56 protein-coding genes, 2 pseudogenes and 1 other annotated feature (2 of these 59 running past the window's edge) are annotated in these 57517 nt (G+C 54.6%); of the genes and pseudogenes, 16 read left to right on the top strand and 42 right to left on the bottom strand.

What is annotated here, in order from left to right; genetic code table 11:
* Positions 1-4, top strand: the 3' end of a protein-coding gene (gene dsdX, locus ACOTX1_RS11665; RefSeq protein WP_003861075.1) for a D-serine transporter DsdX. It extends 1334 nt beyond the left edge of the window; only the last 4 of its 1338 coding nucleotides appear in the window; its start codon lies off the left edge, out of view; its stop codon occupies positions 2-4.
* A 17-nt stretch (positions 5-21) separates the two neighbouring features.
* Entirely contained in the window at positions 22-1308 is a 1287-nt protein-coding gene (gene dsdA / locus ACOTX1_RS11670) for a D-serine ammonia-lyase (protein ID WP_022650093.1), read from the top strand.
* A 32-nt stretch (positions 1309-1340) separates the two neighbouring features.
* Here dsdA and ACOTX1_RS11675 read toward each other — a convergent pair whose 3' ends face one another.
* The 4 genes from ACOTX1_RS11675 to ACOTX1_RS11690 all read right to left on the bottom strand — a co-directional run bounded on the left by ACOTX1_RS11675 (position 1341) and on the right by ACOTX1_RS11690 (position 5059).
* Positions 1341-1688, bottom strand: coding sequence for a DUF202 domain-containing protein (locus ACOTX1_RS11675; protein ID WP_022650092.1), 348 nt, complete (start codon positions 1686-1688; stop codon positions 1341-1343).
* Positions 1678-2025, bottom strand: coding sequence for a YidH family protein (locus ACOTX1_RS11680; protein WP_023315087.1), 348 nt, complete (start codon positions 2023-2025; stop codon positions 1678-1680). The genes ACOTX1_RS11675 and ACOTX1_RS11680 overlap by 11 nt, the downstream gene beginning before the upstream one ends.
* Positions 2026-2117: 92 nt before the next feature.
* Positions 2118-3440, bottom strand: a complete 1323-nt coding sequence (locus ACOTX1_RS11685; RefSeq protein WP_023315086.1) for a 6-phospho-alpha-glucosidase — start codon at positions 3438-3440, stop codon at positions 2118-2120.
* On the bottom strand, positions 3437-5059 hold the full coding sequence (locus ACOTX1_RS11690) for an alpha-glucoside-specific PTS transporter subunit IIBC (RefSeq protein ID WP_022650091.1): 1623 nt from the start codon (positions 5057-5059) through the stop codon (positions 3437-3439). The genes ACOTX1_RS11685 and ACOTX1_RS11690 overlap by 4 nt, the downstream gene beginning before the upstream one ends.
* 222 nt (positions 5060-5281) lie before the next feature.
* Between ACOTX1_RS11690 and ACOTX1_RS11695 the strand changes: the two genes are divergently transcribed.
* Positions 5282-6016 (top strand): GntR family transcriptional regulator, encoded by a 735-nt coding sequence (locus tag ACOTX1_RS11695; protein ID WP_003861087.1) that lies wholly within the window; start codon positions 5282-5284, stop codon positions 6014-6016.
* On the opposite strand, the pseudogene ACOTX1_RS11700 reads toward ACOTX1_RS11695, so the two are convergent.
* From ACOTX1_RS11700 to ibpA, 3 genes and pseudogenes are all read right to left on the bottom strand, one after another.
* Positions 5996-7655, bottom strand: a pseudogene (locus ACOTX1_RS11700) (putative transporter). The gene ACOTX1_RS11695 and the pseudogene ACOTX1_RS11700 sit on opposite strands and share 21 nt — an antisense overlap.
* 189 nt (positions 7656-7844) lie before the next feature.
* Complete coding sequence (gene ibpB / locus ACOTX1_RS11705) at positions 7845-8273, bottom strand: small heat shock chaperone IbpB (protein ID WP_003861091.1); 429 nt, start codon at positions 8271-8273, stop codon at positions 7845-7847.
* Positions 8274-8409: 136 nt separating this feature from the next.
* The gene (gene ibpA / locus ACOTX1_RS11710; protein ID WP_003861094.1) at positions 8410-8820 is read right to left on the bottom strand and encodes a small heat shock chaperone IbpA; all 411 of its coding nucleotides are present in this window, start codon (positions 8818-8820) and stop codon (positions 8410-8412) included.
* Positions 8814-8888, bottom strand: a sequence feature (ROSE (Repression Of Heat Shock gene Expression) occurs in the 5'-region of heat shock genes and acts as an RNA thermometer to modulate expression.). (Overlaps the previous gene by 7 nt.)
* Positions 8889-9135: 247 nt before the next feature.
* Between ibpA and ACOTX1_RS11715 the strand changes: the two genes are divergently transcribed.
* Positions 9136-9468, top strand: coding sequence for a YceK/YidQ family lipoprotein (locus ACOTX1_RS11715; protein WP_003861096.1), 333 nt, complete (start codon positions 9136-9138; stop codon positions 9466-9468).
* Here the strand turns inward: ACOTX1_RS11715 and ACOTX1_RS11720 are convergent.
* The 8 genes from ACOTX1_RS11720 to ACOTX1_RS11755 form a co-directional block, all read right to left on the bottom strand.
* Positions 9465-10694 carry a DUF3748 domain-containing protein gene (locus ACOTX1_RS11720; protein ID WP_023315083.1) on the bottom strand — a complete coding sequence of 410 codons (1230 nt, stop codon included), beginning with the start codon at positions 10692-10694 and terminating at the stop codon, positions 9465-9467. The genes ACOTX1_RS11715 and ACOTX1_RS11720 overlap by 4 nt on opposite strands.
* A 51-nt stretch (positions 10695-10745) precedes the next feature.
* Complete coding sequence (locus ACOTX1_RS11725) at positions 10746-12083, bottom strand: MFS transporter (RefSeq protein WP_162184034.1); 1338 nt, start codon at positions 12081-12083, stop codon at positions 10746-10748.
* A 180-nt stretch (positions 12084-12263) separates the two neighbouring features.
* Positions 12264-13412 (bottom strand): galactonate dehydratase, encoded by a 1149-nt coding sequence (gene dgoD / locus ACOTX1_RS11730; protein WP_003861103.1) that lies wholly within the window; start codon positions 13410-13412, stop codon positions 12264-12266.
* Positions 13409-14026: a 2-dehydro-3-deoxy-6-phosphogalactonate aldolase gene (locus ACOTX1_RS11735; RefSeq protein ID WP_023315081.1), complete on the bottom strand. Its 618-nt coding sequence runs from the start codon at positions 14024-14026 to the stop codon at positions 13409-13411. The genes dgoD and ACOTX1_RS11735 overlap by 4 nt, the downstream gene beginning before the upstream one ends.
* A complete protein-coding gene (locus ACOTX1_RS11740) occupies positions 14010-14888 on the bottom strand; it encodes a 2-dehydro-3-deoxygalactonokinase (protein ID WP_022650086.1) in 879 nt (292 codons plus the stop codon). Before ACOTX1_RS11740 ends, ACOTX1_RS11735 begins: the two co-directional genes overlap by 17 nt.
* The gene (gene dgoR / locus ACOTX1_RS11745) at positions 14885-15574 is read right to left on the bottom strand and encodes a D-galactonate utilization transcriptional regulator DgoR (protein WP_003861109.1); all 690 of its coding nucleotides are present in this window, start codon (positions 15572-15574) and stop codon (positions 14885-14887) included. The genes ACOTX1_RS11740 and dgoR overlap by 4 nt, the downstream gene beginning before the upstream one ends.
* A gap of 226 nt (positions 15575-15800) precedes the next feature.
* A complete protein-coding gene (gene yidA, locus ACOTX1_RS11750; RefSeq protein WP_023295661.1) occupies positions 15801-16613 on the bottom strand; it encodes a sugar-phosphatase in 813 nt (270 codons plus the stop codon).
* 113 nt (positions 16614-16726) lie between these two features.
* Positions 16727-17752 (bottom strand): zinc-dependent alcohol dehydrogenase family protein, encoded by a 1026-nt coding sequence (locus ACOTX1_RS11755; protein WP_263522120.1) that lies wholly within the window; start codon positions 17750-17752, stop codon positions 16727-16729.
* A gap of 113 nt (positions 17753-17865) precedes the next feature.
* On the opposite strand from ACOTX1_RS11755, the gene ACOTX1_RS11760 reads away from it, so the two are divergent.
* Complete coding sequence (locus tag ACOTX1_RS11760) at positions 17866-18801, top strand: LysR family transcriptional regulator (protein ID WP_003861115.1); 936 nt, start codon at positions 17866-17868, stop codon at positions 18799-18801.
* Between the two features lie 33 nt (positions 18802-18834).
* Here ACOTX1_RS11760 and gyrB read toward each other — a convergent pair whose 3' ends face one another.
* The 4 genes from gyrB to dnaA are packed head-to-tail and all read right to left on the bottom strand — an operon-like array spanning position 18835 to position 24847.
* Positions 18835-21246 (bottom strand): DNA topoisomerase (ATP-hydrolyzing) subunit B, encoded by a 2412-nt coding sequence (gyrB, locus tag ACOTX1_RS11765; RefSeq protein ID WP_003861119.1) that lies wholly within the window; start codon positions 21244-21246, stop codon positions 18835-18837.
* A 28-nt stretch (positions 21247-21274) separates the two neighbouring features.
* Entirely contained in the window at positions 21275-22348 is a 1074-nt protein-coding gene (recF, locus tag ACOTX1_RS11770) for a DNA replication/repair protein RecF (protein ID WP_023315078.1), read from the bottom strand.
* A complete protein-coding gene (dnaN, locus tag ACOTX1_RS11775; RefSeq protein ID WP_003861122.1) occupies positions 22348-23448 on the bottom strand; it encodes a DNA polymerase III subunit beta in 1101 nt (366 codons plus the stop codon). The genes recF and dnaN overlap by 1 nt, the downstream gene beginning before the upstream one ends.
* Positions 23449-23452: 4 nt before the next feature.
* Entirely contained in the window at positions 23453-24847 is a 1395-nt protein-coding gene (gene dnaA, locus ACOTX1_RS11780; protein ID WP_003861124.1) for a chromosomal replication initiator protein DnaA, read from the bottom strand.
* A 358-nt stretch (positions 24848-25205) separates the two neighbouring features.
* Between dnaA and ACOTX1_RS11785 the strand changes: the two are divergent.
* From ACOTX1_RS11785 to ACOTX1_RS11830, 10 genes and pseudogenes are all read left to right on the top strand, one after another.
* Positions 25206-25256: pseudogene (locus ACOTX1_RS11785) on the top strand (hypothetical protein); the annotation flags it as partial.
* Positions 25257-25484: 228 nt separating this feature from the next.
* Positions 25485-25625: a 50S ribosomal protein L34 gene (gene rpmH / locus ACOTX1_RS11790; protein ID WP_000831330.1), complete on the top strand. Its 141-nt coding sequence runs from the start codon at positions 25485-25487 to the stop codon at positions 25623-25625.
* 16 nt (positions 25626-25641) lie between these two features.
* Complete coding sequence (rnpA, locus tag ACOTX1_RS11795) at positions 25642-26001, top strand: ribonuclease P protein component (RefSeq protein ID WP_003861126.1); 360 nt, start codon at positions 25642-25644, stop codon at positions 25999-26001.
* On the top strand, positions 25965-26222 hold the full coding sequence (gene yidD / locus ACOTX1_RS11800) for a membrane protein insertion efficiency factor YidD (RefSeq protein WP_001307474.1): 258 nt from the start codon (positions 25965-25967) through the stop codon (positions 26220-26222). The genes rnpA and yidD overlap by 37 nt, the downstream gene beginning before the upstream one ends.
* 2 nt (positions 26223-26224) lie before the next feature.
* Positions 26225-27868: a membrane protein insertase YidC gene (gene yidC / locus ACOTX1_RS11805; protein WP_023315077.1), complete on the top strand. Its 1644-nt coding sequence runs from the start codon at positions 26225-26227 to the stop codon at positions 27866-27868.
* A 72-nt stretch (positions 27869-27940) separates the two neighbouring features.
* Positions 27941-29305 carry a tRNA uridine-5-carboxymethylaminomethyl(34) synthesis GTPase MnmE gene (gene mnmE / locus ACOTX1_RS11810; RefSeq protein ID WP_015570136.1) on the top strand — a complete coding sequence of 455 codons (1365 nt, stop codon included), beginning with the start codon at positions 27941-27943 and terminating at the stop codon, positions 29303-29305.
* A gap of 111 nt (positions 29306-29416) precedes the next feature.
* Positions 29417-30592, top strand: coding sequence for an MFS transporter (locus tag ACOTX1_RS11815; RefSeq protein ID WP_023315076.1), 1176 nt, complete (start codon positions 29417-29419; stop codon positions 30590-30592).
* Positions 30561-31532 (top strand): HTH-type transcriptional regulator YidZ, encoded by a 972-nt coding sequence (yidZ, locus tag ACOTX1_RS11820; protein WP_022652106.1) that lies wholly within the window; start codon positions 30561-30563, stop codon positions 31530-31532. Before ACOTX1_RS11815 ends, yidZ begins: the two co-directional genes overlap by 32 nt.
* A gap of 122 nt (positions 31533-31654) precedes the next feature.
* Positions 31655-32401: a 4'-phosphopantetheinyl transferase family protein gene (locus ACOTX1_RS11825; RefSeq protein ID WP_003861145.1), complete on the top strand. Its 747-nt coding sequence runs from the start codon at positions 31655-31657 to the stop codon at positions 32399-32401.
* Between the two features lie 36 nt (positions 32402-32437).
* On the top strand, positions 32438-33004 hold the full coding sequence (locus tag ACOTX1_RS11830) for an NADPH-dependent FMN reductase (RefSeq protein WP_003861147.1): 567 nt from the start codon (positions 32438-32440) through the stop codon (positions 33002-33004).
* An 86-nt stretch (positions 33005-33090) separates the two neighbouring features.
* Here ACOTX1_RS11830 and adeP read toward each other — a convergent pair whose 3' ends face one another.
* Positions 33091-34428, bottom strand: a complete 1338-nt coding sequence (gene adeP, locus ACOTX1_RS11835) for an adenine permease AdeP (protein WP_003861149.1) — start codon at positions 34426-34428, stop codon at positions 33091-33093.
* Between the two features lie 165 nt (positions 34429-34593).
* Between adeP and yieH the strand changes: the two genes are divergently transcribed.
* A complete protein-coding gene (gene yieH, locus ACOTX1_RS11840; protein ID WP_023315075.1) occupies positions 34594-35259 on the top strand; it encodes a 6-phosphogluconate phosphatase in 666 nt (221 codons plus the stop codon).
* Positions 35260-35353: 94 nt separating this feature from the next.
* On the opposite strand, the gene phoU is transcribed toward yieH, so the two are convergent.
* From phoU to mnmG, 22 genes are all read right to left on the bottom strand, one after another.
* Positions 35354-36079 carry a phosphate signaling complex protein PhoU gene (phoU, locus tag ACOTX1_RS11845; RefSeq protein WP_003861153.1) on the bottom strand — a complete coding sequence of 242 codons (726 nt, stop codon included), beginning with the start codon at positions 36077-36079 and terminating at the stop codon, positions 35354-35356.
* Positions 36080-36105: 26 nt separating this feature from the next.
* Positions 36106-36879 (bottom strand): phosphate ABC transporter ATP-binding protein PstB, encoded by a 774-nt coding sequence (gene pstB, locus ACOTX1_RS11850; RefSeq protein ID WP_003861154.1) that lies wholly within the window; start codon positions 36877-36879, stop codon positions 36106-36108.
* A gap of 47 nt (positions 36880-36926) precedes the next feature.
* Complete coding sequence (pstA, locus tag ACOTX1_RS11855; protein ID WP_003861156.1) at positions 36927-37817, bottom strand: phosphate ABC transporter permease PstA; 891 nt, start codon at positions 37815-37817, stop codon at positions 36927-36929.
* Complete coding sequence (pstC, locus tag ACOTX1_RS11860; RefSeq protein ID WP_003861158.1) at positions 37817-38776, bottom strand: phosphate ABC transporter permease PstC; 960 nt, start codon at positions 38774-38776, stop codon at positions 37817-37819. The genes pstA and pstC overlap by 1 nt, the downstream gene beginning before the upstream one ends.
* 127 nt (positions 38777-38903) lie before the next feature.
* Entirely contained in the window at positions 38904-39944 is a 1041-nt protein-coding gene (pstS, locus tag ACOTX1_RS11865; RefSeq protein WP_022652104.1) for a phosphate ABC transporter substrate-binding protein PstS, read from the bottom strand.
* A 246-nt stretch (positions 39945-40190) separates the two neighbouring features.
* Positions 40191-41234, bottom strand: a complete 1044-nt coding sequence (locus ACOTX1_RS11870) for a fimbrial protein (RefSeq protein WP_263522121.1) — start codon at positions 41232-41234, stop codon at positions 40191-40193.
* Positions 41231-43762 carry a fimbria/pilus outer membrane usher protein gene (locus tag ACOTX1_RS11875; protein WP_023315073.1) on the bottom strand — a complete coding sequence of 844 codons (2532 nt, stop codon included), beginning with the start codon at positions 43760-43762 and terminating at the stop codon, positions 41231-41233. Before ACOTX1_RS11875 ends, ACOTX1_RS11870 begins: the two co-directional genes overlap by 4 nt.
* Before the next feature lie 21 nt (positions 43763-43783).
* Positions 43784-44476, bottom strand: a complete 693-nt coding sequence (locus ACOTX1_RS11880; RefSeq protein WP_044596304.1) for a fimbrial chaperone — start codon at positions 44474-44476, stop codon at positions 43784-43786.
* Between the two features lie 81 nt (positions 44477-44557).
* Complete coding sequence (locus ACOTX1_RS11885; protein ID WP_023315071.1) at positions 44558-45121, bottom strand: chaperone-usher fimbrial major subunit; 564 nt, start codon at positions 45119-45121, stop codon at positions 44558-44560.
* A gap of 448 nt (positions 45122-45569) precedes the next feature.
* Complete coding sequence (gene glmS, locus ACOTX1_RS11890) at positions 45570-47399, bottom strand: glutamine--fructose-6-phosphate transaminase (isomerizing) (RefSeq protein ID WP_023315070.1); 1830 nt, start codon at positions 47397-47399, stop codon at positions 45570-45572.
* A gap of 240 nt (positions 47400-47639) precedes the next feature.
* Complete coding sequence (gene glmU / locus ACOTX1_RS11895; RefSeq protein ID WP_023315069.1) at positions 47640-49010, bottom strand: bifunctional UDP-N-acetylglucosamine diphosphorylase/glucosamine-1-phosphate N-acetyltransferase GlmU; 1371 nt, start codon at positions 49008-49010, stop codon at positions 47640-47642.
* Between the two features lie 138 nt (positions 49011-49148).
* Complete coding sequence (locus ACOTX1_RS11900; protein WP_003862360.1) at positions 49149-49568, bottom strand: F0F1 ATP synthase subunit epsilon; 420 nt, start codon at positions 49566-49568, stop codon at positions 49149-49151.
* 20 nt (positions 49569-49588) lie between these two features.
* Complete coding sequence (gene atpD, locus ACOTX1_RS11905; RefSeq protein ID WP_003862362.1) at positions 49589-50971, bottom strand: F0F1 ATP synthase subunit beta; 1383 nt, start codon at positions 50969-50971, stop codon at positions 49589-49591.
* Positions 50972-51002: 31 nt separating this feature from the next.
* A complete protein-coding gene (gene atpG / locus ACOTX1_RS11910; protein ID WP_003862364.1) occupies positions 51003-51866 on the bottom strand; it encodes a F0F1 ATP synthase subunit gamma in 864 nt (287 codons plus the stop codon).
* A gap of 51 nt (positions 51867-51917) precedes the next feature.
* Positions 51918-53459 (bottom strand): F0F1 ATP synthase subunit alpha, encoded by a 1542-nt coding sequence (atpA, locus tag ACOTX1_RS11915; protein WP_003862367.1) that lies wholly within the window; start codon positions 53457-53459, stop codon positions 51918-51920.
* Between the two features lie 12 nt (positions 53460-53471).
* On the bottom strand, positions 53472-54005 hold the full coding sequence (atpH, locus tag ACOTX1_RS11920; protein ID WP_003862369.1) for a F0F1 ATP synthase subunit delta: 534 nt from the start codon (positions 54003-54005) through the stop codon (positions 53472-53474).
* Between the two features lie 14 nt (positions 54006-54019).
* On the bottom strand, positions 54020-54490 hold the full coding sequence (gene atpF, locus ACOTX1_RS11925) for a F0F1 ATP synthase subunit B (protein ID WP_003862370.1): 471 nt from the start codon (positions 54488-54490) through the stop codon (positions 54020-54022).
* Between the two features lie 48 nt (positions 54491-54538).
* Positions 54539-54778, bottom strand: coding sequence for a F0F1 ATP synthase subunit C (gene atpE, locus ACOTX1_RS11930; protein ID WP_000429386.1), 240 nt, complete (start codon positions 54776-54778; stop codon positions 54539-54541).
* 49 nt (positions 54779-54827) lie between these two features.
* Complete coding sequence (gene atpB / locus ACOTX1_RS11935; protein WP_003862373.1) at positions 54828-55643, bottom strand: F0F1 ATP synthase subunit A; 816 nt, start codon at positions 55641-55643, stop codon at positions 54828-54830.
* Between the two features lie 8 nt (positions 55644-55651).
* On the bottom strand, positions 55652-56032 hold the full coding sequence (gene atpI / locus ACOTX1_RS11940) for a F0F1 ATP synthase subunit I (protein WP_003862375.1): 381 nt from the start codon (positions 56030-56032) through the stop codon (positions 55652-55654).
* Between the two features lie 616 nt (positions 56033-56648).
* Positions 56649-57272, bottom strand: a complete 624-nt coding sequence (gene rsmG, locus ACOTX1_RS11945; RefSeq protein ID WP_003862377.1) for a 16S rRNA (guanine(527)-N(7))-methyltransferase RsmG — start codon at positions 57270-57272, stop codon at positions 56649-56651.
* A gap of 107 nt (positions 57273-57379) precedes the next feature.
* On the bottom strand, positions 57380-57517 hold the end of the coding sequence (mnmG, locus tag ACOTX1_RS11950) for a tRNA uridine-5-carboxymethylaminomethyl(34) synthesis enzyme MnmG (RefSeq protein WP_003862379.1). 1752 nt of this gene lie beyond the right edge of the window; the window shows 138 of its 1890 coding nt (coding positions 1753-1890); its start codon lies off the right edge, out of view; its stop codon occupies positions 57380-57382.

Consider the following 57517-nt stretch of genomic DNA (forward strand, 5'->3'; position numbering starts at 1 on the left):
CTGAGCGCGAAGAGACGTATTATGGAAAACGCAACTATCACTACTTTAACCGCACAGTTTCCTCTGGTTGAGGATCTGATTGCCCTGAAAGAAACCACCTGGCTTAACCCTCGCACCACGACGCTGGCGGAAGGATTGCCGTATGTCGGGCTGACGAAAGCCGACGTAGACGACGCGCACGCGCGCCTGAAACGCTTCGCGCCGTATCTGGCGAAAGCGTTCCCGGAAACGGCGGCAACGGGCGGGATTATCGAATCCGACCTGGTCGCGATCCCGGCGATGCAGGCGCGGCTGGAGAAAGAATCTGCGAAGCCTGTTACAGGCACGCTGCTGCTGAAAAAAGACAGCCATCTGCCGATTTCCGGCTCGATCAAAGCGCGCGGCGGCATCTATGAGGTGCTGACCCATGCGGAGAAACTGGCGCTGGAAGCCGGGTTGCTGAGCGTTGAAGACGACTACAGCGTTCTGCTGGAGCCGCGCTTTAAGGACTTCTTCAGCCAGTACAGCATCGCGGTGGGCTCAACCGGCAACCTGGGGATGTCCATCGGCATTATGAGCGCACGCATTGGCTTTAAGGTGACCGTGCATATGTCCGCCGACGCCCGCGAGTGGAAGAAAGCCAAACTGCGCAGCCACGGCGTGATCGTCGTTGAATATGAGCAGGATTACGGCGTGGCGGTGGAGCAGGGACGCAAAGCGGCGGAAAGCGATCCGAACTGCTTCTTTATTGACGATGAGAATTCACGCACGCTGTTCCTGGGCTATGCGGTTGCTGGCGAGCGCCTGAAGGCGCAGTTTATCGAACAGGGCCGCGTGGTGGATGCCGATCATCCTCTGTACGTCTATCTGCCGTGCGGCGTCGGCGGCGGCCCCGGCGGCGTGGCTTTTGGCCTGAAGCTGGCCTTTGGCGATAACGTCCACTGCTTCTTTGCGGAGCCAACGCACTCACCGTGCATGCTGCTGGGCGTTTATACCGGGCTGCACGATGAAATCGCCGTGCAGGACCTGGGTATTGATAACGTGACGGCGGCGGACGGACTGGCGGTAGGACGTGCCTCCGGCTTCGTGGGCCGCGCGATGGAGCGCCTGCTCGACGGGTTCTATACCCTCTCCGATCAAAGCATGTACGACATGCTCGGCTGGCTGGCGCAGGAGGAAAGGATTCGCCTGGAGCCGTCGGCGCTGGCGGGGATGGCCGGGCCGCTGCGCGTCGATGCCGATGAGAACGTTACCCACCTGGTGTGGGCGACCGGCGGCGGCATGGTGCCGGAAGACGAGATGGCGAAATATTTAGCGAAAGGGAAGTAATTATGCCGGGTGGCGGCTGCGCCTTACCCGGCCTACAGGTGCAAAATTTGTTGAATGTGGGTTACCGCAAACAGCAGTGACAACGACAGCACGGCCAGGGCGATGAGGAACTTATCCCGCACCGCTTTCGGCTGCGCAAAGTCGTTCTGCGACACGTCCATCAGGTTACGGCTGCGGGTGTAGCGCCATAAAATGATGGCTACCAGCGCCAGCACAACAATGGAGATCCAGAATGGCGCCCCCGTGCGGTGCCAGTTGTGCTTAATGGCAAGAGCGATCAGCGCGCCATACCCCAGCAGCGTGCGCAGCCAGGCCAGCGAGGTTCGCTCTGGCTGAAGGCCGGGGTCCGCTTCCCGCCGCGCTTTGCGGCTATCCGGCATACAGCACCAGTAACATCACTACGCCCGCAACCATCAGCAAAATCGTACTGATAATGAGCAAGCCGCGCGTGTAGGGGAGATCCTGCTTCAGACGCATCGCCTTTTCATTTCTCAGCCAGCGCAGATAGCCATAAATCGCCAGCACGCCGGCAATCAGGCACAGTAGCAGGGCCAGCACTTCGCGAATCAACGGGGTGGCAAAATCGGGGGCGAGCTGATTAAGGCCGACGCCTGCGGCCAGAAAGCCCAGGGCGGTGCGGATCCACGCTAAGAACGTGCGTTCGTTAGCCAGTGAGAAGCGGTAGTCCGGTGCTTCACCGAGGCGGGAAATGTTCATGAAAGTTCCTTGTCGTGCTGCATGCAGGCTTCAGCATAGCGTAATTCAGCCAGGACAAGGAGACCGGCATCAGGCGATGCCGGTCAGAAAGATTAGTGCAGCTCTGGCCAGTAATCCTTATTCGCTTCAATCAGATCGTCCAGAATCGCCTTCGCCACCGATGCGCTCGGTACGGTTTTCGACAGGGTAATCGCCTGCCAGAGTTTCTGATACGAGCGCTGCTCCCAGGCGTCCACCACCAGTTTTTCCACCGCCACCTGCTGGCTCATGAGCCCTTTCTGGAAGTGCGGAATATCACCCACGGTCAGCGGCTCCGGTCCGTTGTGGCCGACCAGACAAGGGATTTCTACCATCGCGTCAGCGTCAAAGTTATGGATAGCCCCATTGTTAGGCACAATCAGCAGCATGCGTTCCTGGGTGTTAAAGGCAATCGCGGTCGCCAGATCGACGATGTACGACGCATGTTCGTCAATTTCCAGTTCACCGGCAGAAGAATGACCGGCTTCGATAATCGCCCGACATGAACTGAATACATGCTTCTCACGGTGATCCATCACTTCATTGGCGCGGGTACGCTCCGGATTGGAATGGGCGACCACATAGTCCGGGAACAGGTAATACTTCAGGTAGGTGTTCGGCATGGTGTCCGGATCCAGCGCCTGTACGTCTTTGGCCTTGGCGAAGGTATCGTTCCAGCTCGCTTCAGTATGCACATCTTCCGAAGGCGGAACATAACCGTTTTTCGCCACGTATTCGCGCAGCTTCGGCATCAGATCGTTGCCGTTCTGATCTTCAATCGACGTCCACCAGCCGAAGTGGTTCAGACCGTAGTAGCGCACGCGCATCTCTTTGCGGTCTTTCAGGCCCACGATTTGCGCCATACGTCCTTCAATGCCGATCGGCATGTCGCAGATGTTGAGAATTTTCGCGTTCGGACGCAGGCGGCGCGTGGCTTCCGCGACAATCGCCGCCGGGTTGGAGTAGTTCAACATCCACGCGTTCGGGGAGTGCTGCTCCATGTAATCCACCAGCTCCAGCACGCCGCCGATGGAGCGCATGCCGTAGGAGATGCCGCCCGGCCCGCACGTTTCCTGGCCCAGCACGCCGTGGCGCAGCGGGATTTTTTCATCTTTTTCACGCATGGGATATTTGCCAACGCGAATATGCGCCATCACGAAATCCACATCGGTAAAGGCCGCTTCAGGATCGGTGGTGTAACTAAATTCAATCTCCGGCGCCTGCTCCTTAAGGATGATTTTACACGCCTCGGCGATGATCTCCTGACGTGCTCCGTCATTGTCATAGAACTTCAGCGCACGCAGCGGGAAACGGTCACGGTTGGCTAACAGCATCAGGACGATACCAGGCGTGAATGTACTGCCGCCGCCTGCAATAACAACTGAGAATTTTTTCATGATATAGCCTCTGTCAGAGTGGTTTGTTCGTTTGTTAAAGGGGTTTTCATCAGCGATTCCAGCTGGTCGCGCACCTGAGGAACGTGCAGACCGACAATCACCTGTATGCCGTTGCCGCGCCGCACCACACCGTGTGCGCCCAGGGCTTTGAATACGTCATCGCTTTGGGTTTTCGTCATATCCACCAGGGCGATACGCAGGCGGGTGGCGCAGTTATTGATACTTTCGATATTCGCTGCGCCGCCGAGCGCCTGTAAGAACCCAGCGGCCTGTCCGACCTGCTGGCTGGCTGCCGCCGGGGCGGTGGTTTGCCCACGAGCGGCCTTATAGTCGGCCTTGCTGTAGAGCTTGATTTCGCTCTCTTCCCGGCCCGGCGTTTTGAGATTCAGACGTTCGATAAGCGTTCTGAAGACCACGAAGTAGATCCCGGTGAAGCAGAGGCCGATGCCAATCTGGGTGAATACCGTCGAGGCGTGGTTATGGAACATCGGGATCCAGTTTTGCGGCAGGAACTGGTCCAGCAGACCGCCGCCCATGTTCCCCACCACCCCGAAGATATACATCACCGTCGCCATCGTTGCGGCCAGCACGGCGTGGATGGCAAACAGCAAAGGCGAGATAAACAGGAAGGTGAACTCCAGCGGTTCGGTAATGCCCACCAACACGGCGGTAAGCGTGGCCGGGATCAGCAGACCTGCCACTTTGACGCGGTTCTCCGGTGACGCGGTATACCAGATAGCCAGCGCAATACCGACTGAGCCAAACACCTTAGAGTTGCCGTGCAGCGCGAATCCGCCCTCCGGGAACAGCGTTTTCAGCGGCACAGTGCTCTGGCTGAATTCCTGAAGGTGCTGTGCCCAGTAGACCTGAATGCCGCCTTCTACCGCAGCCGGGCCGAAGATAAACGGGCCGTAGACAAAGTGGTGTAATCCGGTTGGGATCAGAATGCGTTCCAGGAAGGTATAAACCCATACGCCCAGCGCGCCAGCGGTACGTAGAAAGGCCTGCAACGACTCAATGCCCATCTGCACTTTCGGCCAGCCCAGCAGCGTCAGCCAGGCGCAGGGGATCATCACGAAGAACGCGAGGATAACGACAAACGAGGTGCCCTGGAAAATCCCCAGAAAGACCGGCAACGGCTTGTCGAAAAATCGGTTGTGGATGGCGGTGACGAGCCCGGAAATGATAATCGCCCCGATGATGCTGGTATCAAGCGTTTTGATTCCGGCAATCATCGCCAGCCCGCTGCCGGCAGTGGGTTCAGCAGAGAAGTCGACGCCAAAGAAGTGGCCCCAGGTCATCCCCATCGCGTTGATAAAATAGTTCCAGGTCAGGAAGCTAATCAGCACCGCCAGACAGGCGCGGCCCTGCGCCTGCTTTGCCAGGCCAATCGGTAAGCCGACAGCAAAAATCAGCGGCATATTACGGAACACCGCCCAGCCGCCCTCTTCGATGATGTGAACAATTTGCGCGAACAGATTATCAGGCGCGGTTAAGGCCTCACCGACAAACAGCGGATTGCGAAGCATGATGGCGATCCCAACCACGATCCCGGCAAAGGGAAACAGCAAAACCGGGGTGAACATGGCGCCGCCAAAACGTTGTATTTGACTGAGCATTTTTAAATCCTCATGAAACAACCTGTAGGGGATAGAGGCCTTTATGGTTTTTTACTGGCCTGAGGTGAGCATAAGAAGTTACTGATGCGGGAACATGGCGTGCCGCTGCGATTCGTGATCGCATTCATGGTTTTAATTTGACCAATCAGGTCTACTTTTTAAACTAAACATGGACAAGTTAAGACGTATTCCACGCTATGATGTGCGCAGAGAGGTCTACTGGTGATCTACAAATCAATTGCCGATCGGCTACGGCTGCGGCTGAATTCTTCGGACTACAACATTGGCAGTCCGTTACCCGGAGAAAAAGCGCTGGCAAAGGAGTTTGGCGTAGCCCGGATGACCGTCCGCAAAGCGCTGGATCTGCTGGTAAGCTGGGGGCTGGTTGAACGTCGACACGGTAGCGGGACGTTCGTGGCGCGCAAAGACGTTCATCATGAAACGACTAACCTGACTGGGCTGGTGGAGGTATTGCGCCAGCAGGGGAAAGAAGTGCAAAGCAAGGTGTTGCAGTTTGAAGTGATGCCCGCGCCGCCCGCCATCGCCAGCCAGCTGCGGATTCAGGTTGATGAGCGGATCTATTTTTCAAGGCGGGTGCGTTACGTGGACGGAAAACCGCTGATGCTGGAGGACAGCTTTATGCCGGTGAAGCTGTTCCGCAATCTTTCCCTGGCGCATCTCGAAGGGTCTAAGTTTGATTACATCGAGAAGGAGTGTGGGATCACCATCAGCGGCAACTACGAGAGCCTGACGCCGGTGCTGGCTGATAAACAGCTGGCCGGTTATATGAATGTGCCGGAACAGACGCCGCTGCTGCGCATCACTTCCCTTTCCTACAGCGACAGCGGCGAGTTCCTCAATTATTCCGTGATGTTCCGGAACACAAGCGATTACCAGGTGGACTACCATCTGCGGCGTATCCACCCGGAAGACTTATTAGCCCATCCCCCAGAATAGCACCGCCAGTAGCTGCGGGGTGATGATGCGCAGAAACATCACCAGCGGATAAACCGTGGCGTAGGATAACGCCGCCGCGCCGCTGGTGGCGTGCAGGTTATTGGCGAACGCCAGCGCGGGCGGATCGGTCATGGAACCGGCCAGCATGCCGCACAGCGTGAGATAGTTCATTTTAGCGAACATACGCGCCAATAATCCGACAGTTATCAGTGGGATAGCGGTAATAAATATGCCGTATCCTACCCAGCTCATCCCTTCGCCGTTCACCAGAGTATCGACAAAATCGCCGCCGGATTTCAGCCCCACCACCGCCAGAAACAGCACGATGCCCAACTCCCGCAGCGCCAGGTTAGCGCTCGGCGGCATAAACCAGTAGAGCTTACCGATGGAGCCGATACGCCCGAGGATAAGCGCCATAATGAGCGGCCCGCCTGCCAGACCCAGCTTCAGTGCTACCGGGAAGCCGGGCACGTACAGGGGGATGGAGCCAAGCATGACGCCAAGCCCGACGCCGATAAAGACCGGCAGCATCTGCACCTGCTGGAGTTTTTGCTGGGCGTTGCCCACCATGTCCGCTACGGCATCAATAGATGAAGGACGCCCGACGAGGTTGAGAATATCACCGAATTGCAGGCTGGCATCCTGGCTGGCCACCAGCTCGACACCGGCGCGGTTAAGCCGGGAGATCACCACGTCATAACGCTCTTTAACCTGCAAATCGCGTATTTTCTTGCCCAGAACCTTTTCATTGGTCACTACCACCCGCTCCACGCGCATGTCCGTTCCACGGGTTGAGAGTGAGGTATCCACCTCCTGACCAATCACCAGCCGGGCATTGTTTAAATCCGCCGGTTGCCCTACCAGATGCAGGAGATCGCCGTGCTGAATAAGGGTATCCGGTGAAGGCACCATCAGCGTTTCATCACGTTTCAGGCGGGAACAGATAATGGTCGCGCTGTTCAGAATGGGAACATCCTGAATCGCCATATTGTTCAGATTAGGGTTTTCGACGCGAATATTGATAGTTTTAATGAGCGCATGGCCATTGGTCAGCGTTTTCATGCTCTTTTGCCTCCTGCTCGACGTTAACGCGGAACAGCACGCGCACCAGCCACATCGAGAGCAAAATACCGCAAATGCCAAACGGATAGGCCATGGCGTAGCTCATCCCCATCTGATCGACGACATCAGCAGGGATACCCAGATCGCGCAGAATTTGCTGGCCCGCCCCGAGCGCGGGCGTATTCGTGACGGCGCCGGAGAAGATGCCCAGCACAACGGGCAGCGGAATCGCGAAGAGTTTATGCAGAATGGCGGTAACCAGCCCACCCATCACGACGATGCCGAAGGCAAAGAGATTAAGGCGTAAACCGGAGACGCGCAGGGAAGCGAAGAAGCCCGGCCCCACCTGAATACCGATGGTATACACAAAGAGGATCAGGCCGAACTCCTGGATGAAATGCAGCATATCGGCGCTGAGCACCCACCCAAGCTGGTCGGCAAAATGGCCGACAAAAATCCCGCCGAACAGCACCCCGCCAATCCCAAACCCGACGCCGCGGATTTTGATATTCCCCAGCCATAGCCCCACTACCGCGACAAGGGCCAACACGCTGATGGTTAACGCGATATCACTCATGTTCCACATCCTGTGTATAACCTTAGTTATTATAAGGATTCTCTCAGAACTGGCGGCGGTTGTATGGGCGATGGCGCACATAAAAGCCGAAGGTAAACGCAAAACGGTCACCCGAAGGTGACCGTTTTTAGTGTTTGCACCCTCTCCCACAGGGAGAGGGTCGGGGTGAGGGCACCAGCCCGCACACGATTAGCTATTCAACGCCGGGCGTTCGCTAATGGCGATGCGCTGAGGCGCAATGGCTTCCGGCACGTTACGGGTGAGGTCAATGTTCAGCAGCCCGTTAGTGAACGTCGCGCCAGAAACTTCCATATGGTCTGCCAGGGTAAAGCTCAGGCTAAACGGCTGAGTGACAAGCCCCTGATGCAGCCATTTGGTCTCGGTGTCTGGTTTTTCCGGTGACCCTTTCACGGTCAGGCGCGCACCCTCAAGCTGGATGTCGAGATCTTCCTGGCGGAACCCGGCCAGCGCAAGCGTGATGCGGTAGTGGTTATCATCGCTTTTTTCGATGTTGTACGGCGGAAAGGTCTGCTGTTCGGTTGCGCTTTGCAGCGCGTTAGCCAGTTTGTCAAAACCGATCCACTGACGCAGCAGGGGGGAAAAATCATAGTTACGCATACTAAATCTCCTTCTGAGAAGCGAGTTCGGCACAGTTTAATTTTGTGCACAGTTGTACCTGCAAACCCTTGCGGATTCGCATATGCTCCCTTTACGGCAAGCAATTTCAGGTGGGCCGCAGCCGCGACCCGCTTAATTAATTGATTTCGATACGACGCGGTTTTTTCTCTTCCGGAATCACACGTTCCAGTTCGATAAACAGCAGGCCGTTCACCAGGTTCGCGCCCTTGACGTGGATGTTCTCAGCCAGCTGGAACTTGCGTTCAAAGTTACGCTCTGCGATACCCTGGTAGAGGTAGGTTCGTTCTTTCTGCTCGCCCGCATGGGAGCCTTTCACCACCAGAAGATTGTCCTGCGCCGTGATCTCCAGTTCGCTCTCTGCGAAACCGGCAACAGCAATCGCAATGCGATAGTGGTTTTCGTCAACCAGTTCAACGTTGTAAGGAGGATAGCCGTTGCTCTGGCTCTGGTTGTTTTCTAAGTGGTTGAACAGACGATCAAAACCAATGGCAGAACGGTATAGCGGAGAGAGATCGAAATTACGCATAGATAAATGCTCCTGAAATCAGCGAGAAAATGTAGCCTTCCACCATGGACAGGCTTCTGCTTCCCCGAACACCCATCAGGCGTGTCCGTTATCGGGTTACATTCTTAAAATGGGTATGGATACGGCCTTTTCAAGCCTGTTGATGTGAGATTTTTTTGCACTTTGCTGGTTGTCGCATAGACTCAGGGGCACAGCACAAAGGGTTAAATTGCGATGGCGACCACAGTGCGGGAGTTTGGAGCTATCCATTTTGGACGCGCCTCGCTATAACCCTGAGTTGCAGGTCAATGCCGTGCTACTAATGATGACTGAGTGATGATGAGAAATGTTCTGATTAAGCTGGCGACGTTCAGCGGGGTTGTTTTACTTTGCGGGTGTTCGAGCGTGATGTCGCACACCGGCGGTAAAGAAGGAACATATCCGGGGACGCGCGCCAGTGCCGCAATGATCTCTGATGATGAGACAAACTGGGGTACCAAATCTCTGGCGATTCTTGATATGCCGTTTACGGCGGTTGCCGATACGCTTTTGCTGCCGTGGGATATGTTCCGCACCGACAGCTCAGTGCGTTCGCGCGTTGAGAAAAGCGAGCAGGAGACGCTGGCAACCAACTCCGTCATCCCGCCCGCAGCGATGCCTCCACGCTAATTCTGTGCGGTTTCCGTTAGCCACAGCTGGCGGAAACCGTCCTTCGCTTCCATCCATGCAATAAATCGTCCATCCGGGGAAAACACCACAGCGTCAGCAGACGGCGGATTGCCATGATCGGAGGTCAAAAACGTCACCTCACCGGTCTGCGCATCGCAGCAGGCAATGCGGCTTTCGAGCACAAACCCAAGTGTGCGGCCAGAAGGATGCCAGTTAAAAGCCGACTGGATATCACTTTCACTGTGGGTCAGCTGGCGCGGCTCGCCGCCCTCAGGGGAGATAAGCCACAGCTGCACAACGCCGTTATCGTCCCGCATTAAAAACGCAACCTGCGTCCCCTGTGGATTGCTGCGCACCCAGTGGCGCGGCACGTTCACCAGCCCCGGATACGCCTTCTGATGGGTGAAGGTAAGGCGGCGTTGCATGACGCCCGCAGGCGGCGCGGGCATTGTATCCGGCGTTCCCTGCAACGGCGCATCGCCCGCTCGTTTCCAGCCCTGCTCGTCTTTGGGAAGATCGACAATAAACAGTTCGGGCACTTTCTCGCCTTTCGCAGACACCGTATCGCCGATAAACGCCAGCCTGTCGTTGCCCACCCAGCCCTCTTCATAGGCGCGGTTGATCTCATCGCTGCCCGGTTTCGGGTTCGGCGTTGTCCGGCTTACCAGTACGCTCCAGAAGGTTCCGGCATATTCCCGCGGATGGTTCCCCTGTGGGTTTACCGGACCAAAAGGCGCCGCCACCCCAACGTTACGCAAATCCAGCTGCGGATCGCGCGCGTGCAGCACATGGTCGTTATAGGTAAAGCTGACGAACTGCCCGTTCGGGCTAAAAACGTGAACGTGGGTGCCGCCACGCAGCGCACCTGCCGTGTAAGGCGCGGTGATATCCATCGCATCAAGATTGCTCACCTGACCATTGTGCGCAATCACCCCCTGACGATGGTGAAAATCATACTGCCAGTCTGCATCCGGGTTTTTCGGGCCGTGGATAAAAACATATTTCTCCTGCGCCGGATGAACGGTTACCACGCCAACATGCGCGCCGTCAGTCGCACGGTAGATCGCCTCAACCTCGCCCGTACTAACATTGACCCGCTCAATGGTTTCACCGGTAAACGACGCGCCGGACGGGCGGACATCATAGACAAGCCACTGGCTGTCTGGCGTCCAGGTGTTGATGTTGGTGAGCTGGTGGTTGCGGGAAGCGAAGGTGATTTGTTTCATGAAAATACCCTGATGCGCGGTTATCGCATCAGGGTAAAACATCCGAAGGGATTAGCCTACTCGTTTCACGTCGCCGACCAGCAGGATATAGGAGAGCGCCCCGATCAGCGCCACGGCAGAGATATACACCAGCGCCGGACCAAAGCCGTAGTCCTGCGCCAGGTAACCGATGACCAGCGGCACGGTGATCCCGCCCAGGCCGCCAACGAAGTTAAACACGCCGCCGGTCAGGCCAATCAGACGCATCGGCGCCAGCGACGACACCAGCGACCAGGTGATGGAGGCAAAACCGTTCCCGAAGAACGCTACCGCCATCAAGGTCATGATCCACACCGGATCGTTGGTGTAGTTCGCTCCCATGATGCAGGTAGAGATCAGTAGGCCGCAGATAATAGGCGTTTTACGCGCAACGCCCAGTGAGAAGCCTTTTTTCACCAGTTTGTCCGCCAGCCAGCCCGAGAGCAGGACGCCGAAAAACGCCGCAAGGAAGGGTACGGTGGTCATAAAGCCCGCCTTCAGCGCGGTAATCCCTTTTTCCTGGGTCAGATAGTTCGGGAACCAGGTGAGGAAGAACCACAGCGTGGAAGTCACCGCGAACTGACCCAGATAAACGCCCACCAGCTTACGGTGGAAGACCAGCTTCCAGTCCGCTCTGGTCAGCGGCTGGCGCGCCTCTTTTTTCACGGGCGCATCGCCGTCCACCAGGCCACCGCCGTCGCGGATGTAGTCCAGTTCGGCTTTGGTGATGCTTTTGGTCAGGCGCGGCGGCTGATAAACCTTAAACCAGATTAACGACCAGATAATGCCGATCCCGCCGGTGACGATGAACACCCAGTGCCAGCTCAGTAGCTCCTGGATCCAGATTAACAGCGGCGTCAGAAATGCCAGGCCAACAAACTGCCCGGAGGTGTAAAAACCAACAGCGGAAGCGCGTTCGTGTTCCGGGAACCAGCTGGTCACCATGCGGTTGTTGGTCGGAAACGCGGGCGCTTCAAACACCCCGGTGATGGCGCGCAGGCCAATCAGTGACATCAGCCCGGTGGCGAAGCCCTGGAACAGGGTCGCCATGGACCAGCCAAAAATAGCGATAAAGTAGGTCAGACGCGACCCCACGCGGTCAAGGAACCAGCCGCCCGGGATCTGGCAGAGCGTATACAGCCAGGCAAACGCCGAGAAGACGTAGCCCATTTCCGCTTTGGTGATGCCAAACTCTTCCTGAATATGAGCCGATGCCACGGCAAGGTTGGCGCGGTCGACATAACAGATGACCACGGTAATAAAGATCATGATCAGCGTCAGGTAACGACGACGCCCGGTTTTTGCAGCAGTAACTGGAATATCCATCGCAATCTGTCTCCAGATTTTGGGCATAGCGAAGCCGCTCACCATGCCCTGTAATTTACAGAGGGTGTATTTGGTTTTTTTAATTAAAAACGTAAACGGAATACGCTAAATAATTCGTGCTGGGGGAAGGCGGCAAGTTTTCGCATCCCCGGGAGCATACAAAAGTATGTGACCGGGGTAAGAAAACGCAGCCAACGCATCACCAGCGCGAAGTATGACGCGCATTTACCACTCGGCTACGGAACCGTCTTCATGACGCCACAGTGGGTTACGCCAGTCCGGCGCACTTTTACTCAGCTCAATGACTTTGGCTTCGTCGATCTCCACGCCAAGGCCCGGCTTCGTTAACGGTTTAAAGAAACCGCCTTCCATGCTGAAGTCTTCCTTGTTTTTCACAAAGTCGAGCAGCTCCGCGCCCTTGTTATAGTGAATGCCCATGCTTTGTTCCTGGAACACCGCATTGCGCGAGACGAAGTCGACGTGCAGACAGGCCGCAAGCGCAATTGGCCCAAGCGGACAGTGCGGGGCCAGCGCCACATCGTAGGCTTCTGCCATTCCGGCAATTTTGTAGCATTCGGTGATGCCACCCGCGTGGGAGAGGTCCGGTTGCAGGATCGCAATGCCGCCCGCTTCCAGCACGCGTTTAAACTCGAAGCGCGAGAACATGCGTTCACCCGCCGCGATGGGAATGTGCGTCTGTTCAGCCAGTTTCGGATAGTATTCCGCCTGCTCGGCCAGCACCGGCTCTTCGATAAACAGCGGGCGATACGGCTCCAGCTCTTTAATCAGCACTTTGGCCATTGGCGCGCTGACGCGGCCGTGGAAATCCAGGCCAAACTCAATCTCGTTGCCGAAAGCCTCGCGGATTTGCGCCACGGTGTTCACCGCCCGGTCTACCGCGCGCGAGTTGTCGATAACGCCCATCTCTTCGCAGCCGTTGAGTTTGAAGGTGTCAAAACCGATGTTGCGCAGTTGCCGGATACCGTCGATCACTTCCGCAGGGCGGTCACCGCCCACCCAGCTGTAGGCTTTGATTTTGTCGCGCACCAGGCCGCCCATTAATTGCCAGACCGGGGCATTCAGCACTTTGCCTTTGATATCCCACAGCGCCTGATCAATACCGGCGATGGCGCTCATCAGGATCGGACCGCCACGGTAAAATCCCGCCCGGTACATGACCTGCCACAGGTCGTTGATGCGCGCCGGATCCTGGCCAATCAGGTATTCGCCCAGCTCGTGAACCGCGGCTTCAACGGTGCGCGCACGGCCTTCAATCACCGGCTCGCCCCAGCCAACCACGCCTTCGTCGGTTTCGATTTTCAGGAACATCCAACGCGGGGGTAAACGGTACGTGGTGAGTTTGGTTATTTTCATTGCACTGCCTCTCGATACGCTTTCACAAATGCTGCCGCCTGCTGTGCGGTACGCTCAACGGGCTGTCCGGCACGATAGAGATCGCTGCCCAGCCCGGCGCCCACACAGCCCGCTTTTATCCACTGCACCAGGTTTTCCGGCGTGACGCCGCCCACGGCAAAGACCGGCACGCTGGCGGGTAAGACCGCTTTCAGCGCTTTGATGTAATCCGGACCAAAGGCCGACGACGGGAAAATTTTGAGAGACTGTGCGCCTGCATCGAGGGCGGCAAAGGCTTCTGTAGCCGTGGCGCAACCCGGGCAAACGGTCATGCCGTACTCCACCGCCCGGCGGATCACCTCGGGGTTCATATTCGGTGTGACAATAAGCTTGCAGCCCATCTTCGCCAGTTCATCCACCTGCTCCGGCTGTAATACGGTGCCAGCGCCAATCAGCGCCTTATCACCAAACGCCTTCACAATTGCCGGAATGCTTTTTTCCCACTCCGGGGAGTTGAGCGGGATTTCCACCGCGTCGAACCCGGCGTCGATCACCGCGCCAACGTGCGCTAAGGCCTCACCGGGCGTGATACCGCGCAAAATCGCGATCAGGGGAAGTTCAGTTTGCCACTGCATGAGCGATGCTCCTTATGCCTGCCTGAAATGCCGTGTCGCCTTCCACCGCAGCAACATCCCGTCCGATAGCGTGGAACGCCTGGCGGTAACGAGACGTCAGCGATGAACCCGCGACGAGCGTGATGGCCTGCTGCCCGGCGAACGCGTCGCTCAGGGTGGCGACCTCTGCGCCAATCAGCAGGCCGGACAGAAATTCGCTGACCTGTTCGCGCGGAAGATTTCCCAGCACGTGCGAGGCGCGAACCTCAAAAAGTTGCGGCAAAACGGCAGGGGATGCGATCCCGCGCTCAAGCCCGGCGGCAAACGCTTCCGGCGAAGGGGTCTGCTCCGGCAAACCGGCCCCCACCAGCGAATGCTTAAGCAGCAAGTGGTGCAATTCGCCGGTCATTACGGTGCGAAAGTCATGAATTTGCTCAGCATCCGCCTGGACCCATTTGCAGTGCGTCCCGGGCATGACGTAGACAGAAGAAGGAGAAAGCGTGCGCGCCCCGAGCAGTTGCGTCTCTTCACCGCGCATCACGTTATGGTTATCGTCGCGAGAGACGCATAAACCGGGGATAATCCAGACATTGTCGCCAACGGACGTTAACTGCTCGCCAACGGCAGTGAAATGCACCGGAACCGACAGGTAAGGCGCAACCTTCCAGCCTACGTTACTGCCGACCATTCCGGCCATCACCACTGGCGTAGTACCGTCGCGCCAGTTTTGTGTCACCTCTGCTAACACCGCTGCTGGGGATTTACCGTTCAGGCGCGTCACACCTGCTTCTGATTGCCTGCGTTCCAGGCACTGCTCACCCTGGTAGAGCCAGGCGCGCAGATTGGTCGATCCCCAGTCAATTGCGATGTAGCGTGATGTCATGTGATTTCCTTCAACCTTCGTGTCGAGCTGGCGATCATGGTCAGCGCCGCCTGCTCTGCCGCATCGCCGTCCTGATGCCGTATCGCATCGAACAGCGCTTTATGTTCCTGAAGCGTTTTCGGCATGTTGGCCTCATCACCCATCCAGGTACGTTCAAATACTGCTCGCTGTAGCGAGCTGATCGCCACGCTAAGCTGCTGTAACACCGGGTTATGCACCGACTGCAATACCGCCTCGTGGTAGCGAATGTCCGCCTCGTTGAACGCCTCCCGATTCTGGTTATTGGCGATCATGTCGTTTAAAGCCGACTCAATCTGTGCCAGGTCACCTGACGTTGCGCGCTCTGCCGCCCAGCGGGCAATGGCCGGTTCCACCAGATTTCGGACTTCGCTCATCGCGCCGATAAGCCGTGGGTCGTAGTCGTTTTCCAGTACCCATTGCAGAACATCGGTATCGAGGTAGTTCCACTGGTTACGCGGCGCCACAAACGCGCCGCGATAGCGCTTCATTTCAATCAGCCGCTTCGCCATCAGCGAGCGGAACACTTCCCGGATGATGTTGCGCGAGGTTTCAAACTCCTCGCACAGTTCCGCCTCTGCTGGCAGCGGCGAACCGGGAACGTATTTGCCACCCACAATCTGAGTGCCCAGCGTGATGACAATGCGATCGGTTTTATTGAGTGTCATGGAGAGTCCTTGTGCTCTGTAAGTCCATCACTACTTTACCGCGACCGCTGAATTTCGCCTCACTTTTGCAGTACAAACGTGAGGCCTTTCGTCTTTGCCGTGGCGACAATGTAGTACAATCAGTTAATGTTGTACTACAATCCAGATCACAAAAAGAACAATTTGATAAATTCAGGGCCAAAAAAAGCCCCGGTAGATAACCGAGACTGATGATTACAGACAGCTGCTAGGAGAGGACAAATTTCTCGATCGCCCAGGCAACGCCGTCTTCCAGGTTAGATTTGGTCACGAAGTTCGCCACTTCTTTTACCGACGGGATGGCGTTATCCATCGCCACGCCCATGCCAGCATATTCGATCATCGCAATATCGTTTTCCTGGTCGCCCAGCGCCATGATCTCCTCAGGCTTGATGCCCAGCGCATCGGCAAGCGATTTGACGCCCGTGCCTTTATTGACGCGTTTATCGAGGATTTCGAGGAAGTACGGCGCACTTTTCAGCACGGTGTATTTCTCTTTTACCTCAGCCGGAATGCGTGAAATGGCTTTGTCGAGAACCGCAGGTTCATCAATCATCATCACTTTCAGGAACTGGGTTGCCGGATCCATTTTCTCCGCTTCACAGAACACCAGTGGAATGGTTGCAACGTAGGACTCGTGCACCGTGTAGTAGCTGATATCGCGGTTGGCGGTGTAAAGCGTATTGCGATCTAGCGCGTGGAAGTGAGAGCCCACGTCGCGGGAGAGTTTTTCCAGGAACCGGTAGTCATCATAGCTCAGTGCCGTTTGCGCCACCGTGCTGCCATCGGCTGCCTTTTGCACCAGCGCGCCGTTATAGGTGATGCAGTAATCACCAGGCTGGTTCATGTGCAGCTCTTTCAGGTAACTGTGCACCCCGGCATACGGGCGTCCGGTGGTGAGCACCACGTTCACGCCTTTTTCGCGTGCGGCGGCGATCGCATTTTTAACGGCAGGAGAGATAGTGTGGTCTGGCAGCAGCAGCGTGCCGTCCATATCGATTGCAATGAGTTTGATGGCCATGGGGTCCCCGGGATAAATGAGTGCTACCTCATGCTAACGCGATTAAGCACACAAAAATAGAGCTACCTTGCGCAACAAAAAGCCCCTTTCACGTTTATCCCGGGAACGGGAACTCACTCGCGGGTGAGAACGATTTTGCCAAACGCACCGCGATCCAGATGCTCAAGCGCCTGTTCCAGCTCGTCAAAGTGGTAGCGATGCTCAATCACCGGTTTTAACTCCGTGACATCAACAGCAAGGACAAAATCTTCCAGCGCCCGGCGGTGTCCAACCCCAATCCCCTGAATGACGGGGGATTTCAGCAACAGCTCGCTTGCAGGCAGAGAAATTTCTGTCCCGGCCAGCACGCCAATGACCGATATCCGCCCATGAACGGCAACGGCGCGCAGGGAATGTCTCAGGTTCTCCCCACCCACGGTTTCGATAATATGGTCGATGCCGCGATCCTGCGTCAGTGCCAGCGTATTTTCAGCCCAGTCGCCTTTCAGTCGGTTGATGCCCTGGATGGCCCCCAGCTTTTTGGCCCGCGCCAGTTTTTCATCACTTCCCGAGGAGACAAACACCTCTGCGCCGTGCGCTTTTGCTATCTGCAAAGCGAATAGCGCCACACCGCCCGTCCCTTGTACCAGCACCGATTGCCCGGCGCGTAAATGACCGCGCTCCACCAGCGCGAACCATGCGGTAAGCCCCGCGCAAGGAAGCGTACTGGCCTCAGCGTCATCCAGGCTTTCCGGGGACGCCACCAGCGCGTTTTCACTCACAATCACATATTCGGCCAGCATGCCCTGGAAGTATCCACCGGACGTTTTATAGGGCAAATCGCGCGCGTCTGCCTGCGGCTTGCCGTCGATCCATTCCGGGAAGAAGGTTGAGATGACGCGTGCGCCGGGTTTGAAACGCGTAACGCCTTCACCGATGCTGTCCACCACGCCTGCCATGTCAGATGCTGGGGTAAACGGGAAGGAAAGCGGAATCGGCATCGTGCCTTCAATCACCATTTTATCCCGGTAGTTGAGCGCAACGGCATTTACCCGTACGCGAACCTCCCCCGAGCCTGGCTGTGGAACAGGCTCCTGAACGAGCCTGAGGCTTTCACGACCAAGGGCATCCATTGACCAGCGTTGCATTGTTGCTGTCATTTTTTTCTCCTGTCATCAGATGATTTTCAGTTCTGACAGTCTACCGTTGACTCAGCGTCACCAGTGGCGATAAGTTTTCCCATCATTGATGACCAAATTGATACAATTCATCCATGACCGATACGCTGAAAGATATTCCCGTTTTCGTTGCCTCCGTTGAGGCAGGAAGTTTTGCCCAGGCCGCCGTCCGTCTGCATTTGTCGCGCTCGGCGGTAGGAAAAAGCATTGCTCGTCTTGAAGAGAGGCTGGGGGTTCGTCTGTTTCATCGGACCACCCGCAGCCAGAGGCTGACCGATAACGGCGCGCTTTTTTATGAACGCTGCCTGCGCGCGCTGGAAGAGATCCGTGGCGCTGAATCGCAGCTTGAAACCGGAAAACATCAGGTCAGCGGTCGGCTGCGTGTTGCCATGCCGGTGCTGTTTGGTCGCCAGTGTATCGCCCCGCTGCTAATAGAGCTGGCGCAGGAGCATCCCGGGCTTGAGCTTGAAATGTCCTTTAGCGACCGCATCGTGGATCTTGTGGAAGAAGGGTTTGATATGGCGGTGCGCAATGGCACCCTGGCTGACAGCGCCGTGCTGGTCGCCAGAAGGCTGGGGGTGCACCGAATGGTTCTGTGTGCCGCGCCGGATTATCTGATTAAGAATGGCCAGCCGCAAAGCGTTGATGATTTACGCCAGTATACGGCCATTAACTACACGCGTGCGGGCAGAGTCTTACCCTGGCAGCTGATGGATTACGATGGCACGTCGCGCACGTTTATTCCCCGCTCATCCCTCAATATGGATGATTTGCAGGCGATCTGCGACGCGGCGCTGGCCGGCCACGGTATTGCATGGTTACCCTGCTGGATGGTCATCAAAGAAATTCATCAGGGAAATCTTGTCCCGCTCTTTAAGCAGGCCCCGGATGTACGCTTCGACGTTCATGCCGTCTGGCAGCAGACGCCACACCTGCCGCTAAGGGTAAGAATTGCCATAGATATGCTGGTCAAACGTTTACCGGCAGTGATGTCGCTGGAGTTTCCTGCGTCCATAAAAAAGCCGCGCTAAAGCGCGGCCAGTTATGTTGTCGTAAAGCGACGATTAAATATCGATATTCGCCGCCTTCAGGGCGTTCTCTTCGATGAAGGCGCGACGTGGTTCAACCGCATCGCCCATCAGGGTCGTGAACAGCTGATCCGCTGCAATCGCGTCTTTAACGGTAACGCGCAGCATGCGGCGGCTTTCCGGATCCATGGTGGTTTCCCACAGCTGATCCGGGTTCATTTCGCCCAGACCTTTATAACGCTGAATAGAGAGGCCGCGACGGGACTCTTTCACCAGCCATTCCAGCGCCTGCTCGAAGCTTGCCACCGGCTGACGGCGCTCGCCACGTTCGATGAACGCATCGTCTTCGATCAGACCGCGCAGCTTCTCGCCCAGGGTGCAGATACGGCGGTATTCCGGACCGGTAACAAACTCGTGCTCCAGCGGGTAGTCGGTATCGACGCCGTGGGTACGCACGCGGACGATCGGCTCGAACTGCTGCTCAGCGTTCTGCTGAACGTCGAACTTCCACTGGCTGCCGTGCTGCTCTTTCTCGTTCAGCTCGCTCACCAGGGTGTTCACCCAGCGGGTGACGGTCTGCTCGTTGCTCAGATCGGCTTCGGTCAGGGTCGGCTGGTAAATCAGCTCTTTCAGCAGCGCTTTCGGATAGCGACGCTCCATACGGCCAATCATTTTCTGCGTGGCGTTGAACTCGGAGACCAGACGCTCCAGCGGCTCACCGGCCAGCGCTGGCGCGCTGGAGTTTGCGTGCAGGGTCGCACCATCAAGGGCGATCGCGATTTGGTACTGATCCATCGCGTCGTCATCTTTAATGTACTGTTCCTGCTTGCCTTTTTTCACCTTGTACAGCGGTGGCTGCGCAATGTAGACGTGGCCGCGCTCAACGATTTCCGGCATCTGACGATAGAAGAAGGTCAACAGCAGCGTACGGATGTGCGAGCCGTCGACGTCCGCATCGGTCATGATGATGATGCTGTGATAACGCAGTTTGTCCGGGTTGTACTCGTCGCGACCAATGCCGCAGCCGAGCGCGGTGATGAGCGTCGCCACTTCCTGAGAAGAGAGCATCTTGTCGAAGCGCGCTTTCTCAACGTTGAGGATTTTACCCTTCAGCGGCAGAATCGCCTGGTTCTTGCGGTTACGGCCCTGCTTTGCAGAACCGCCCGCGGAGTCCCCTTCCACAAGGTACAGTTCAGACAGCGCCGGGTCGCGTTCCTGACAGTCAGCCAGTTTGCCCGGCAGGCCTGCCAGGTCCAGCGCGCCTTTACGACGGGTCATTTCACGCGCTTTACGCGCCGCTTCACGGGCACGCGCCGCATCGATAATTTTACCCACCACGATTTTCGCGTCGGACGGGTTTTCCAGCAGGTATTCGCTCAGCAGTTCGTTCATCTGCTGTTCAACCGCCGATTTCACCTCAGAAGAGACCAGCTTGTCTTTGGTCTGTGAGGAGAACTTCGGATCCGGCACCTTCACGGAGACCACGGCAATCAGGCCTTCACGGGCATCGTCACCGGTGGCGCTGACTTTCGCTTTTTTGCTGTAGCCTTCTTTGTCCATGTAAGCGTTCAGGGTACGGGTCATCGCCGCGCGGAAGCCCGCAAGGTGCGTACCGCCGTCGCGCTGTGGAATGTTGTTGGTGAAGCAGTAGATGTTTTCCTGGAAACCGTCGTTCCACTGCAAGGCCACTTCCACGCCGATACCGTCTTTTTCAGTAGAGAAGTAGAAGATATTCGGGTGAATTGGCGTTTTGTTCTTGTTCAGATACTCAACGAACGCCTTGATACCACCTTCGTAATGGAAGTGGTCTTCTTTGTTGTCGCGTTTGTCGCGCAGACGAATCGACACGCCGGAGTTCAGGAACGACAGTTCACGCAGGCGTTTCGCCAGAATGTCGTACTCGAATTCGGTGACGTTGGTGAAGGTTTCAAGGCTCGGCCAGAAACGCACCATGGTACCGGTTTTCTCGGTATCACCCGTGACGGCCAGCGGCGCTTCAGGCACGCCGTGCTGGTAGATCTGACGGTGAATTTTGCCTTCGCGCTGGATAACCAGCTCCAGCTTCTGCGACAGGGCGTTTACTACGGATACGCCTACGCCGTGCAGACCGCCGGAAACTTTATAGGAGTTATCATCGAACTTACCGCCTGCGTGCAGAACGGTCATGATCACTTCCGCAGCAGATACGCCCTCTTCCGGGTGAATACCGGTTGGGATGCCACGACCGTCATCGGTAACGGACACGGAGTTGTCCGCATGGATCGTGACCACGATGTCTTTACAGTGACCCGCGAGCGCTTCGTCGATAGCGTTATCTACCACCTCGAATACCATGTGGTGCAGACCGGTGCCGTCATCCGTGTCGCCGATATACATACCCGGGCGCTTACGCACCGCATCCAGCCCTTTCAGGACTTTGATACTGGAGGAGTCATAAGAATTCGACATCAACGTTTCTCGCTCATTTCAACTTGGGTTAATCCGTTATTTTACCCTTTTCCACGGTAAACATCTTCGAATTTTCGTCCGACATGTCCATAACGTGTTCAGCGCTAATGGCGCTGACGAAAACCTGCGACTGCGTGGCTTTCAGGCGGCTGGCAAGCAGCCCGCGCCGCGCGTCGTCAAGTTCCGAGGCAAAATCATCTATCAGGTAAAGGCAGCGTCGCCCACTTTCGCGGGTGAGGTACTCCCCCTGCGCCAGGCGCAGCGCGCACATCAGGAGCTTCAGCTGCCCGCGCGACAGCGTGTCTTCCACCGGCGCACCGTCGGCACGAATGCGGAAATCCGCCTTGTGCGGGCCGTGCGCGGTGTAGGTCAACATGCGATCGCGCTCGAAGCTTCTCTCTAACACCTCGGCATAATCCGTCTCTTTCTCCCAGCCGCGCTGGAAAGAGAAGGTGAGAGAGAACTCGGGTAAAAACTGTTTGCAGGTGTCGGCCATGTCTTCGGCGATACCTGCGCTGTATTCGGCACGCCAGCGGCTGATTTGTTCCGCTAGAGGGATGAGTTCCATGTCCCACGGACGCAGCTGGGCGTAGCGCGTGACCTGGCGCAATGCGGCGTTACGCTGTTTAAGCAGACGCTTCAGGTTGCTCCAGGCGTTAAAGAAACCGGCTTCATTGTGAAAGCATCCCCAGTCGAGGAACGCTCTTCTGTATTTGGGGCCGCCGTTGAGTAAAGTAAACCCCTCGGGCGTAATCAGCTGCATCGGCATCAGCAGCGCCAGCTCCGCCACCTTGTGGCCATCGGTGCCGTCGATGCGCACCTTGCTGTCGCCCTGCTTGTCTTTGGTCAGGCCGATGGCGGTTTCCCGCTCTGCGCCCTGCAAACGCCCGTGCAGAACAAAAGAATCCTGCTCGTGGCGAATCACGCGACCAATCTGCAAACTGCGAAACGCCCGGCCGTGGCCGAGCGTATAGATGGCTTCCAGCACGCTGGTTTTGCCGCTGCCGTTCGCGCCAACCAGGAAGTTAAAGCCAGGGGATAAAGCGAGATCCGCGCTTTCGATATTGCGAAAGTCGCGGATCAACAGACGGGTGAGCGACATTACAGTCTCATTGGCATAACAACATAAGCAGCCGACTGTGATGCGGCATCTTCAATCTGTACGCTCGAAACGGAGTCAGTCAGCAGGATGCGAACGTTCTCGCATTTCAGTGCATTCAGCACATCCAGCACGTAGCTGACGTTGAAGCCGATTTCCATCTCAGCCCCGGCGTAGGTGACGTCCAGAATCTCTTCTGCCTCTTCCTGCTCCGGGTTGTTGGCGGTGATTTTGATCTGGTTTTCACTCACGTACAGACGTACGCCGCGGAATTTCTCGTTCGAGAGAATAGCGGCACGCGCAAACGCCTGCTTGAGGATGTCGCACCCCGCCTCCAGCGTTTTGTCCGGATTCTTCGGCAATACGCGGCGATAATCCGGGAAACGACCGTCTACCAGCTTCGATGTGAAGACAAAATCGCCCACGTGGGCACGAATATTGTTGCTGCCAATCTGCACGCGCAGTGGGGTATCGCCGCCGTCGAGCATGCGCATCAGTTCAATTACGCCTTTACGCGGTACGATCACCGAATGGTTTGGCAGTGAATCGCCAATCGGCATGGAACAGACCGCCAGACGGTGACCGTCGGTCGCCACGGTACGCAGCTCTTCACCTTCGGTTTCGAACAGCATGCCGTTTAAGTAGTAACGAACGTCCTGATGCGCCATGGAGAACTGCGTGGCTTCAATCAGACGCTTCATCGTCGCCTGCGGCAGGGTAAATTCAACTTCGCTCTGCCAGTCATCCAGGTTCGGGAAGTCCGCAGCGGGCAGCGTGGAGAGGGAGAAACGGCTGCGGCCAGAGCGCACCAGCATGCGGTCGCCCTCCAGCTGCACGGCGATTTCAGCGCCTTCCGGCAGCCCACGGCAAATATCAAAGAATTTACGTGCCGGAACCGTGGTCGCGCCCGCGTCGTGCGGCTGAGTCAGCGTAACGCGCGCGATCATTTCCATTTCCAGATCTGTGCCGGTCAGCGACAGCGTACCGTCCGCGACCTGAAGCAGCAGGTTTCCAAGAATAGGCAGCGTAGGGCGGCCGCCTAATGGGCCACTCACCTGTTGCAGCGGTTTTAATAAATGTTCACGTTCAACGGTAAATTTCATAGCGTCACGATGATAATGTTCTGATTAAATTGGAAAAATCTTCTTTTATGTCGTGGCTTTCTTCGCGTAGCTGCTCGATCTTGCGACAGGCGTGCAGCACGGTCGTATGGTCACGGCCACCAAACGCATCACCGATTTCCGGCAGGCTGTGGTTGGTGAGCTCTTTTGCCAGCGCCATCGCCATCTGACGCGGACGCGCCACCGAGCGGGAACGACGTTTAGACAGTAAATCTGCCACTTTGATCTTGTAGTACTCAGCCACCGTCTTCTGAATATTGTCGATAGTGACCAGTTTTTCCTGCAAAGCCAATAAATCGCGCAGCGCTTCACGCACAAAATCGATGGTGATCGCACGACCGGTGAAGTTGGCGTTAGCGATAACGCGGTTCAGCGCCCCTTCCAGCTCACGCACGTTGGAACGCAAGCGCTTGGCAATAAAGAACGCCACTTCACCCGGCAGGCGAATGTCGTTCTCGTCGGCTTTTTTCATCAGGATCGCGACGCGGGTTTCCAGTTCCGGCGGCTCGATCGCCACGGTCAGGCCCCAGCCGAAGCGGGATTTGAGACGATCTTCAACGCCGTTGATCTCTTTTGGATAACGATCCGAGGTCAGAATGATCTGCTGATTGCCTTCCAGCAGGGCGTTAAAGGTATGGAAAAACTCTTCCTGCGATCGTTCTTTATTGGCAAAGAACTGAATGTCATCGATCAGCAGCGCATCAACGGAACGGTAGTAGCGTTTAAACTCTTCGATCGCATTGTTTTGCAGGGCTTTTACCATGTCCTGAACGAAGCGTTCGGAGTGCATATACACTACTTTGGCATTGGGCTTACGCGCCATAATGCCGTTGCCCACCGCATGCAACAGGTGCGTTTTACCGAGACCCGTGCCGCCATACAGGAACAGCGGGTTGTAAGCGCCACCGGGGTTATCGGCAACCTGGCGAGCCGCCGCGCGCGCCAGCTGGTTCGACTTACCTTCAACGAAGTTATCGAACGTGTGTTTCACGTTAACGTTAGAGCGGTAGGTAGGCTCAGCGGGGGCCGGAACGTTATCCCAGCCCTGACGAGCCGGTGCAACGCGAGGCGCTGGAGCGGGCGCCGCCTGTGCAGGGGCTGCCACATTGACAACTTCACGAACGGTTTGGGTGACCGGCTTTGTGCCCACTTCAAAACGCAGCTGTGGGGCATCTGACCCGCAGAAATCGTTCAGCAGTCCATTGATGTTATTAAGGTATTTATCCCTTACCCAATCGAGCACGAAACGGTTTGGCGCATACAAAGCCAGCGTGTTATCGCTCAGTTCCGCCTGCAACGGGCGGATCCACATACTGAATTCTGTGGCTGGTAACTCATCCTGCAATCGGGCAAGACACTGCTGCCAAAGCGAAAGTGACACGGCGGACTCCACTCGAACAATAAAAGAAAACTATTGAATATTCATGATTGTTGGCGCACATCGACATGACCCCATCAGGGTGATGTGCGAACCGCTATCTGCGGTTATACACGCTATCGTTGATACAGCCTGAACGATGTTGTGTTTATGCCCGACCAGGATCGCTGGATCCCGATCGGGACCGCGGATCATAGCCTAAACTGAGCCAGAGATCTTCTGTTTCTCACAGATTCTTCCCGATTTATCCACAGGAAGATCCGGAATCGGGTAAGTGTAAACGATCCTGACGCGAGTGCCTCGCGATTTAGGCCGCATATTGGAAAATTTAATGAGCACAGACAATTTTTGGCTTAAATGATCTAACGAAGATCCGGGACGATCCTTGCGCTTTGTTGGCGAGCCCGTATAATCCTCGACCCGGCGCGTGATGCTCATCTTCCTGCGTCGTCCGTTGCTCATTTTCCACGCGAAATCGTGCGGAAATACGCGGGAAATAAGGAAAGAGAATTGACTCCGGAGTGTACAATTATTACAATCCGGCCTCTTTAATCACCCACGCTGAGGCGTTAGTCGTTCGAATCTCGTTCGGGTATACGCAAAAGTCAGTGAATTTATTCAAGTTTAGGTAGAAATCGCCATGAAACGCACTTTTCAACCGTCTGTACTGAAGCGCAACCGTTCTCACGGCTTCCGTGCTCGTATGGCTACTAAAAATGGTCGTCAGGTTCTGGCACGTCGTCGTGCTAAAGGCCGCGCTCGTCTGACCGTTTCCAAGTAATAAAGCTAACCCCTGAGTGGTTAAGCTCGCATTTCCCAGGGAGTTACGTTTGTTAACTCCCACTCATTTCACTTTCGTCTTCCAGCAGCCACAACGGGCTGGCACGCCGCAAATCACCATCCTCGGCCGCCAAAATTCGCTGGGGCATCCCCGCATCGGTCTCACAGTCGCCAAGAAAAACGTTAAGCGTGCGCATGAACGCAACCGGATTAAACGTCTGACGCGTGAAAGTTTCCGTTTACGTCAGCACGAACTGCCTTCAATGGATTTCGTGGTGGTGGCTAAAAAAGGGGTTGCCGACCTCGATAACCGTGCTCTCTCGGAAGCGTTGGAAAAATTATGGCGCCGCCACTGTCGCCTGGCTCGCGGGTCCTGATAGCCCTCATTCGGGTCTATCAACGCCTGATTAGTCCGCTACTCGGGCCACACTGCCGTTTCACGCCAACATGCTCAAGCTACGGAATTGAGGCATTGCGCAGGTTTGGAGTGATAAAAGGCAGTTGGTTGACGGTGAAACGCGTATTAAAATGCCACCCTTTACACCCAGGTGGAGACGACCCCGTCCCTCCAGGACCTTTTGATACCAGAGAACACTAACGATGGATTCGCAACGCAATCTTCTTATCATCGCTTTGTTGTTCGTGTCTTTCATGATCTGGCAGGCATGGGAGCAGGATAAAAATCCTCAACCCCAGCAGCAGACCACGCAGACCACGACCACCGCAGCGGGTAGCGCCGCCGACCAGGGCGTACCGGCCAGTGGCCAGGGGAAACAGATTACGGTTAAGACCGATGTGCTTGAGCTGACTATCAACACCCGTGGTGGTGATGTTGAGCAGGCGCTGCTGTTGACCTACCCGAAAGAACTGAAGTCTACCGAACCGTTCCAGTTACTGGAAACCACGCCTGAATTTATCTACCAGGCGCAGAGCGGCCTGACCGGTCGTGATGGCCCGGATAATCCGGCTAACGGTGCGCGTCCACTGTATAACGTCGAGAATGACACGTTTGTACTGGCTGATGGTCAGAACGAACTGGTTATCCCGATGACCTACACCGACGCGGCAGGCAACACCTTCACCAAAACCTTCACCCTGAAACGCGGTGAGTATGCGGTGAACGTGGGCTACAGCGTACAGAACGCCGGTGCGAAACCGCTGGAAATCTCTACCTTTGGTCAGCTGAAGCAGTCCATCAATCTGCCGTCTCACCGTGATACCGGAAGCAGCAACTTTGCGCTGCATACCTTCCGTGGCGCGGCTTACTCCACGCCAGATACCAAGTACGAGAAATACAAATTCGACACCATTGCCGATAACGAAAACCTGAACGTCAGCTCTAAAGGCGGTTGGGTCGCAATGCTGCAACAGTATTTCGCGACGGCGTGGGTACCGAATAACGACGGTACGAACAACTTCTACACCGCGAACCTCGGCAACGGTATTGCAGCCATCGGCTACAAATCTCAGCCGGTTCTGGTGCAGCCGGGTCAAACCGCTAAACTGGCAAGCACCCTGTGGGTCGGCCCGGAAATCCAGGACAAAATGGCTGCCGTTGCGCCGCACCTGGATCTGACCGTGGATTACGGTTGGTTGTGGTTCATCTCTCAGCCGCTGTTTAAGCTGCTGAAGTTCATCCACAGCTTCCTGGGTAACTGGGGCTTCTCCATCATCGTTATCACCTTTATCGTTCGTGGCATCATGTACCCGCTGACTAAAGCGCAGTACACCTCCATGGCGAAGATGCGTATGCTACAGCCGAAGATTCAGGCTATGCGTGAGCGTCTGGGCGATGACAAACAGCGTCAGAGCCAGGAGATGATGGCCCTGTATAAAGCAGAGAAAGTGAACCCACTGGGTGGTTGCTTCCCGCTGCTGATTCAGATGCCAATCTTCCTTGCGCTGTACTACATGCTGATGGGTTCCGTTGAGCTGCGCCACGCGCCGTTCGCCCTGTGGATCCATGACCTGTCCGCACAGGACCCGTACTACATCCTGCCGATCCTGATGGGCGTGACGATGTTCTTCATTCAGAAGATGTCTCCGACCACCGTGACCGACCCGATGCAGCAGAAGATCATGACCTTTATGCCGGTCATCTTCACCGTGTTCTTCCTGTGGTTCCCGTCAGGTCTGGTGCTGTACTATATCGTCAGCAACCTGGTGACCATCATCCAGCAGCAGTTGATTTACCGTGGTCTGGAAAAACGTGGCCTGCATAGCCGCGAAAAGAAAAAGTCCTGATTCGGTAACTTAACGCTAAAATAAGGGCGGTCGATTGACCGCCTTTTTTATTTGTATTGAACGAGAGCAACCATGAGCCATAACGACACTATCGTCGCCCAGGCAACCCCACCGGGACGCGGTGGTGTAGGCATTCTGCGTATCTCCGGCCTGAAGGCGCGTGAGGTGGCCGAAGCGGTGCTGGGTAAACTGCCAAAGCCGCGCTACGCTGATTATCTGCCGTTTAAGGATGCCGACGGCACACCGCTGGACCAGGGCATCGCGCTGTGGTTCCCCGGCCCAAACTCCTTTACCGGCGAAGATGTGCTGGAACTTCAGGGCCACGGCGGCCCGGTGATCCTCGACCTGCTGTTAAAACGTATTCTGACCCTGCCTGGCCTGCGCATTGCGAAGCCGGGTGAGTTCTCCGAGCGTGCTTTCCTCAACGATAAGCTCGACCTGGCGCAGGCCGAGGCGATTGCTGATCTGATCGACGCCAGCTCCGAACAGGCGGCCCGCTCCGCGCTGAACTCGTTGCAGGGCGCGTTTTCCGCACGCGTGAATCACCTTGTGGAAGCACTTACTCACCTGCGAATCTATGTCGAAGCGGCTATCGACTTCCCGGACGAGGAGATCGACTTCCTCTCAGACGGTAAAATTGAAGCTCAGCTCAACCAGGTGATGAACGATCTCGATGCCGTCCGCGCCGAAGCGCGCCAGGGCAGCCTGCTGCGTGAAGGCATGAAGGTGGTCATTGCCGGACGCCCCAACGCCGGGAAATCGAGCCTGCTGAACGCCCTGGCGGGCCGTGAAGCGGCGATCGTCACCGACATAGCCGGCACCACCCGCGACGTGCTGCGCGAGCATATCCACATCGACGGAATGCCGCTGCACATCATCGACACCGCTGGCCTGCGCGATGCGAGCGATGAAGTCGAGCGTATCGGTATCGAACGCGCCTGGCAGGAGATCGAGCAGGCCGACCGCGTGCTGTTTATGGTGGACGGCACCACAACCGACGCCGTTGACCCGGCTGAAATCTGGCCAGACTTTATCGCCCGTCTCCCGGCTAAACTGCCGATCACCGTGGTGCGCAATAAGGCCGACGTGACCGGCGAAACGCTGGGCATCAGCGATGTGAATGGTCACTCACTTATTCGCCTGTCGGCCCGTACCGGTGAAGGCGTGGAAGCCCTGCGTAGCCATCTCAAACAGAGCATGGGGTTCGACACCAGCATGGAGGGTGGCTTCCTGGCGCGTCGTCGTCACTTGCAGGCGCTGGAAGAGGCGGCTCGCCACCTTGAGCAGGGTAAAGCCCAGCTGATCGGCGCGTGGGCCGGTGAACTGCTGGCGGAAGAGCTGCGTCTGGCGCAACAGAATCTGAGCGAGATCACCGGGGAGTTTACGTCGGACGATCTGCTTGGACGGATTTTCTCGAGCTTCTGCATTGGTAAGTAATTCACGTTAATACAGGGTGATTTCCTCCAGGGAAATCACCATTGTCCAAATGGCAACTCGCCTAATCCCCTTTCACCCCCTATCCTGCATGCCTGCATCTATGGGGGGTTTATGGCGCGTTTTCTGTTTTGTAGTTTCGCATTAGTTCTGCTTTATCCGTCCGGCATTGATATGTATCTGGTGGGGCTACCGCATATTGCCCGCGATCTGGGTGCCAGCGAGGCGCAACTGCACATCGCGTTTTCGGCCTACCTCGCGGGAATGGCGTCGTCGATGGTATTTGCCGGGAAAATCGCGGATAAAGCAGGCCGCCAGCCCGTCGCGATTACGGGTGCAGTTATCTTTGCGCTGGCATCAGTACTCTGTTCAGTGGCTCAGGAAAGCACAATGTTCCTGTCAGGACGTTTTATCCAGGGCATTGGCGCAGGCGGCTGTTACGTGGTGGCCTTTGCCATTCTGCGCGATACCTTGAGCGCCCAGCGCCGCGCCAAGGTGCTGTCGATGCTGAACGGCATTACCTGCATCATCCCGGTGCTGGCACCGGTTGTAGGCTACCTGATTATGCTTAAATTTCCGTGGCAGAGTCTTTTCTGGACCATGGCAGCCATGGGCGCCATCGTCTTTATCCTGTCCGTGACGGTGCTGAAAGAGACCCATCCCGGTTCGCAACAGGCATATCACACCGCAACCCTCCATCCGGCTGAAAAGCTGGTGAATCGCTTTTTCCTGAATCGGCTGGCAATCACCACGCTTAGCGTGGCGGTGATCCTCACCTATGTAAACGTTTCCCCGGTGTTGCTGATGGAGACGATGGGCTTCGATCGCGGTGAGTATTCAACGGTGATGGCGCTAACCGCGATGGTGAGCATGGCGGTTTCATTCTCAACGCCCTTTGCGCTCAACATCTTCCGCCAGCGCACGCTGATGCTCACCTCACAGACGCTGTTTCTCGCCGCAGGCGTGATCCTGGCGACCGCCACCTCACACGCTGTAATGCTGGTGGGCATTACTCTGATCTGCGCCGGATTCTCCGTCGGCTTTGGTGTGGCGATGAGTCAGGCGCTTGGCCCCTTCTCGCTGCGGGCAGGCGTGGCCAGCTCGGTGCTGGGCATTGCGCAGGTCTGCGGTTCTTCGCTATGGATTTGGCTGGCGGCGGTGATCGGCCTTAACGCGCTGAATATGCTGATCGGGGTTCTGATTGGCTGTAGCATACTCTGCATTACCTTACTTATGGTCATCCAGCCCGCGGCGCACTATGAAGAAGCCCATCAGCAGTCTCGATCTTAATCTTTTACTTTGCCTGCAACTTTTGTTGCAGGAGCGCAGCGTCACCAAAGCCGCGAAGCGGATGAACGTGACGCCGTCCGCGGTGAGTAAATCGCTGGCGAAGCTGCGCGACTGGTTCGACGATCCGCTGTTTGTGAAAACGCCTTTAGGGCTATTGCCCACACCGCTGACGGTGAGTCTGGAACAGGATTTGGCCGACTGGATGCAGATTGGCAACCAGATCCTCGATAAATTCCACCATAGCTCTCCTGGCGGGCTTAAGTTTGTGCTCGCCGCCGAAACACCGCTGATGCTGATCCGCTTTAATACCCTGCTGGAGCAGGTGAATGAACGCTACCCACAGGCGACGGTGAAGCTGCGGCAATGGGATTACGATTCGCTGGACGCCATTACGCGCGGAGAAGTGGATCTGGGCTTCACCGGGCGTGAAACGCACCCTCGCTCGCGCGAACTGCTAAAGCTGATGCCGTGGTTTATCGACTACGAAATCCTGTTCAGTGACCGTCCGTGCGTGTATTTGCGCGAGGATCATCCCGCGCTCCAGGAAGCGTGGGATCTGGAGACGTTTCTGCGCTACCCGCATATCAGCATCTTCTGGGAACGCAGTGACACCTGGGCGCTCGACGAGGTGCTAAGGGAGATGGGCCGGGAGCGTAACATCGCCATGAGTTTGCCCGGTTTTGAACAGTCGATGTTTATGGCGGCCCAGCCGGATCACAACTACATAGCCACTGCGCCGCACTACTGCCATCACTACAACCAACTCCACCAGCGTAATCTGGTCTGTCTGCCCATTCCCATCGATGAGGCGCAGGCAGAAAAGCTCACCGTACCCTTCACGCTGATCTGGCATAAACGGAACAGCCATAATCCGAAAATCCTCTGGCTGCGTGAGACGATTAAAGCGCTGTATACCGCACCAGATCAGGTTTTTGCCTAAGATAATGTAAAGTTCGGTGCTCAGGCTTCTCTTATTTCCATTTACTGATTAAAACAGAAGCTAAGTTAAGCGATAATCATGTAACCGTTTAACCGACTACGACCATTATCAAGGAGCGAAAAATGGCTACGCACTTTGCACGAGGAACATTAACGGAAGGGCATCTCGTATCGGCCAGACTTTCTTCAGCCTGTCACAGTGAGGCGCTCAAACTACCTGAACACCGCAGGACGCGGTTTTTAGCTTCCAGAGCGCTCCTCGCAGAACTGCTTTTTATGCTCTACGGCACTAGCGAACTACCGGACATACTCACCCAGCCAGAAGGTCGCCCGGTTTTTGCGGACCCGGCACTCCCCCATTTTTCCATTGCGTACACCGGCAACATTGTTGGCGTCGCGCTGACGACTGAAGGTGATTGTGGCCTGGATATGGAGCTGCAACGCGTCACGCGTAGCTTCCATGGTGCTAACGCGCTCGATGAATACCCGCTCTCCAGCAATGAAAAGCTGTGGATACGTAACCAGAACGACCCTGTTGAAGCCAGAGCGCAGCTCATCACCCTTCGCCAGAGCATCCGCAAACTGAACGGCGCGGCGTCAGACGACGCCAGCCTGTTGCAGCTGCTCCCCGGCTCCGGACGCCTGCGCGCGACAAAAGCCTCGCTGGTAGAGGCGCTCAGCGACGCTGAGGACGTACTGATCTGGTCCGTTGCGGTGAGCCCCGCCATCGAACGGCTGAAAATCTGGGAATTTGACAGTATTCGCGGTTGGCGTAGTCTTCCGGATGTCCCTGAGCGCGCCAACGAGCCCGCCGCGCGCCTGATGCGATTAACCAGTTTACCGGCAGAAAAAGCATACACCCATAGCTGATCCGTCCAGGGTCATCATGATGAAACAGGAGTAATCATGTCTGATACGTTGAAAGTTGTTACGTTACTGGGAAGCCTGCGCAAAGGTTCTTTTAACGGGATGGTTGCCCGTACGCTGCCGCAGCTGGCGCCTGCGGGAATGGAGATCAGTGCCCTGCCGTCCATTGGCGACATCCCGCTTTATGATGCTGACGTTCAGCAGGAAGAAGGGTTCCCGCAAAGCGTGGAAGCGATAGCCGAGCAGATCCGTCAGGCTGACGGCGTGGTGATTGTGACGCCTGAGTATAACTACTCGGTGCCGGGTGGTCTGAAGAACGCCATTGACTGGCTGTCCCGTTTACCGGAGCAGCCGCTGTCTGGTAAACCTGTGCTGATCCAGACCAGCTCAATGGGCGCCATTGGCGGCGCGCGCTGCCAGTATCACCTGCGTCAGATCCTGGTGTTCCTGGATGCGATGGTGATGAACAAGCCGGAATTTATGGGCGGCGTGATTCAGAACAAGGTCGACCCGCAGACGGGTGAAGTGGTGGATCAGAGTACGCGTGACCATCTCTCTGGCCAGCTGACCGCGTTTGGGGATTATATTAAGCGGGTGAAGGCGTAAGCCCTCACCCTAACCCTCTCCCACAGGGAGAGGGAACTTTGCCCGTAGGTCAGGTAAGCGAAGCGCCACCTGACACCACCAGCATTTTAGTGTGAATCAATAAACACAATCTTCAATACAAACAGCAGCGCAACAATAATCACGCACGGGCTGAGTTCGCGGAAGCGGCCGGTACCGATCTTCATCACGCAGTAAGAGATAAAGCCCAGCGCGATACCTTCGGTGATCGAGAAGCTGAACGGCATCATCACCGCGGTAATAAACGCCGGAACGGCTTCCGTCAAATCTTCCCACTTCACGCGCGCCAGGCTTGAGGTCATCAGCACGCCGACGTAAATCAGCGCGCCGGCTGCCGCGTATGGTGGCACCATCCCCGCCAGCGGAGAGAGGAAGATCACTAGCAGGAACAGCAGACCCACAACTACCGCCGTCAGGCCAGTACGACCGCCCACGGACACACCGGAAGAGGATTCAATGTAAGCGGTAACAGACGAGGTGCCGATGAAAGAGCCAGCGACGGACGAGATGCTATCCACATACAGCGCCTGCTTCATGCGCGGGAATTTGCCTTTTTCATCCGCCAGACCCGCTTTGTCGGTCACGCCAATCAGCGTACCGGAGGAGTCAAACAGGTTGACCAGCATGAAGGAGAAAATCACCCCGGCCAGACCCAGGTTCAGCGAGCCCGCCAGATCAACGTGGCCAATCACGGTAGAGACGCTTGGTGGCGCAGAGACGATACCGTTGTAATGTACGTCACCCAGCATCCAGCCCAGCAGCGTGGTCACAATGATAGAGACCAGCACCGCAGCATGGATGTTGCGCGACGCCAGGATCGCGATGATAAAGAAGCCCAGCACGCCCAGCAGCACGCTGTGAGAGGTCAGGTTACCAATGCTCACCAGCGTTTCCGGGTTCGCCACGATAACGCCAGCGTTTTTCAGCCCCATCATGCCGATAAACAGACCGATACCGCTGGTGATACCCACGCGCAGGCTCACGGGAATGTTCGCAATCATCCAGTAGCGCACGCGGAAGATGGTCAGCAGCAGCAGGCCGACCGCGCCCCAGAAAATAGCGCCCATCCCGACCTGCCACGGCAGGCCCATCGCCTGAACCACCACGAACGCAAAGAACGCATTCAGACCCATTGCCGGGGCCAGCGCCACGGGCAGATTAGCGAAAACGCCCATCAGGATGCTGCCAAGCGCCGCGATCAGACAGGTGGTCACGAAGACGGCGCTGGTGTCCATGCCAGCCACGCCCAGAATTTGCGGGTTAACGAAAACGATATAGACCATCGTCAGGAAGGTAGTAAAACCGGCGATCACTTCGGTGCGTGCCGTTGTGCCGTGCTCGCGCAGTTTGAACACGCGCTCAAGCAGCCCCTGACCAGACGTCTGGGTAGTGTGTTGTTGACTCATCATCAATTTCCGAACAAGGAGGGAAAATTCGTCGCTATCCTATACCAAAATGCGACAATAGTGGCGGTTACGGGATACTTTTTTCATTGATTTTGCTTATACGGCAACGATTGCGTCCCGGTGAACTGCCGTACGAAAACGTTAAACTTGTTAAAAGGGAAAGGCATGTCCGGAATTGAAGCGGTATTTTTCGACTGTGACGGTACGCTGGTCGACAGTGAGGTCATTTGTTCCCGCGCGTATGTCGCCATGTTCCAGGAATTTGGTATTACGCTCGATCTCGAAGAGGTGTTTAAACGCTTTAAGGGCGTGAAGCTGTACGAGATCATCGACATCATTAACGAAGAGCACGGGGTGGATCTGGCGAAAGCGGATCTGGAACCGGTGTACCGCGCCGAGGCCGCACGCCTCTTCGACGCCGAGCTGGAAGTTATCGCTGGCGCTAACACGCTGCTGGATGCGATGACGGTGCCGATCTGCGTGGTCTCTAACGGCCCGGTCAGCAAAATGCAGCACTCGCTCGGCAAGCTGAACATGTTGCACCACTTCCCGGAAAAACTGTTCAGTGGCTACGATATCCAGCGCTGGAAGCCGGATCCGGCATTGATGTTCCACGCGGCGAAGGCGATGAACGTCAACGTGGAGAACTGCATCCTGGTGGATGACTCGTCTGCGGGCGCGCAGTCGGGGATTGATGCGGGGATGGAGGTGTTTTACTTCTGCGCCGATCCGCACAACAAGCCGATCGATCATCCAAAAGTGACGACCTTTACCGATCTGGCGCAACTGCCAGCGTTGTGGAAGGCGCGCGGGTGGGATATTACTCGCTGAGTTTTCCCCTCACCCCGGCCCTCTCCCACAGGGAGAGGGAGAAAACCGAATGGTCCCCTCTCCCTGTGGGAGAGGGTTAGGGTGAGGGTAAAAATCACTCTTTCGGATCTTTACCCGCCAGCAGCTTGTCCAGCTCGTCGCCGCCCACGTGTCGGAAATCCTGCCCCTTCACGAAGTAGAAGATGTATTCGCAAATGTTCTGGCAGCGGTCGCCAATACGCTCGATTGAGCGCGCACAGAACAGCGCGGTGAGTACGCTTGGAATGGTACGGGAATCTTCCATCATGTAGGTCATCAGCTGACGCACTATGCCTTCGTATTCCTGGTCAACTTTCTTGTCTTCACGGTAGATACGGACCGCTTCGTCCAGATCCATGCGCGCGAAAGCGTCCAGCACGTCGTGCAGCATCTGCACGGTGTGGCGACCGAGAGACTCCAGACTCACCAGCAGCGGCTGGTGCTGCTGGGAGAATTTCTCCAGCGCGGTGCGGCAGATTTTATCCGCCACGTCACCAATACGCTCCAGCTCGGCGATAGTTTTGATGATCGCCATCACCAGACGCAGGTCGCTCGCCGTCGGCTGACGCTTCGCAATGATGCGCACGCAGGCTTCGTCGATGGCGACTTCCATCATATTGACGTTGTGGTCGCCTTCAATAACGCGCTTCGCCAGCTCGCTGTCCTGGTTGTGCATCGCCGTGATCGCATCAGAAAGCTGCTGCTCGACCATGCCGCCCATGGTCATCACCTGGGTGCGAATGCTTTCCAGCTCTGCGTTAAACTGGCCGGAAATGTGTTTATTAAGATTGAGGTTGTCCATGGTTTCTCCACATGCACTAAGGCAAATCAACCGTAGCGGCCAGTAATATAATCTTCGGTTTGTTTCTTCGCCGGACGGGTGAACAGCGCATCCGTATCGCTGAACTCAATCAACTCGCCCAGGTACATAAACGCCGTGTGGTCAGAACAACGTGCAGCCTGCTGCATGTTGTGGGTCACGATCACCACGGTGTAATCCTGCTTCAGCTCGGTGATCAGCTCTTCGATACGCCCGGTTGAGATCGGGTCCAGGGCTGAGCACGGCTCATCCAGCAGCAAGACTTCCGGGCGAATGGCGATACCGCGCGCAATGCACAGACGCTGCTGCTGACCACCGGAGAGAGAGTACCCACTCTGGTGAAGTTTATCTTTGGTTTCGTTCCATAATGCGGCCTTGGTCAATGCCCACTGCACGCGCTCGTCCATATCCGCACGGGAGAGCTTCTCAAACAGACGCACACCAAAGGCGATGTTGTCATAGATCGACATCGGGAACGGCGTGGGTTTCTGGAATACCATCCCCACTTTCGCACGCAGCAGGGCGATATCCTGGGTATTGGTCAGGATGTTGTCACCGTCCAGCAGAATTTCACCTTCTGCGCGCTGCTCCGGATAGAGCGAATACATTTTGTTAAAGGTGCGCAGCAGCGTGGATTTACCACAGCCGGACGGACCGATGAATGCCGTTACCTGGTTCTTCGCGATATCCAGATTGATATTCTTCAGGGCATGGAATTTGCCGTAGTAGAAGTTCAAATCACGAACCTGAATCTTACCCGGGGCAGTATCAACCATACTCATTGACTCATTTCCTCATTCGGCGCCGCGAGCTGCCGCGCCGTAAAAATTTAACCGTGTTTCTTCTTCGCGAAAATGACGCGCGCCAGAATGTTCAGCAACAGTACGCAAAGGGTGATGATCAGCACCCCGGCCCAGGCCAGCTGCTGCCATTCCGCGAATGGGCTCATCGCAAATTTAAAGATCGTCACCGGCAGGTTGGCGATCGGCTGCATCATGTCCGTGCTCCAGAACTGGTTGGAGAGGGCGGTAAACAGCAGCGGTGCGGTTTCACCGGCGATACGGGCGATAGCCAGCAGGATACCGGTCATGATCCCCGAGACGGACGCTTTCAGGGTGATCGCCGAAATCATTTTCCATTTCGGCGTGCCCAGCGCGTAAGCCGCTTCACGCAGGCTGTCCGGCACCAGTTTCAGCATGTTTTCAGTAGTACGAATAACGATAGGCACCTGCAACAGCGCCAGCGCAATCACACCCGCCCAGCCGGAGAAGTGTTCCATTTGCGCCACCACGATGGTGTAAACAAACAGACCCACGACAATCGACGGGGCAGAAAGCAGAATGTCGTTAATAAAGCGGATGACTTCAGCGATCCAGGACTTGCGCCCATACTCCGCCAGATAGATACCCGCCATGATGCCCAACGGTGTACCGAAAACGGTCGCCCACAGGATCAGCAGGCCGCTACCCGCCAGGGCGTTTGCCAGACCACCGCCCGCCGTGTTCGGCGGCGGCGTCATTTCCGTGAACAGCGCCAGGGACATTCCATCGATGCCGCGGGTGATGGTTGACATCAGGATCCAGATCAGCCAGAACAGGCCGAACGCCATCGTGGCCATGGAAAGCGTCAGCGCAATGCGGTTTTTAATCCGGCGCTTTGACTGCATTTTGCGACGGGATTCCGCAAGCTGAGCGGTATTTTGCATATCGAGAGTTGCCATTAGCGTGCCCCCTCGTTTTTAGCCAGACGCATAATCATCAGCTTGGAGATAGCCAGCACAATAAAGGTGATAACAAACAGGATCAGGCCCAGTTCCATCAGCGCCGCGACGTGCAGCCCGGATTCCGCTTCGGCAAATTCGTTCGCCAGCGCAGAAGTAATACTGTTCCCCGGCATATAGAGCGAAGCGCTATCGAGCTGGTAGGTGTTGCCGATGATAAAGGTGACCGCCATGGTTTCACCGAGCGCGCGACCTAAGCCCAGCATAATGCCGCCAATCACCCCATTTTTGGTGAACGGAAGGACGATGCGCCAGATAACTTCCCAGGTGGTGCAGCCGATGCCGTAGGCGGACTCTTTCATCATCACCGGGGTTTGTTCGAAGACATCGCGCATGACCGCCGCAATGTACGGAATAATCATGATGGCGAGGATCACACCCGCCGCCAGAATGCCGATACCGAATGCCGGGCCGGAGAACAGCGCCCCCACAAACGGAACGGCAGAAAGCACGTTACCGACCGGCTCCTGGAAGTACGTTGCAAACAGCGGAGCAAAAATAAACAGGCCCCACATGCCGTAAACGATACTTGGGATGGCCGCCAGCAGTTCAATGGCGATACCCAGCGGACGCCGCAGCCAGCCTGGCGCCAGTTCCGTCAGGAACAAGGCAATACCGAAGCTCACCGGAACCGCAATTAGCAGGGCGATAAAAGAGGTCACCAGCGTGCCGTAAATCGGCACCAGCGCACCGTAAATATCGTTCGGCGCATCCCACTCTTTGGTCCACAGGAAGGCGAAACCAAATTTTTGAATGCTCGGCCAGGAGGAGAAAATCAGGGACACGATAATGCCGCCCAGCAGCAATAGCACAATCAGCGCAGCCAGTTTCACCAGCGCGCTGAAAATCATGTCACCTTTTTTACCCGGAGGGTTAAATGCAGGCTTGGTTGCAGCCATAAATTACTCTTCTTTATGAGACGTCTTACGAATATGCCCGGTGGCGCTGACGCTTACCGGGCCTACAGAGTAAACCGTAGGGCGGGATCGCTGCGCGCCACCCGCCATCTTCGTTAAAAATATCCTGTTAGTACAGCGCTTTACCGCTGCTGTCTTTCACGTTGGTTTTCCATGCAGCACGAATCTGCTCAACCACGCTGTCTGGCAGGCTGGCGTAATCCAGGTCATTAGCCTGTTTGCCGCCGTTTTTGTATGCCCAGTCGAAGAACTTCAGCACTTCTGCGCCCTGCTCTGGTTTCTTCTGCTCTTTGTGAACCAGAATGAAGGTGGTAGAGGTGATTGGCCACGCGTCTTCACCTTTCTGGTTAGTCAGGTCCTGAGCGAAGGATTTGCTCCAGTCAGCGCCTTTGGCGGCGTTGGCGAAGTTCTCTTCGGTCGGGCTAACCGGTTTGCCGTCGGCAGAAACCAGTTTGGTGTAGGCCAGATTGTTCTGCTTAGCGTAGGCGTACTCTACGTAGCCGATAGAGCCAGGCAGACGCTGTACGAAGGCTGCGATACCGTCGTTGCCTTTACCGCCCAGACCGGTTGGCCAGTTAACGGTAGAGCCGGAACCGACTTTAGATTTCCACTCTTCGTTCACTTTCGCCAGATAGCTGGTGAACACGAAAGAGGTGCCAGAGCCGTCAGCACGACGAACCACCGCGATATTCTGCGAAGGCAGCTTAACGCCCGGGTTCAGCTTAGTGATGGCTTCGTCATCCCATTTTTTGATTTTGCCCAGGTAGATGTCACCCAGGGTTTTGCCGTCCAGCACCAGCTCGCCTGATTTCAGGCCAGGGATGTTAACAGCCAGCACAACGCCGCCAATCACGGTCGGGAACTGGAACAGGCCTTCCTGATTCAGTTTCTCATCAGACAGCGGAGCGTCGGATGCGCCGAAATCAACGGTATTCGCGGTAATTTGTTTTACGCCACCGGAGGAGCCGATACCCTGATAGTTGACCTTGTTACCGGTCTCTTTCTGGTAGGTATCCGCCCATTTGGCATACACCGGCGCAGGGAAGGTTGCACCAGCGCCAGTCAGGCTTGCTGCTGCGAAGGCAGAGAAAGCGCTCATCGATAAGGTCGCGGCGACAACAGTTGCGACAGTGGTACGCATAACTTTCATAATGTCTCCTGCAAGGATTTCGTAAATCATTGTTTAAGTGGCTACGATGAGCAAAATAGGACAAACAGGTGACAGATAAATGTACGAAATATGACAGTTTTATGACAATCAAGGCGTTGGATATAAGTCATTGAAAATGATAATTATATATTCAACCCCCTGCCATAAAATTGTCACAATAAGCATGTTTAGTCTGGTTCAAAAAGCGCAATATGACAACGGCTGTCATAAACAGCCGTTGACGAATCAGTTTTTAATTTCCATCGTAATGGTGGCAGTCGCGGTAAACGTTCCTGGCTCAGGCCTAGCTCCCGTCGCGCTCGCCGGCGCAGCAGAAAAATTAAACTCACCCGTCTCCACACCCAGTCGAGAACGGGTTCCCATGTCCGTTTCCATGCGTCCGCCGTTAACATCCACTTCTTGATTAAACTCGTCGTAGACCTTAATACCCACATCCTGGTTTGTTGTCTCAATCATGGTTGAAAACGCGCCTGCCTGGGTGGCATGGAGTGAAACTTCAACATCTTGCCCTGAGCTCATCCCAGTGCATCTTACCGACGCCTTGATGGGTATTTTCTTATCGGAAAGGCCAGTGCCCGCTACAGATGAAAATGAAGACGCAGAGATTTTACCAAAATCCACTTCAATGATTTGACCGCCGTTAACTTCACACTCCTGCGGCGCGGTAATATCCCCTTGAATAAAAACATCAGCCAGTTTATTGCCATAGTCGGTGGCTAATACACTAGAAGTATTAGCATACAGCGAAGCGAGTAACGTCAACGGAATAGTAACGGTGCCGATAAACGGTTCTTTGACATAAAAATAAATGGTTGCGTCGGAACCGCTTGTAAAGGCGGTCGTATTAAGGGAATTAACGCAGTTGTAATAACCACTGGGGTTGTTAGGCCGGTCCTCAAAGGGAACGTTGATATAACCGCGCCCCATGATCATGATCGACAATCCAACATCTAAATACTCATCTAATACATAGTATTGCACTTTATTTCGGCTGACGCTTTTCTGCAAGGCGGGGTTATCTTTGGCTGTAAAGTAAACATAGTTATAATCGCGATTACAGTGGCATACCCCTTCATACTGACCACCGTTATCTACTTGTTTGCTAATTGTCTGGCCAGCTTTATTCTGTGAGGCGCTGAGCGTAGTGCCGGAAAACGAAAGTATGCTGTGGTGTGTACCGCCTTTAGCTTCGCAATATGTATCCGCAGACCATGCGTGCTGGCACACTGCGCAGATGCACAGCACGATGATTAATTTAACGATATTCAATTTGATACTCCGTTATTAGCGCATGTTACCGGCAGTTGTAACAGCCCATTGTCCTTTGGCGCTTCGAGATGATACTCAACCTGGCAGATGGATTGACCAGTAATATTAAAACGGCCAACTAAGGGCATTCCTGAAAGATAAAGCTCGCCGTTATCCCCCACAATCCCGGTTACCGTTCCCGTATCCAGATCGGCCGTCGCCATTGCGCCAAACGGCGCAGGTTTGCCGTTAGCCATAATGACGCTGAATAAAACGCGATAGCCGATGCGAGTTTTAAACGCTGCTTTCACTACCGCGCCGCGGGTAGGTACAAGATTAACAACGGTATTATCCAGTTCGACGTTAGCACGTGAAAAATAGTTGCTGTTAATCGCTATACGGTTTTCTTCGTAAGGATTAAGCTGCGTTTTGACGGTGTATCCACGCCAGTCCGTCGCTACCCCGGTCGTGTTTTCAATCGACAGGCCGCCCGCTCCTGGCGCTTCCACTAGCGCCACCGTTTCACCCAACTCCTGGGAAAAGGTCACGCCGTCGCGGTGAATCAGAATACCGCCACGCGCCCCGTAGTTTATACGCTGCGAATCCTGGCTATAGGCGTAGCTGCCATTTATCGATCCGTAGGTGCCGTCGTAGTTCAGGCTGGCATTGCTGCTATGGGTATTATTCGATGTATTCGTCCAGGACTCCTGCACGCTATACGCCAGATTGTGGCCTTCCAACAGAGTGCCGCCGATCCCGGCCTGCATGCTACTGTCGTTATGATTATTCTGGGTCATGGAGTAGTTAACGTAACTCCCTTCCAACCAGCCAGAGAGCGGCAAAGAAACCGTGAACATAAAAATATGTTCGCTATCGGTGTAGTCGTCGCTGTGGCTGCCGCTGGAATAGCGGTTGATCGAGTCGGTATAATTCCATGTCAGGTTCCATGATATCTGCCGCCAGTTATTGCTGTAACCAAGCTGAAGCAGACGCTCGACCTCATCGGTGTGCCAGTACTGCTGACGGCTCAGCGTCAGGTAGAAATTTCCCCGATCGGGCCCCAACGATTGGGTCCAGGTACCTTCCAGGCGACTACGCCGGTTTCCCATGTTCCAGAAATCAGAAACATCATTCTGGCGAGATGCCCACTCGGTTAGTGAATAAAAGCCTTCTGTAGAGTACCGGTATCCTACGAGACGAAAATTGGTATCTGTATCATCAAATCGTTTGGAATAGAGGAAACGGTATGATTGCCCTTTTTCCTCGTCGCCATTGTCAAAAGACGAGCGAGCCTGGGTTATATCTAGCGACATCGCACCCAGCGCACCCATATCCTTCCCCATCCCTATAGCTGCGGAGGCATAATCTTGCGCAACCTGCGTTCCACCGTAGAGCGTTAATCCCCACGGCATCCCGTGTAATACCTGCGCCTGTAACACATCGGGTGTAAAGCCGCTCTCAGCGCGCATTTCACCGACGCTGACATCAACGTCGGTCTGTCCTTCGCGTTTCAGTATTGCCAGAGAAGCGTAAGGCTGTGTAAAACGCTGCTCGCTGCCGTCTTCCTCTTTGATTGTTACGTCCAGATCGCCGCCACCGCTGGTGGTATTCAGATCGGTGATTTCAAACGCGCCCTGCGGTACCGCCGACTGATAGATCACATAGTTATTCTGGCGGATCGTCACGGTCGCGTTGCTTTTTGCGATACCGCGCACTATCGGCGCAAAGCCATTCTGACTGGACGGTAGCATGTCGTCATCGGTATAGAGTCTGACGCCGCGGATCTGCGTACTGTCAAAGATGTCGCTTGCGGTCCAGGTATCGCCAACCATGATCTGGCTGCGTAGCGCGGCGATATCTCGCTGCACATAGCTGCTGATGGAGTGGTACTCAGCGCTGCCTGCTGTCGAATCCACTGTGCTGTAGTTGCGAAGCCGCCAGGACCCGAGATTAAGACCATTGCGCAAATTCAGGTAGTAGCTGTCATCCTCCTCAGAATCATAATTTGATCGAAGAGTATGCGAACCGGAAAAGTCATAGTTGGTCATCAAGGCGTTAATGCCTTCATCCCATCGCGAGGGACTAATATAATCATACGCCGCTGAATCAAGATAAATTTGTGGAATGGAGATGTTCAACACCAGCTTGTTGCCGTCGAATAGCCAGCGTGATCCCTCCACCAACGGAGCGGGGTTGACGCAGGCGGTGCTATCCACTCCACGCAGCGTTTTCAACGCCTCAACCTTTACGCCGTAAGATATAAGGACATCATTGATAGCGACGTAGCAAGGATGGAGTTCGTCCTCGGGAGCATCCTGCACAAACGTCACTTCCTTACGTTCAAAAAATTTGCCGTTAATGAATACATCAACTTTATAGCTGCCAGGGGGAAGCGCGTTGGAACGGTTAAATTGACGAATATCGACATCGACCGGATGATCGATTTCCAGAAGTTTCGGGTTAAACAGGCTGTCCTGTGCTAATGACTGAACAGGAATGCTCAGACATAACCCCGATATCATGGCAATGCAGTGACGTAAGCCAATCATTAAGACATCCCTATCAGAATATTAAAGCACCTGTTTTACTGGGTTGCTGACGGCGCCGTAATCATTAATAAAACGCCAAACAAGCGTATGGCCTGCACTTCCTGGTGGTAATGTCAGCGAGAGTTTTTCAAAGGGTTTGATCATATTGACTGGTATGTCTTTACCATCAACTGATACATCCATGATATTGATATGGATAGGATTATTATTCTGAACAATAAGTTGCCGACCTTGTTTTGACCATGCGACGTTCGCTACCGCCTTCTCAGGGATTAACGTAATAGCCGCCGGTCGCCAGAACAGTTTGATACGTGTCTTAATCGCAATTTCCAGCGAGCTGGTCTCTTTTTTACTGCTGGATGGCGGAATATTTTTTATGTTCAGCCAAAAAACGGATTCGCGATCGGTGGGCAACGTCCCGGCCATTTTAAGTACGCGTAAGACCTTTTCTTGCATTGGCTCAAGCCTGGAAACGGGTGGTATGACGGTAAAAGGCGGTTTATGTTTATCTTCTTTGTCAAAGGGGTCGACCCAGGTTTGTATCAGGTACGGCAGATCGCTCTCTTTGTTGTAAATCGATATGGTGGCATCAGGACTATCAGCCAAAAAAATGACGCGCGTGCCGCCGACAATGATGCCTGCACAGGCTATTGACGAGCTGAGACACATTGTCGCAGCCATGAATGTTTTAAATAAACGTGTAAAAGCAACCATACAGCCTCTCATTAGTTGACGCCCTTAAAATGTTTATTATTAGCAACGCGAATAAGGGCGTCTTTTAACTAATAAATGTAATTATTTCACATATTCAACGGTGAACTGAGAGTCAGCGTTAGCTGTACCTGGCGTTACGGTCGTAGAGGTTGCAATATAACGTGCAATGAATTTTAAATCGGCCTTAGTATCCACAATATCAGTTGTGGCAGAATCTTTGTATAACTCAACCTGAGAGTTGTCTGCGCGGTTATAGATACGAATCGCTACGCCCGTTGCAGTGACCGCGTCGCCTGTACCCGTAAAGTCGCCTGGCGTGCCTGTTTTTTCCGGGTTACCTATCGCCAGATCGCCATTGCCAGCTTCAGTACCGTCAAATCGAACCGATGCCTTGGTATAGGTTGGCGGGCATTTCTCCAGGCTGATAGTGAATTGCGTTGGTGCGGAGGTGCTGCCTACACCGTTGAATGCCGTTTTACTGACTTTACCTAAATCAACGTTTTGTTCTTTCGTAACGGTGGTAATTTCACAAGCGCTATCAATGATCTCACCACGGAAATGTACAGTACCATCAGATGCCAGAGCAGCACCAGATAATATGGATGAAGACAAGATTATTGCGCTGGCGATAGCATTTAGTTTCATGACAACCCCTATTAATTTTATATCGCTGATATTTTATTTATTAACCAAATAAAATGATTAAATTTGAAGCGGCGTAATATTACGATCCTAAAAACGCCTCTGACAAATAAGTTTTCCAGCTTGTAATATTTTATTTTAAGAAGGATGAATGAAATGTATCAGATTCAATCATGTTATAAATATCAGCCACAAACAATAAATGCGATATCTACTGGCAGGAGGATTATTTTAGGAATATATTAATATCTTAATAATAAACAATTATTATTTGATCGTTTTTGCAACAGCACAAGTCCAAAAAACGGAGAGCGAAAAAAATGTAACCACATGTTTTACATGAAACATTTTACGCCATAGGGTACACAAGAAAGTAAAAATGAGGCGTGTAAAGAAGTAGCAACAAATAAAAAGGCTGCCACGCAAATGGCAGCCTTTTTACAGGAAGTGATTACTCAACGGTAACCGATTTAGCCAGGTTACGTGGCTGGTCTACGTCGGTGCCCTTGATCAGCGCGACGTGATAAGCCAGCAGTTGCAGCGGTACGGTGTAGAAGATCGGCGCAATCACCTCTTCCACATGCGGCATCTCGATGATGTGCATGTTGTCGCTGCTGGCGAAACCGGCATCTTTATCCGCAAAGACGTACAGAACACCACCACGGGCGCGCACTTCTTCGATGTTAGATTTCAGTTTTTCCAGCAGTTCGTTGTTAGGTGCCACCACGATAACTGGCATATCCGCATCGATCAGCGCCAGCGGGCCATGCTTCAGCTCGCCTGCCGCATAGGCTTCAGCGTGAATATAAGAGATCTCTTTGAGCTTCAGTGCGCCTTCCAGCGCAATCGGATACTGATCGCCACGCCCCAGGAACAGGGAGTGATGTTTGTCAGAGAAATCTTCAGCCAGCGCCTCAATGCGTTTGTCCTGAGACAGCATCTGCTCAATACGGCTCGGCAGCGCCTGAAGGCCATGCACGATGTCGTGTTCAACGGAAGCATCCTGGCCTTTCAGACGCGCCAGTTTCGCCACCAGCATCAGCAGAACGGTCAGCTGAGTAGTAAACGCTTTGGTGGAAGCCACGCCGATTTCGGTACCCGCTTTGGTCATCAGCGCCAGATCGGATTCACGTACCAGCGAAGAGCCCGGCACGTTACAAATGGCCAGCGAGCCGAGGTAACCCAGTTCTTTAGACAGACGCAGCGCCGCCAGGGTATCGGCCGTTTCGCCAGACTGAGAAAGGGTGATCATCAGGCTGTTACGACGCACCGCAGATTTGCGATAGCGGAACTCAGAGGCGATTTCCACATCACACGGCACACCCGCCAGGGATTCAAACCAGTAGCGCGAGACCATACCGGAGTTGTAAGAGGTACCGCAGGCCACGATCTGAATGTGCTCGACTTTGCTCAGCAGTTCGTTGGCATTGGCGCCCAGCTCGCTCAGATCCACTTCACCATGGCTGATGCGACCAGTCAGGGTGTTTTTAATGGCGTTTGGCTGTTCGTAGATCTCTTTCTGCATGTAGTGACGGTAAGCACCTTTGTCGCCCGCGTCGTATTGCAGGTTTGATTCGATCTCCTGACGCTTAACCTGCTCGCCTTTTGTGTCGAATACGGTCACGCTGCGACGTGTCACCTCGGCAATGTCTCCCTCTTCCAGGAAGATAAAGCGACGGGTAACCGGCAGCAGCGCCAGCTGGTCGGAAGCGATAAAGTTTTCACCCATGCCCAGACCAATCACCATCGGACTACCGGAACGCGCGGCCAGCAGCGTGGACGGGTCGCGGGAATCCATGATCACCGTACCGTAAGCACCACGTAGCTGAGGGATAGCGCGCAGCACCGCATCACGCAGTGTACCGCCCTTTGCCAGCTCCCAGTGCACCAGGTGAGCAATCACTTCGGTGTCGGTTTCAGAGACGAAGGTATAGCCGCGCGCTTTCAGTTCTTCACGCAGCGGTTCGTGGTTTTCGATAATGCCGTTATGCACGACCACGATGTGTTCAGACACATGCGGGTGTGCGTTGCCTTCAGATGGCTCACCGTGGGTCGCCCAGCGGGTATGCGCAATACCGGTGCCACCGTGCAGCGGATGTTCTTCCGCAGCCTGGGCCAGCATCTGCACTTTACCGAGACGGCGCAGACGGGTCATATGACCTTCTGCATCAACGACAGCCAGCCCGGCTGAGTCGTAACCACGGTATTCCAGACGACGTAAACCTTCGAGAAGGATTTCAGCAATATCACGCTGCGCAACTGCGCCAACAATTCCACACATAGTTATATTTCCTGATTATGGCGTTATGCCATGCGTTGTCGCTGACCTGTATTTGCCCTTTCCGGGCGCCCCGAGCCTTGTAGAGAGTGGGGTTATTTTTATGGGTACTGCTTGTGAGGGGAGGATTATGTTATCCCCTCACCCCGGCCCTCTCCCCAAAGGGGCGAGGGAGAAAAACACCGCACCGAACAATCCCCTCTCCCCTGTGAGGAGAGGGTTAGGGTGAGGGGTATAAATCCGTTACTTCTGCTTCACCGGGCGTTTCCAGCCCTGCTTGCTGACCTGCGGAACGCGGCTTAACACCAGCTCGTTCTCGGCCACATCGCGCGTAACGGTTGTCCCGGCGGCAATGGTCACGCCTTTGCCCACGGTAACAGGCGCCACCAGCTGGGTATCGGAGCCTACAAACACGTCATCACCAATGATGGTTTTAAACTTATTGGCGCCGTCATAGTTACAGGTAATCGTCCCTGCACCAATGTTTACGTTGTCGCCAATTTCCGCATCGCCCAGATAGGTCAGATGACCCGCTTTAGAGCCCTTACCCAGACGCGCTTTTTTCATTTCCACGAAGTTACCTACGTGAGCACCTTCCAGCAGCTCAGCGCCCGGGCGCAGACGCGCAAATGGGCCAATCGTACAGGCCGCCTCAAGATGGGCATCTTCCACCACGCTGTACGGGCTGATTTCGCAGTCGTCACCGATCGCGCTGTTTTTAATCACACAGCCGGTGCCGATTTTGACGCGGTTGCCCAGCGTGACGTTACCTTCCAGGATAACGTTAGTATCTATTTCAACGTCGCGCCCGTGGGTCAGCGTGCCACGCAGATCGAAACGCGCCGGATCTCGCAGCATAACGCCCGCGAGCAACAGCTTTTCTGCCTGCTCGGACTGGTAAATACGCTCAAGACGGGAAAGCTGGAGACGGTTGTTTACCCCGTCCGTTTCGCTGATACGCGCCGGATGAACGGCAGCAATCTCACGCCCTTCCTGGTAAGCCATCGCAATGATGTCGGTGATGTAGTATTCACCCTGCGCGTTGTTATTGTTGAGTCTGGACAGCCAGCGCTTCATATCCGCACCGTTCGCAATCAGGATGCCGGTGTTGATCTCCTGAATCTGGCGCTGTTCGTCAGTGGCATCTTTATGCTCAACAATCCCCGTCACGTTGCCGTTTTCACGCGTAATGCGGCCATAGCCGGTTGGATCGTCCAGCACGACGGTCAACAAACCGATGCCACCCTGCGGTTTGGCTTCACGCAGGCGAGTAAGGGTTTCAACGGAGATCAGCGGGACGTCGCCGTAGAGCATCAGGATATCTTCATCATCAGCGAAGAAGGGTGCAGCCTGCTGCATTGCATGACCCGTACCCAGCTGTTCTGCCTGAAGCACCCAGTTGAGATTGTCGTCACGCAGCGTTTTTTTCAGCAGATCGCCGCCATGTCCATAAACCAGATGCACCTGGCTGGCGCCTAATTCATTCGCTGCATCAATAACATGCTGAACCATTGGCTTTCCTGCCAGCGTGTGGAGCACTTTAGGCAGATCGGAATACATGCGGGTACCTTTGCCTGCGGCAAGGATCACCACGCTCATCGCACTGTTTAACATACGCATCCTGACGGTAGTTTGTGTGAGAAGTAAAAACGTTTGATGCTTAAAATTCTACATCTTTTTCATCATGAATTAAGGCCGAAAAAAAAAGCCAGCCTGGGATCCAGACTGGCTTTTGTGCTTTTCAAGCCGGTGTTACATCGCTTTTTTGGTCAACTCGATAACGCGCAGTTTCGCGATCGCTTTGGCCAGCTCCGCAGACGCCTGAGCGTAATCCACGTCACCATGAGAGCTGTTAATGTGCTCTTCAGCCTTACGCTTCGATTCCAGGGCTCGCGCTTCGTCGAGATCCTGGCCACGAATAGCGGTATCGGCCAGAACGGTCACACTGCCTGGCTGCACTTCAAGAATGCCGCCGGACAGATAGATAAACTCTTCATGACCGAACTGTTTAACGATGCGGATCATACCAGGCTTAATGGCGGTGAGCAGCGGTGCGTGACCCGGGAAAATACCCAGTTCACCTTCACTACCCGTTACCTGGATTTTCTCGACCAGACCAGAGAACATTTGTTGCTCTGCGCTGACGACGTCCAGGTGGTAAGTCATTGCCATATCACCCTCCGATTAAGGCGTTAAAGTTTTTTGGCTTTTTCCACGGCTTCTTCGATGGAACCAACCATGTAGAACGCCTGCTCTGGCAGGTGATCGTATTCGCCTTCCATGATGCCTTTAAAGCCACGGATGGTGTCTTTCAGGGAAACGTATTTACCTGGAGAACCGGTGAATACTTCCGCAACGAAGAACGGCTGGGACAGGAAGCGCTGGATCTTACGCGCACGTGCTACCACCAGTTTGTCTTCTTCAGACAGTTCATCCATACCCAGGATGGCGATGATGTCTTTCAGTTCCTGATAACGTTGCAGCAGGGACTGTACGCCACGCGCGGTGTCGTAGTGCTCCTGGCCAACAACCAGTGGATCCAGCTGACGGCTGGTGGAGTCCAGCGGGTCAACGGCCGGGTAGATACCCAGAGACGCGATCTGACGGCTCAGTACCACGGTTGCATCTAAGTGAGCAAAGGTGGTGGCTGGAGATGGGTCAGTCAAGTCATCCGCAGGTACGTATACCGCCTGAACGGAGGTGATAGAACCAGTTTTGGTAGAGGTGATACGTTCCTGAAGAACACCCATCTCTTCCGCAAGCGTAGGCTGATAACCTACCGCTGAAGGCATACGACCCAGCAGTGCAGATACTTCAGTACCGGCCAGGGTGTAACGGTAGATGTTATCAACGAACAGCAGAACGTCACGGCCTTCGTCACGGAACTTCTCAGCCATCGTCAGGCCAGTCAGCGCAACGCGCAGACGGTTTCCTGGTGGCTCGTTCATCTGGCCGTAAACCAGGGATACTTTATCCAGAACGTTGGAGTCGGTCATTTCGTGGTAGAAGTCGTTACCCTCACGAGTACGTTCACCTACGCCCGCAAACACGGAGTAACCGGAGTGCTCGATCGCGATGTTACGGATCAGCTCCATCATGTTTACGGTTTTACCTACACCCGCACCACCGAACAGACCGACTTTACCGCCCTTCGCGAACGGACACATCAGGTCGATAACTTTGATGCCGGTTTCCAGCAGTTCCTGAGAGCTGGACAGCTCTTCGTAGGAAGGTGCCGCGCGGTGGATAGCCCAACGCTCTTCTTCACCGATGTCGCCTTTCATGTCGATTGGTTGACCCAATACGTTCATGATACGACCCAGTGTTGCTTTACCTACCGGGACTTCGATCGGGTGCTCAAGGTCTTTTACTTCCAGACCACGACGCAGACCGTCGGAAGAACCCATGGCGATGGTACGCACGATACCGCCGCCGAGCTGCTGCTGAACTTCCAGCACCAGGCTCTCGTTACCATTCTGTACCTCAAGCGCGTCGTACACGCGTGGTACGGCGTCCTGAGGGAACTCGACGTCCACCACGGCGCCGATTACCTGGACAATCTTTCCAGTAGCCATCTTGAATCCTCTACGTAATTCGTAAACCTGGTTAAACCGCGGCGGCCCCCGAGACGATCTCGGTGAGTTCCTGAGTAATGCTGGCCTGACGAGCTTTGTTGTAAACCAACTGCAGCTCTTTAATCAGGCTGCCGCCATTATCGGTCGCGGCTTTCATCGCCACCATTCGTGCGGCCTGCTCGCTGGCCAGGTTTTCTACAACGCCCTGATAAACCTGAGATTCAACGTAACGACGCAGCAGGGTATCCAGCAGCGGTTTCGGATCGGGTTCATACAGGTAATCCCAGGCTTTCTGTTTCAGCTCGTCATCTTCTGATGCCGGTAACGGCAGCATCTGAGTGAGCGTAGGCACCTGAGACATGGTGTTAATAAATTTGTTGCTGACAACGTACAGTCTGTCCAGACGGCCTTCATCGTAGGCCTGCAACATCACTTTAACCGGGCCGATCAGTTCGGACAGGGACGGGTTATCACCCATACCGGTCACCTGAGCGACAATGTTGCCACCAACGGAGTTAAAGAAAGAGACGCCTTTAGAGCCAATCAGTGCCAGATCGCACTGAACGCCTTTATCGGACCAGCCTTTCATATCCGCCAGCAGTTTTTTGAACAGGTTAATGTTCAAGCCGCCACACAGACCACGGTCAGTCGACACCACCAGGTAGCCCACGCGCTTAACGTCGCGTTCTTCCAGGTAAGGGTGCTTATATTCCAGATTACCGTTTGCAAGGTGACCAATCACTTTGCGCATGGTCTCTGCATAAGGACGGCTGGCCGCCATGCGATCCTGCGATTTACGCATTTTGGAAGCGGCGACCATCTCCATCGCTTTAGTGATCTTTTGCGTGTTCTGGACGCTTGCGATCTTACTACGTATCTCTTTTGCGCCGGCCATGAGCTTCTCCTCAATGCCAGACGGCTTGTCCTGAGACAAGCCGCCGGACGATTACCAGGATTGGGTTGCTTTGAAGGAATCGAGGATAGCTTTCAGCTTGCCTTCGATTTCGTCGTTATAGCCACCGGTCTGGTTGATCTCTTGCATCAGCGGAGCGTGATCACGGTCGACGTAAGCCAGCAGAGCGGCTTCGAAGCTACCGATTTTCGCCAGTTCCACATCTTCGAGGTAACCGCGTTCAGCCGCGAACAGTACCAGGCCCTGCTGAGCAACAGACATTGGCGCGTACTGTTTCTGCTTCAGCAGCTCGGTCACTTTCTGACCGTGGCTCAGCTGTTTACGGGTTGCTTCGTCCAGATCGGATGCGAACTGAGAGAACGCAGCCAGTTCACGATACTGTGCCAGCGCGGTACGGATACCACCGGACAGTTTCTTGATGATCTTGGTCTGAGCAGCACCACCCACACGGGATACGGAGATACCCGGGTTAACCGCCGGACGAATACCGGAGTTAAACAGGTTGGTTTCCAGGAAGATCTGACCATCGGTAATGGAGATTACGTTGGTCGGAACGAACGCAGAAACGTCACCCGCCTGGGTTTCAATGATCGGCAGGGCGGTCAGAGAACCTGTTTTACCCTTCACTTCACCTTTGGTGAAGTTCTCGACGTATTCCGCGTTAACGCGGGAAGCACGCTCCAGCAGACGAGAGTGGAGGTAGAATACGTCGCCCGGGAATGCTTCACGTCCTGGTGGACGACGGAGCAGCAGGGAAACCTGACGATAAGCAACAGCCTGTTTAGACAGGTCATCGTATACGATCAGCGCATCTTCACCGCGGTCACGGAAGTATTCGCCCATTGCGCAACCGGCGTATGGTGCCAGGTATTGCAGTGCAGCAGATTCAGACGCGGTTGCTACCACAACGATGGTGTTAGACAGTGCGCCGTGCTCTTCCAGTTTACGAACCACGTTGGAAATGGTGGACGCTTTCTGGCCGATAGCCACGTACACACATTTGATGCCGGAGTCACGCTGGTTGATGATGGCGTCGATTGCCATCGCGGTTTTACCGGTCTGACGGTCACCGATGATCAGTTCACGCTGACCACGACCGATTGGGATCATGGCATCAACAGACTTATAACCCGTCTGTACTGGCTGATCAACAGACTGACGGTCAATAACGCCTGGTGCGATAACTTCGATTGGTGAGAAGCCATCGTGCTCAACCGGACCTTTACCGTCGATTGGCGCACCCAGGGTGTTAACAACGCGACCCAGCAGGCCACGGCCAACCGGCACTTCCAGAATACGGCCAGTACACTTAACCTTCATGCCTTCGGCGAGGTCAGCGTATGGACCCATCACAACGGCACCTACGGAGTCGCGCTCCAGGTTCAGTGCGATAGCGTAACGGTTACCCGGCAGGGAAATCATCTCACCCTGCATACAATCGGCCAGGCCGTGGATGCGGATAACACCGTCACTTACAGAAACAATAGTACCTTCGTTGTGAGCTTCACTCACAACATTGAACTGAGCAATGCGCTGCTTGATCAGTTCGCTGATTTCGGTGGAATTCAGTTGCATGCTCCAGTCCCCTTAAGACTGCAAGACGTCTGCAAGGCGCTCAAGACGGCCGCGTACGCTGCCATCAATGACCATATCACCCGAGCGGATGATTACGCCTGCCATTACAGACTTATCGATTTTGCAATTCAGCTTAACTTTGCGTGACAGACGTTTTTCCATCGCGGCGGTGATTTTCGCAAGCTGTTCGTCACTCAGTTCAGTCGCGGAAGTTACTTCAACTTCAGCGGTAGCTTCACTAAGGGCACGTAAGTGCTCAAACTGCTCGAGAACATCCGGGAGCACACGGAGACGACCATTTTCCGCCATCACCTTAATCAGGTTCTGGCCGTTGGCATCCAGTTGCTCTCCGCACACGGCGATAAACGACGCGGCGAGGGTTTCAGGCGCTAACGCACCAGAAAGCAACTCGGCCATTTGTTCGTTTTTCGTCACCTCAGCGGCAAACGCCAGCATATTCTGCCAGCGATCGACATTTTGGTGTTCGACAGCAAAGTCAAAAGCTGCTTTGGCGTAGGGGCGAGCTACCGTAACAAATTCAGACATCAGCCCCTCCCTCCTTACAGTTCAGCGACAAGTTTGTCCACGATGTCGCTGTTAGCAGCTTCATCCACGGAACGTTCGATGATCTTCTCGGCGCCAGCAACAGCCAGAATCGCAACCTGCTTACGCAGTTCTTCACGAGCACGTTTACGCTCAGCTTCAATTTCAGCCTGAGCCTGTGTCACGATCTTAGTACGTTCCTGTTCTGCTTCAGCTTTGGCTTCGTCCAGGATCTGAGAACGGCGTTTGTTAGCCTGTTCAATGATTACCTGAGCTTCAGCTTTCGCTTTTTTCAGCTGGTCTGTCGCGTTGGCCTGTGCAAGGTCCAAATCTTTCTTAGCGCGTTCTGCGGAAGCCAGACCGTCAGCAATTTCTTTCTGACGTTTTTCGATGGCAGCCATTAAAGGCGGCCATACATACTTCATGCAGAACCAGACAAAGAGAATAAACGCGATGGCCTGGCCGAGGATTGTTGCGTTCATGTTCACAGCACAATACCTCTTAAATTTCTGTGGCTTGGGGTTTTAAAACAACTACTACGCGACAGCAAACATCACGTACAGACCCAGACCTACAGCGATCATTGGGATTGCATCCACCAGACCCATAACGATAAAGAACTGAGTACGCAGCAGAGGAATCAGATCAGGTTGACGCGCTGCGCCTTCCAGGAATTTGCCCCCGAGGATGCCGATACCGATCGCAGCACCGATAGCCGCCAGACCCATCATCACAGCGGCAGCCATGTACAGCAGATCCATATTCAGGTTTTCCATGACAGTCTCCAGTTTGTTTCAATTAAAACGTAGTAGTGTTGGTAAAAAATCAGTGCTCTTCAGACGCCATCGACAGATAGACGATCGTCAGAACCATGAAGATAAAGGCTTGCAGCGTAATGATCAGGATGTGGAAAATGGCCCATGGCACATTCAGAATCCACTGTGACCACCACGGCAGAAGACCCGCGATCAGAATGAAAATCAGCTCACCCGCATACATGTTGCCGAACAGTCGCAGACCCAGTGAAACAGGTTTGGACAGCAGGCTAACGCCTTCCAGAATCAGGTTGACCGGAATAAACGCCCAGTGGTTGAACGGCTGCAAGGTAAGCTCTTTCACAAAGCCGCTTACGCCTTTCATTTTGATGCTGTAGAACAGAATGAGGATAAATACGCCCAGCGCCATCGACAGGGTGATGTTCACGTCGGCAGACGGAACCACGCGCAGTGCAGGCAGGCCGAGTACGTGCTCACCGATCCAAGGTAAGAAATCGATAGGCAGGAGGTCCATCAGGTTCATCAGGAAGACCCAAACGAACACGGTCAGGGCCAGCGGAGCAATCAGTTTGCTCTTACCATGGTACATGTCTTTCACGCTGCCATGGACGAAGCCGATGATCATCTCGATGAACGTCTGGAATTTCCCTGGAACACCGCTGGTCGCCTTTTTAGCAACGCTACGGAACATGGCCAGGAACAGAAGACCCAAAACCACCGAGAAGAACATGGAGTCGATGTTGATCGTCCAGAAGGTGGCCGGGGGGTTATGTGGATCCACCAGCGAGAATGTACGCAGGTCCAGCTGAAGGTTATTCAGATGGTGACCTATGTAATCCTGCGGCGTCATATTTTCTGAAGCCATGATGCCTTTTACCCTTTGTTATTGATTACAGCTGGAGCCAGAACTTGTACCACCAGCACCAAAACCCACGTTGCTATCAGCGGCATGAATACCACTTTCAAAACCGCCAGCGCCATCACCAGTAGAGCAAAGGTCAGCAACACCTTACACACTTCGCCGAGAGCGAAGGACCAGGCCACGCGGCCTTTGGCAGGTGTATGCGCCTGATGACGCCAGGCAAAAATCATAAACAACACGTTTGGCAGAACCACCGCCAAACCTCCGCACGCGGCGGAGATGCCCCAGAAGGGGTCTTTGAGGCTAAACAGCAGTCCACTTGCTATCACAGCCAGAAACTGAATGAACAGAAGCTTACGAGCAACGTTTCTACTCAAGAGCGACACAGACATCACGTTTTTACTCCTGCTCCCTTCGAGGTATGCCGCGTGTCGTATAAAACGTCCTTTAAGGCTCAGAGTCAAGCATCAAAAAGCGGTCAAATTATACGGTGCGTACCCGTGATTTCAAACATTAAGTAGCGAAAAGGTGAATAAATGTTTAAATATTTTTCCCCAGTCCTATTTTTCAACTTTTGACCCAAGCGTTGACCTTCAGGCAAAACTGTAAACAGCGCGGAAACGTTGGTGATAAAGCGTGCACGAGATCACAAAATACACATTTGCGATAAAATGGTATCTATCAAAGACGTAAAACGATTAATTTCATCTGCATGAAATTAAAGCAAAAAAACCGCAACTATTTTTAAAACAGAGCCGTATACAACAAAAACCTTTTATTGACATTCTTAATAAATATTTAACATTCCATTCTTGTTGCTTTTACCCACTTTTAGCAGACTGATAATTTCATGGTTGACTATCCTCTGAGTGAACGAATCACGTCAGGTTAACCATAAGAAAATCCATGGTAACAACAAGGTTAAATTAACGACGACCAAATCAGACTGAATGTGCTGCTTTTTAACACGATCAGAACAGCACAAATTCCACATTTTTTATTAATTTTTTAAAAAGTGTTTGGCTTAATTATCACCAGATGACGCTCACCTTCGAGCTGAGGGATCTGGAGTTTCTCAATGGATTCGACAACAAAACCGTCCGGAAGCTGCTCGATTTCGTCCCCCGGAAGTTGCCCTTTCAGCGCATAAAAACGCCCCTTCTCCGCTGGCAGGTGTTTGCACCAGCTCACCATGTCATTGAGTGAGGCAAACGCGCGGCTGATAACACCGTCAAACGGTGGCTCTGCCGGGAACTCCTCTACCCTGCTCTGTACGGGCGTGATGTTTTCCAGCTTCAGCTCATGCTGAACCTGGCGTAAAAAGCGTACGCGCTTGCCCAGGCTGTCCAGCAGCGTGAAATGACTCTCCGGTCGAACAATAGACAACGGAACGCCCGGCAAGCCCGGACCGGTGCCCACATCGATAAAACGTTCACCGTTCAGATACGGCGCCACGACGATACTATCGAGAATATGGCGAATCAGCATCTCGTTGGGATCGCGTACGGAGGTGAGGTTGTACGCTTTATTCCATTTGTTCAGCATATCGACATAGGCCACCAGCTGATTTTTCTGATGATCGGTGAGCGAAATACCTGCCTGTTCCAGCAGACGAGAGAGTTTATTGAGCACGGTGGATACCTGTTGAGAAACTTAAGTGGCGGGTGGCGCTTAGCTAACCCGCCCTACGGGTTCAGTAGGCCCGGTAAGCACAGCGCCACCGGGCTATTTACAGAGCATTACGCGCTACGGCGCAGCATGCCCTGCTTTTTCAGCCACACCAGCAGAATCGAAATCGCGGCAGGTGTGACGCCAGAGATACGTGAGGCCTGGCCAATCGACACAGGTTTGTGATCGTTCAGCTTAGCGATCACTTC

It is taken from the genome of Enterobacter cloacae complex sp. IR5401 (assembly GCF_049238425.1).
GTDB classification, from domain to species: domain Bacteria; phylum Pseudomonadota; class Gammaproteobacteria; order Enterobacterales; family Enterobacteriaceae; genus Enterobacter; species Enterobacter hormaechei_C.

Coding starts and splice junctions, on each gene's coding strand:
- dsdA (WP_022650093.1), top strand. CDS start 22: ATGGAAAACGCAACTATCACTACTTTAACCGCACAGTTTCCTCTGGTT.
- ACOTX1_RS11675 (WP_022650092.1), bottom strand. CDS start 1,688: ATGCCGGATAGCCGCAAAGCGCGGCGGGAAGCGGACCCCGGCCTTCAG.
- ACOTX1_RS11680 (WP_023315087.1), bottom strand. CDS start 2,025: ATGAACATTTCCCGCCTCGGTGAAGCACCGGACTACCGCTTCTCACTG.
- ACOTX1_RS11685 (WP_023315086.1), bottom strand. CDS start 3,440: ATGAAAAAATTCTCAGTTGTTATTGCAGGCGGCGGCAGTACATTCACG.
- ACOTX1_RS11690 (WP_022650091.1), bottom strand. CDS start 5,059: ATGCTCAGTCAAATACAACGTTTTGGCGGCGCCATGTTCACCCCGGTT.
- ibpB (WP_003861091.1), bottom strand. CDS start 8,273: ATGCGTAACTATGATTTTTCCCCCCTGCTGCGTCAGTGGATCGGTTTT.
- ibpA (WP_003861094.1), bottom strand. CDS start 8,820: ATGCGTAATTTCGATCTCTCTCCGCTATACCGTTCTGCCATTGGTTTT.
- ACOTX1_RS11715 (WP_003861096.1), top strand. CDS start 9,136: ATGATGAGAAATGTTCTGATTAAGCTGGCGACGTTCAGCGGGGTTGTT.
- ACOTX1_RS11720 (WP_023315083.1), bottom strand. CDS start 10,694: ATGAAACAAATCACCTTCGCTTCCCGCAACCACCAGCTCACCAACATC.
- ACOTX1_RS11725 (WP_162184034.1), bottom strand. CDS start 12,083: ATGGTGAGCGGCTTCGCTATGCCCAAAATCTGGAGACAGATTGCGATG.
- dgoD (WP_003861103.1), bottom strand. CDS start 13,412: ATGAAAATAACCAAACTCACCACGTACCGTTTACCCCCGCGTTGGATG.
- ACOTX1_RS11735 (WP_023315081.1), bottom strand. CDS start 14,026: ATGCAGTGGCAAACTGAACTTCCCCTGATCGCGATTTTGCGCGGTATC.
- ACOTX1_RS11740 (WP_022650086.1), bottom strand. CDS start 14,888: ATGACATCACGCTACATCGCAATTGACTGGGGATCGACCAATCTGCGC.
- dgoR (WP_003861109.1), bottom strand. CDS start 15,574: ATGACACTCAATAAAACCGATCGCATTGTCATCACGCTGGGCACTCAG.
- yidA (WP_023295661.1), bottom strand. CDS start 16,613: ATGGCCATCAAACTCATTGCAATCGATATGGACGGCACGCTGCTGCTG.
- ACOTX1_RS11755 (WP_263522120.1), bottom strand. CDS start 17,752: ATGACAGCAACAATGCAACGCTGGTCAATGGATGCCCTTGGTCGTGAA.
- ACOTX1_RS11760 (WP_003861115.1), top strand. CDS start 17,866: ATGACCGATACGCTGAAAGATATTCCCGTTTTCGTTGCCTCCGTTGAG.
- gyrB (WP_003861119.1), bottom strand. CDS start 21,246: ATGTCGAATTCTTATGACTCCTCCAGTATCAAAGTCCTGAAAGGGCTG.
- recF (WP_023315078.1), bottom strand. CDS start 22,348: ATGTCGCTCACCCGTCTGTTGATCCGCGACTTTCGCAATATCGAAAGC.
- dnaN (WP_003861122.1), bottom strand. CDS start 23,448: ATGAAATTTACCGTTGAACGTGAACATTTATTAAAACCGCTGCAACAG.
- rpmH (WP_000831330.1), top strand. CDS start 25,485: ATGAAACGCACTTTTCAACCGTCTGTACTGAAGCGCAACCGTTCTCAC.
- yidD (WP_001307474.1), top strand. CDS start 25,965: ATGGCGCCGCCACTGTCGCCTGGCTCGCGGGTCCTGATAGCCCTCATT.
- yidC (WP_023315077.1), top strand. CDS start 26,225: ATGGATTCGCAACGCAATCTTCTTATCATCGCTTTGTTGTTCGTGTCT.
- mnmE (WP_015570136.1), top strand. CDS start 27,941: ATGAGCCATAACGACACTATCGTCGCCCAGGCAACCCCACCGGGACGC.
- ACOTX1_RS11815 (WP_023315076.1), top strand. CDS start 29,417: ATGGCGCGTTTTCTGTTTTGTAGTTTCGCATTAGTTCTGCTTTATCCG.
- yidZ (WP_022652106.1), top strand. CDS start 30,561: ATGAAGAAGCCCATCAGCAGTCTCGATCTTAATCTTTTACTTTGCCTG.
- ACOTX1_RS11825 (WP_003861145.1), top strand. CDS start 31,655: ATGGCTACGCACTTTGCACGAGGAACATTAACGGAAGGGCATCTCGTA.
- ACOTX1_RS11830 (WP_003861147.1), top strand. CDS start 32,438: ATGTCTGATACGTTGAAAGTTGTTACGTTACTGGGAAGCCTGCGCAAA.
- adeP (WP_003861149.1), bottom strand. CDS start 34,428: ATGAGTCAACAACACACTACCCAGACGTCTGGTCAGGGGCTGCTTGAG.
- yieH (WP_023315075.1), top strand. CDS start 34,594: ATGTCCGGAATTGAAGCGGTATTTTTCGACTGTGACGGTACGCTGGTC.
- phoU (WP_003861153.1), bottom strand. CDS start 36,079: ATGGACAACCTCAATCTTAATAAACACATTTCCGGCCAGTTTAACGCA.
- pstB (WP_003861154.1), bottom strand. CDS start 36,879: ATGAGTATGGTTGATACTGCCCCGGGTAAGATTCAGGTTCGTGATTTG.
- pstA (WP_003861156.1), bottom strand. CDS start 37,817: ATGGCAACTCTCGATATGCAAAATACCGCTCAGCTTGCGGAATCCCGT.
- pstC (WP_003861158.1), bottom strand. CDS start 38,776: ATGGCTGCAACCAAGCCTGCATTTAACCCTCCGGGTAAAAAAGGTGAC.
- pstS (WP_022652104.1), bottom strand. CDS start 39,944: ATGAAAGTTATGCGTACCACTGTCGCAACTGTTGTCGCCGCGACCTTA.
- ACOTX1_RS11875 (WP_023315073.1), bottom strand. CDS start 43,762: ATGATTGGCTTACGTCACTGCATTGCCATGATATCGGGGTTATGTCTG.
- ACOTX1_RS11880 (WP_044596304.1), bottom strand. CDS start 44,476: ATGGTTGCTTTTACACGTTTATTTAAAACATTCATGGCTGCGACAATG.
- ACOTX1_RS11885 (WP_023315071.1), bottom strand. CDS start 45,121: ATGAAACTAAATGCTATCGCCAGCGCAATAATCTTGTCTTCATCCATA.
- glmS (WP_023315070.1), bottom strand. CDS start 47,399: ATGTGTGGAATTGTTGGCGCAGTTGCGCAGCGTGATATTGCTGAAATC.
- glmU (WP_023315069.1), bottom strand. CDS start 49,010: ATGTTAAACAGTGCGATGAGCGTGGTGATCCTTGCCGCAGGCAAAGGT.
- ACOTX1_RS11900 (WP_003862360.1), bottom strand. CDS start 49,568: ATGGCAATGACTTACCACCTGGACGTCGTCAGCGCAGAGCAACAAATG.
- atpD (WP_003862362.1), bottom strand. CDS start 50,971: ATGGCTACTGGAAAGATTGTCCAGGTAATCGGCGCCGTGGTGGACGTC.
- atpG (WP_003862364.1), bottom strand. CDS start 51,866: ATGGCCGGCGCAAAAGAGATACGTAGTAAGATCGCAAGCGTCCAGAAC.
- atpA (WP_003862367.1), bottom strand. CDS start 53,459: ATGCAACTGAATTCCACCGAAATCAGCGAACTGATCAAGCAGCGCATT.
- atpH (WP_003862369.1), bottom strand. CDS start 54,005: ATGTCTGAATTTGTTACGGTAGCTCGCCCCTACGCCAAAGCAGCTTTT.
- atpE (WP_000429386.1), bottom strand. CDS start 54,778: ATGGAAAACCTGAATATGGATCTGCTGTACATGGCTGCCGCTGTGATG.
- atpB (WP_003862373.1), bottom strand. CDS start 55,643: ATGGCTTCAGAAAATATGACGCCGCAGGATTACATAGGTCACCATCTG.
- atpI (WP_003862375.1), bottom strand. CDS start 56,032: ATGTCTGTGTCGCTCTTGAGTAGAAACGTTGCTCGTAAGCTTCTGTTC.